This is a genomic window from Massilia scottii (assembly GCF_030846495.1).
GTDB classification, from domain to species: domain Bacteria; phylum Pseudomonadota; class Gammaproteobacteria; order Burkholderiales; family Burkholderiaceae_D; genus Telluria_A; species Telluria_A violaceinigra.
Genome location: NZ_JAVCWM010000011.1, coordinates 1 through 57,671 on the forward strand (window position 1 = coordinate 1; position 57,671 = coordinate 57,671).

A 57,671-nucleotide genomic window follows, 5' to 3' on the forward strand; every position below is an offset into this window, starting at 1 on the left:
GTTAGCGGCTTGTTTTGCGCCGGGCACCAAACAACCCAACGCTGTAGCCAGCATCTTTCAAGAATTTTGTCGCTTTTCCATTCAAAATGAAAAGAGCGATAACGCCCACATAGGGAATCCATATCACCGCCAGCCACTTGCCGCCGCCGCCTAGCGCAAAGCCGTCTTCTTGCGTTTGCAGCGCGTCGCCCAAGTTATACACTGCCCAAAAAGACAGGATAACGCCACATACATAGATGTACCATCCATAGTCTGGCACCATGCCGCCAATCTGCAGCATGACGGCGACGAGCAAGGCCTTCTGGGCGCGGGCAACAGTCCAGCCGTAGTTGGGATCAATATGGGCATCGAGCCCGCCATCGGACGGCGCTTGTGGAGGAAGATAGGGATTGTGTTCGGTCATGGGAAGTTGTAGAGGACGAGAGGGGCTGCGTGGGATTCGACGTACGACACGCGATGCGCTTCAATTAAGAAGCTTTGGCTAAGTGAATCTTGAATAATGCCCGAATATGCTGCCTTTTGGCACAATTTCTTGCATTTTGCCAAAACACAGATTCGCATGCGGGCGCGCCAAGAGTGCGCGCGGCCGTTCCCGCTACCATCGTCGTTCCGCGCAAGCGGGAACGGCGGTGGGCTGTGGTCTTAAACCAGGCTTAGGTGAGAATGCCGCGCACGAAATCGCCGTACGCCTCGCCCACCGGCAAATAGAGATCCGTTTTGATCACGCGCTTGCTCGATACCACCTCAAGCTGTTCCTTCGGGTTGTATCCGCGCTTCTCCTCGTCCACCCAGTAAAACCCGGTCCCGCGCAACTGCCACGATGGCAGCGTGTGGAAATCGATGCCACGGCTGGCCAGCAGCGCCACCTTGTCCTCGATGGTGCGGCCCTCGATCTGCGCCGCCGCCGCGCCCTTCGCCACGCCCTCTTTCCTCAGCATCCAGTAGCAGTGCGCGTTCAAGCCGTTCCTGTGCGCGTCTTCATTGCGCCAACGGAAATAATCGACGACGACTTTGCGGTCGGGCAGCTCGCAAATGCGGCAATCGAAGGCCGCCAGCTCGCCCAGCATCAGGCTGAACTTGGCCGACGCCTCGCCCGCCAGGATCGAGTTGTACTTGCGCAGCTTGCGCCCGTAGGCATCGATATCCAGGTCGAACAACAGCGAGATTTCATCGCTTTCGGTGTAGCCGTACACGACCTTGAAGCCGCAGTTCATCAAGTGCCGCGTGGTCTCGGCCATCAGTTCGCGGAAACGCACGTCGAACGGCGCCTCGAAGCTGATCTTCTCCTTGGTCAGCTTGGTGAAACTGCGGCCGTCGATCCGCGCCACCATATAAATCCCCCGCTCCACATGCCGGTCGTTCGCGGTTTCATAGCGGCGCATCTGCGTGTCGAGTTCGTCAAATTTCATGCTGCCATGCCTTTACGATAAATTGATTGTCGATGATATCGACGTAACGCATCTCGTCAAAGCCTTCCGCCATGGTGGGAAGCTCGATCTTCTTGTGGGTATCGAAAATGCCGACGTCCGGAATCAGGGCGGCGCCGCTGCGGCCACGGTTCCAGGCCAGCGAGCGCTCCAGGTCGATCCGGAAGTAGACGCAGACGACCCTGAACTTGCCGCCCTTGAGAACATCGATGTACTTCGCACGCACTTCCCGCGTGGGATTGGTGTTGTCGACCACGAAGGGCATGCCGGTTTCGAGGCAAATCTCCAGCAGCTTTTTCTCGCGGTATTTGGTTTTCAGCAGGTCGTTGCTGATCCGCAGGTGCATGTTGAAATAGTTGGTTTTGTAGAAAGTCGACTTGCCGCTTGCTTGCAGGCCGACGAAGATGATGGCTTCCAATTGTTTTCTTTCGTAGTTCAGCGCGTCGGGAGCGAATCGAGAAAGGCGGGACCGCAGCCTTTCAGATGGATTTCGTGTTCCGTAATGCCCACCGGCTGCAGCAGGCGGGTGCTGCGAACAGCAAGTACGGCGCCAATGACCAGCAACACAGCGGCGAAAAATGCCAGCCAGGGGCTGCGTAATCCAAGCGAGCCGAGCAGGCCGATGATGCCGAGCACGCCAAGGATGGGCGCGGCAATGGCCATATTGCGGCGGCGACGGCGATGCTCATCGCACAGGCCCAGCACGACCACCGCCCTTTTTCTGACGAAAAGGCACACCACCATGTACACAAGTATCGGGATCAGGACATACCAGCCAGGATGGTGCCACAAATAGGCGCGCGGACTGTCCATCCTGGCGGGCTTGTTGCACTTGACACAGCGCGGCGGCAGATGGGCGTCGGAAGAAGCGATCAGGATGTCCCCCTCACGCCAGCATTGATCATGCTCATGCACGCTTGGTGCGCCGGCCTCGAAAGATGCCTTTGGCGCTGCGTAGGGATTGGAGGACATCGGCGTCATTTGCGCGTTCCGGGATTAGTTAAGGAAGCAATCTTCGTCAGTGCGCGTGATTATGGGACATTTCATACATGCTTGTTATTTTCAAGTGGCCAGGTAATGGCATGAAACAGGCGCTGCAAGCGCGCACCTCGCTGGGGGTTGACCATGGTCACGTAGGCGACCTTGCCCGCAAGGTAAGCGCGGAAGTCCGGCCGATGGTCGCGGTTCTGCGCCTGCGGCCCGTGGCGGGCGCAGTTGGTCAAGGTGGCTTTGAGCAGGTCGAACTCGTCGCGCGCAATGTTGGGATGGCGGTTGACGACGATGCCGGTGACCTGTTGACGGGTCCCGGCGCGCATCAGGCGCGTCTTGCGCGTGTTGACGGCAAAGCCTTCCTCGATGGCGATGGCGCCCACCTGTGCGTGAAAGCGGTCCATGGCGCGTTCCAGTTCGCGTCCACCGGAGAACACCAGGTCGTCCGCATAGCGGCTGTAGCGCGCGCCGAGCGACTGCGCCAGCGCGTCCAGTCGCACGTCGAGCCGCCAGGCGCAGGCGTTGGCCAGTGCCGGCGAACAGGGCGAGCCTTGCGGCAGGTGCGGCGCGCGCAGTGCCTGGCGCTGGGTCCAGGTGAGCGCGTCGTCGCCGGCGGGAGCGCGCAGCACGCCGGCCGGCACGCGGTTGACGCACAGGCACGCCAGCATACGCGCCACGGTCTGCGAATAACCGAGCTTCGCAAACAGCGCATGAATGCGCGAGGCCGGAATGCTGGGGAAGAAATCCTTGAGGTCCATGCGGATCACCACGCGCTGGCCGGTGTGCAGGGCCGCATGGGTGACGCAGGAATGCCCACGCCGGAAGCCATGCGCGGCGGGATGCGCGGGCACGCGGTCGAGCAGTTCGCGCAAAATGGTCGCCTGCATGGCGCGCAGGCGCTGCTTGGGGATTTCGATCAGACGCACGCCGCCGCTGCGCTTGGGCACCCAGCGATAGTGGTAATGCTCCAGTTGCGCGGGCGGCATCGGCTCGCGGCGCCACTGGTCGGCGAACCACCCAAGTTCGTCGGTGCGCAGCCGCAGCCACTGCGCCAGGTCGCCCACGGCAGGCAGCGGCGGCAGCGCGAGCGCGGCCAGCCAGTCCGGCGGTGGAGGGACCAGCGGCAGGTCGAGGCAGTAGCGTTTGAGCTGCGGCGCCGGTCCGTCGCCCTCCCACGCTTCGTGAAACACGTCCAGGTCAAAAATGATCTGCGCCAGCTCGTCGCGGCTGAAATGATAAAAGTGTTCGGCGGTGCGCGCGTGGATTTCTTCGCACAGCGCCGGTATCCACGGCCAGGGATGGTCGAACGCCCACGTCACGCTGGCGATCAGGCCGGCGAGGGTTGCTTCGCGCGCCAGCATGGTGTCGGCGAGCGCCAGGGCGACGGCGTCTTTGGGAATCATGGTTGGGTCAGGTTGTCGGCTTCAAGGGGGCGGAGAGCCTTCAACCAGTCTGGTGATGCTTGAGTAGTCGTGCGCGTCAGCGCACCGGCACTCATGCGGTGAATTGCACAGCAATAAATATCCCACGGGGTAGCCCCGTAGAGGCTTGTCCCTGCACAAGGCAAGAACACGCCGGCTTGAAGGATCCGCCCGTGTAGAGAGTAAGGCAATTTTGCATGAACGTCAATGCGGTTGCTGCGCCGCAATTCAAGCGATGCAGCGCCCGACGGTGGCACCGGGCAACAGCACCGGTTGCCACAAGACCTGCAACTGCGCCGGCGGCGTGCCCGCTACCAGTGCCGAGAGCATTTCGGTCATCTTGGCGCCGGCTTCGTTGGGGCCCGGCTGGTCGATGGTGGTGACGTTCGATCCGACCAGGCTGTCCTCGATGCTGCCCCAGACGATGACGGACATGTCCTTGCCGATCTCGATGCCGGCATCTAACAACGCGCGCACGGCACCCACGCCGGAGAGGTGGTTGTCGACGATGACGGCGGTCGGCCGCGGCGAGCAGGCCAGCAGCTCCTGCATGGCCTGGTAGCCGGTACGGCGGTCCAGCGTATTGTCGACCAGATGACGCGGATCGACGGCGAGGCCGGCCGCCTGCATGCAGGCGATGAAGCTGTTCTTGCGCTGGCACGCAAAATTGAGTTCGAGCGGCGCGCTCACCAGCGCGATGCGGCTGTGGCCATGTTCGATCAGGTGCGCGCATGCCAGTCCGATACCGGCCTCGTTGTCGTAGTCGAACCATGCGTAGGGCTGCTTGAGTTCCGTGCGGCCGTGCGCCACGAACGGAAAACCCTTCTTTACCAGGTAGGCAATGCGCTCGTCGTGCACCAGCGTGCGGCTGACCACCAGGCCATCGACGCGGCGCCCGCGCACCATCTGCTCGTACGACGGCAGCTCGTTTTGCGGCGATACCGGCGCGATGATCAGGTTCATCTTGCTCTTTTCAAGCGCGGCCGACATGCCGCCCACCACGCCCAGAAACATCGGGTCGCCCAGGTCGCTCGGCAGCAGCGGATAGATGATGCCGAAGACATTGGTGCGCCCTACCGCCAGGCTGCGCGCCATCGGATTGGCTTCGTAGCCGGCTTCCTTGGCCGCGGCCAGCACGCGTTCGCGGGTGTGGACATTGACTTCGGGGTAGCCGTTCAGGGCACGGCTGACGGTGGTCTTCGAAATCCCGAGCGTACGGGCCAAGCTCTTGAGATTCATGGTCGGACTTCGTTGGGCGATGTTGTAAAGACTGTAATTATAGCAATCGCATCAGGCCACATGATCGACCTGCCGTTTAAAGAAGTACAAGGTGATAAGCACCAGCGTGATCGGCACCAGCGTCAGGTAGAACGCAAAGTGGCCGCTGAAATTGCCGAACACGTAGCCGGTGATGAAGGAGCCGGTGGTGCCGCCCAGCGCCGAAAAAATCACCAGCAGCCCGGTCATCGACGAGTGCTGGTGCGGCGGCAGGGAGCTAAGCATGACCGAATTGATACCCGGGTAAATCGGCGCCATGAACAGGCCAATCAGCGGGAACAGGAAGGTCGCCAGCGGCGCGCTGGACCAGGTGATGTTGGGGTCGGCCACCACGTCGTGCGTGAGCGGGAGCGCCAGCAGCACCATGGCGGCCATGCCGATCACGCAGATATTCATCACCGGGTACCAGTTCATCCTGCGCATGACAAAACCGGCGGACAGGCGCCCGATGGCCAGGCACGCGGCGAAGATGCTGGTCACTTCCACGCTCATCGCTGCCGGCAGCTTGAGGATTTCATTGTTGAAGGTCGGCAGCCAGGTGCCCACGCTTTGCTCGATCAGCACGTACAGGAAGGCGGTCATGACGAACACGCACACCAGCGGCTTGAAGAACAGCTTGAGCATGGCGGTAAAGTCATCCCAGCGGCTGCGCCCCGCGGGCAGCTGCGCCGTGCCTTCGTCGAAAGAGGTGGACAGCACCAGCACGAAGGTGACGGCGCACAGCGCGGCCAGCACCCAGTACACCTGCAGCCAGCTGCGCGAGGCGGGATCGGACGAATCGATGAAGTAGCCGAAGATCCAGTAGGCGCTCAACACGCCGACCATGAACACGCCTTCGAGCGTATTCATGATGCCGGCGTGGTGGCGGCGGTCGCGCGCGATCAGGCCCAGGGTCGAATAGACCGACACCTTGACCAGCGCGAACGCCACGCCCACGCACAGGAACAGCAGCTTGGCGGTCCAGAAGGCGGGCAGCAGCGGCATGGCGATGCATGCCGCGGTGACCAGCGCCAGCGCCGCGAGCATGGCGTTCTTGTAGCCGATGCGGGGCAGGAAGGACGCCACCAAAAACGACACGACCGCGATCGGCAAGTCCTTGAACGCTTCCAGGATGCTGGCGCTCGATTTGCTCACGCCGTAGTTGCCGATGACCTGGAGGATGACCGTGCCGACGCTATTGAGCAGGATCGCAAAGACGAAGTAAATCAGAAAAAGGGCTAACATGATGCGTTGGTTTTTCACACTGTCTCCATTATTTTTTATTCTGGCGTGTTACTTCCTGCTGCTGGCGCTTACTGGTAATCCTCCAGCTTGAAGCGGTCCAGCGCGGGGATGACGCGGTCGGCCTGCGTCAGCACCGCCGGGTTGCCAATCCCCAGTGCCCACATGCCGGCGCTCTTGATCGAGGCCACGCCGGCTACCGCATCTTCCACGCCAAGGCAGTGCGCCGGGTCGACGCCCAGTTCGCGCGCCGCCGTCAAAAAGATCTCCGGATGCGGCTTGCTGTTGGCGATCAGCGCCGCATCGACCACGTAGTCGAAGCGCTCGCGGATGCCCAGGCGTTCGAGCACCGTGAACGCGTTCTTGCTCACCGAGGCGAGGCCGATGCGCAGGCCGGCCGCGCGCACCGCCGCCAGCGCATCGACCGCGCCGGGCAGCAGGTCGGCCGCCGACATGGTGGCGATCAGTTCCTGGTAGTTGCGGTTCTTGGCGTCGGCCAGCGCCAGCTTTTGTTCATCGCTGTAGCTGCGCGAGGAACCAGCCAGAATCAGGTTCAGGGACCCCATGCGGTCGATGCCCTTTAACTGTTCGTTGAACGCTTCGTCGAAATGCACGCCTTCCGATTCGGCCAGCCGTTTCCACGCCAGGTAATGATAATGCGCGGTGTCGGTGATGACGCCATCGAGATCGAAAATTACTGCCTTGAACCTGCTCATGCTTTTTCTTCCTGAAGTGGGCGCGCAATCGACAGCGATGGCGCGGCGCGGGTCAGCGCTACGCGCTCGCCGCAGTGGGTCAGTCCGAGCGTTTCGCCCTGCAGCAGCGTGTAGCGCGCGTGGGTGGCGTCGATGCGCACCTGCAGCAGCGCGCCGTGGATGTGGATCTGGAACTGGTAATGCTGCCAGCGCGCCGGCAGGGTGGGCGCAAAGCGCAGCGCGCCGTCGGCCACGCGCATGCCGGCAAAGCCGTAGGCCACGCCCATCCAGGTGCCCGCCATGGCGGCCGTGTGCACGCCGTAGTGGGTGTTGCCGTGGGTGTCGTCCAGGTCCAGGCGCGCGGTCTCGAGAAAATAGTCGTAGGCCTTGTCGTGGTAGCCCACTTCCGACGCGATGATGCTGAAGATGCAGGACGACAGCGAGGAGTCGTGCGTGGTCACCGCTTCGTAGTAGTCGAAGTCGCGCTTTTTATCGTCCTGCGTGAACTGGTCGGACAGCAGCAGCAGCGCCAGCACCACGTCGGCCTGCTTGCAGACCTGGTGGCGGTAGATCACCAGCGGGTGATAGTTGAGCAGCAGCGGATAGTTTTCTTTCGGCGTGGCGGCGAAGTCCCACGGCTTTTTGCCGAGGAAGCTGTCGTCCTGCTCGTGGATGCCGAGGGCGGCATCGTAGGGCAGCGCCATGCGGCCGGCGGCGCGGCGCCAGGCGGCCGGTTCGGCGTCGTCAAGGCCGATGGCTTGCACGATGCGTTCGAAGTCGTGCGGGCGCGCGCCGCGCAGGGTGTCGACAATCTCCGCCGCGAAGCGCAAGTGCATCTGCGCCATGGCGTTGGTGTAGTAGTTGTTGTTGACCAGCGCCGTGTATTCGTCGGGACCGGTGACTTCGTTGATGCAAAAGCGCCCGGCGCGGTCGTAGTTGCCGATGCCGATCCAGATGCGCGCGGTTTCGAGCACGATTTCGGCGCCGGCCGACGCCATGTAATCGAGGTCGCCGGTGGCGTCCAGATACAGCTTGATCGAGTAGGCGATATCGGCGTTGATGTGGTACTGCGCCGTCCCGGCCGGGAAGTAGGCGGAGCACTCTTCGCCGGCGATGGTGCGCCACGGGTACAGCGCGCCTTTGGCGTGCGACATCTGGCGTGCGCGCGCGCGGGCCTGCTCCAGACCGGCGTAGCGGTAGGCCAGCAGCTGCCTGGCGATTTCCGGTTTGCTATACAAGAAAAACGGGAAGATGTAGATCTCCGTATCCCAGAAGTAGTGGCCTTCGTAGCCTTCGCCGGTCACGCCCTTGGCGGCGATGTTGGTCTTGCCGTCGCGGCCGACCGATTGCAGCAGGTGGAACTGGTTGAAGCGGATGCCCTGCTGGAGCGCGTCGTCGCCGGCGATCTCCACGTCGGCACGGTCCCAGAAGTCGGCCAGGTACGCCCCCTGGCGCGCGCACAGGGCATCGAAGCCGTCGGCTTTGGCCTTGCTCAGTGCGGCGCTGGCGAGGCCCGCCAGTTCAGCCTCGGGATAGTCGCGCGAAGAAAAATAGACGCCGTACTTGGTCAGGCTTTGCGGCAGCATGACATCGAGGTCGAACGCAAAACTGTGGCTGGCCGACTGCTCGTGCCGGCTCGCGCTGCCCGCCACCGCGGCCACGGTGTCGATCGCGCTTACCAGCGTAAAGCCGCTGTTGTGGGTGCGCTGGGTGAGGCTGGACGCCGTGGCGCCCTGCTCCACCGCCAGCAGATGCAGCGCCGGGCCGGAGACTGCGGAGCCGATGCGCGGATCGTCCCCGGCTTCCTGGTTGCGCACAGCCCCGTCGATGCCGGACACCACGCGCACCTGGCCCGAGAAATTAAGGGCGGTCAGTTCGACATCGAGCGCGAACAGGTGCTTGTCGGCCAGCGAGACCACGCGCCGCGTGACGAGCGAGATCCGCTTGCCGCCCGGGGAGGTCCATTCCAGGCTGCGCCGCAGCACGCCCGTGCGAAAGTCGAGCACGCGCTCGTAGCGGTCGAGCGTTCCTTGCAGCGGGTCGAAGCGTTCCTCGCCGAGCCAGACTTCGATGCCTTTCGCGTTCGGCACGTTGAGCATGAACTGGTTGGTCTTGGCCAGCGCGAAGGCGGCTTCCGGATAGACGATCGGTTCGGACTCGTAGAAGCCATTGAGATAAGTACCGTCGAGCGAGGTGCCGGCCGGGCCGCTGTAGCCCTCTTCCGGCGTGCCGCGCAGGCCGATGTAGCCGTTACCGAGTGCGAACAGGGTCTCGTTCAAGAAATGCGTGGCGGGGTCGAAGGCGGTCTCGCGAAGGCACCATGGATCGGTCGGGAGAGCGTGGGGGATACTTGCGTGCGGCACGGGTTTGTCCTTTGTCTGTCTTTTGAAATTTTCGTTTCAAACCGGTTTGGATTTGAGCCGAGTCTATTTCAAATCGGTTTGGAAAGTCAATTTATTTAGATTCGGGTGGAAAAATCAGGTCTGGCGGGCGATCAGGGTGGTCGGCAGCATTTCGGATTCGACCTGCTCGCCGTTCATCAGCGCCAGCATTTTTTTGGCGAGCAGCACGCCGCCGTCGCGCAGGTACTGGTGCACGCTGGTCAGCGGCGGCACGAAGCTGGCCGCGCCGGGCGTGTCGTCGTAGCCGATGACCGATACGTCGTCGGGCACGCGCAGCTGGTGTTCGGTGAGCGCGCGGATGGCGCCCATGGCCAGCAAATCGCTGGCGGCAAACACGCCGTCGAACGCATGGCCCTTTTTCTTGAGCAGCGCGGTCATGCTGTCGAAGCCCGACTCGAACGTGAAGGCCTTGGGGCGGATGATGTGCACCGTGCCCTGCCCGCCCAGCGCGTCGATGAAGCCGGCGCAGCGTTCCTGCACTTCGGCGTGGTCGACATCGCCCAGGAACACCAGCTTGCGCCGGCCCTGCGCGAGGAAGCGTTCGGCCACGCTGGCGCCGCCGCGCCGGTTGTCGCTGCCGACCACGATGGTGGTGGCGCCGCTTTCCGGCGCGCCCCACACCACCAGCGGCAGGTTGGCTTTTTGCAGGAAGCGCACCGCTTCGCCGTGCGAGCCCTGGCCCAGCAAAATCAGGCCATCGGCGCCCTGCACCGGGGCGGTGTCCATCAACTGCTTGGAGGTGAGCACCACGCTGTAGCCGGCGGTGGTCAGTTCCTGGGTGATGCCGCCCAACAGTTCGAGCGGATACGGGTCGGACATGGGACGGCCCTTCACGGGCGTCATTTCGACCACCACGGCGACCGAGTAGCTGCGCCGCATGCGCAGGTTGCGCGCGCTGATGTTCAGGCGGTAGCCCTGCTCGTCGGCGATGCGGCGGATTTTTTCGCGCGTCTTTTCCGTCACCAGCGGGCTGTCGCGCAAGGCGCGCGAGACCGTGATCGTGGAAACGCCCGCCAGGCTGGCGAGGTCTTCCATCGTCAGGGAGGCGTCGCTCTTGCGCGCTGCGATCGCGCTTGCTGCGGTGGGTGCAGTCTTGCTTGCTGCCTTGCTTGCGGCCATGGGAACGCTCAATTTTGGTAAGAAAACAACGACACCGCCGCATTATGACAGGTTTACGTCTCGCCACAGGCCAAATGACATCGATAACATTTTGATTGACATCGATATCATTTCTTGTTTCAATGATTCGTCTTTCCTTGCCATCCTAATAAATTGCAGACGAGCCCGATGTGCGGCAAGGTGGGGGAAGAAAGTGGACACGCATGCGGCGGGCACTCGGAATGCGAAGGCGCAGCCAGTCCAGGAGACGGATTTCAACAAGAACACACGATAAAAAAGCGAGCATAACGATGAACAGTCACAAGCACTTCCTGCTTTCCTCAGTCACGCTGGCCGTGCTGACCCTGATGAACCAGGCCCAGGCAGCGGGCCAGGCCGCGCCCCCTGCCGCGCCGGCACCAGATGCGGTGGCGACCGAAATCCAGCAGGTGGTGGTGACCGGGACCGCCTCGGCGCGCGGCACGCGCAAGATCGACACCAGTTTTTCCATCACCACCGCGACCGAGGAACAGCTCAAATCGGCCTCGCCGAGCAGCACCGCCGACGTGCTCAAACTGGTGCCGGGCGTGTATGCGGAGTCGACCGGCGGCCAGTCGGGCGCGAACATCGAAGTGCGCGGCTTCCCGTCGGGTAGCGATTCGCCGTTCGTGTCGGTGCAGATGAACGGCAATCCGCTCTATCCGGTGCCAGTACTGTCATTCTTCGAGGGATCGTCCGCGTTTCGCCTGGACGACACGGTGGAGCGGGTCGAAGTGCTGCGCGGCGGGCCGAGCACGATTTACTCGGTCGGCCAGCCGGGCGCGACCATGAACTTCATCCTGAAAAAAGGCGAAGACACGCTTGACGCGACCCTGCGCTTTACCACCGGCACCGGCAAGCTGCGCCGGCTCGACGGTTTTGTAGGCGGCAAGATTGCCGATGGCTGGTACGGCACCATCGGCGGCTTCGCGCGCCAGACCCAGGGCGTGCGCGATCCCCAGTTCAAGGCCGACGATGGCAAGCAGCTGACCGCCTCGCTCACGCGCAAGCTCGACGAAGGCGAAGTGACCGCCTACGTGCGCACCACCAAGGAAAAGAATGCGTTTTACACGGGCGTGCCGCTCATTTCAAGCGACAACGGGCGCACCATCACCGAGTTTCCGGGCTTCGATCCGCGCACCGGCACCCTGATGAGCAATGAAATGCGTCACTTCACCATCGACGCGGCGCCCGGCAAGACGCTCACGCGCGACCTGGCGGACGGGCGCGGCATGGACGCGACCGTGTTCGGTGCCGAGTACGAGCAAAAACTGGGCGGCTGGGATGTGTCGAACAAGGCGAATTACTTCAGCGGCGACCTGAACACGATTTCGATGTTCACCGGGAACAACCCGCTGACGGCCGCGGCCTACCTGGCCAATGCCAACGCGACCCACAATCCGGGCGCAGCGGCCGGTTCGGGCAGCATCAGCTATGTGAAAGGCGGCGCGGTCGATCCCAACCAGCAAGTGGTGCAGGCCGGATTGTGGTCGGTCGAGAAGAAGCTGAGCTCGTTCACCAACGAATTCCGTATCAGCAAAGAGCTACTCAAGAACAATACGACGACGGTGGGCACGTATGTGGCGCGCTACAAGTCGAATGACGAATGGTACTTGGGCAACAGCCACCTGATGACGGCCACGCCCAACGCCAGCCTGATCAATGTGCAACTGAGCAACGGCACCATCGTCTCGCGCAACGGGGTGGACGGCAATGTGTTTTATGCGCCGGTGGCCGCCTACAAGGGCAACAATACCGCCCTGTTCGTCGCCAATGAATGGAAAGTGAACGAGCAGATCAAGCTGGACGTGGGTGCGCGCCGCGAAAAGCAGAGCCTGAAAGCGACGATCTCGAACCTGACCTCGATGGACACAGACGCCAATCCGCTGACGGTCTACAACAACGGCACCTCGGTTCCGACCGGCACCAACACCCAGCTCAGCCGCGACGACAGCGTCAATTCCTTCACGGTGGGCGGCATCTACAAGTTGTCCAAGGATATGAGCGTGTTTGCGCGCGCCAATACCGGCCACACCTTCATCTATTTCGACGACATGCGCAACGCCGGCACCCAGGCGGCCTTGAACGACCGCAAGGGCGTGCCGACCCCGAAAGTCACGCAGTACGAAGTCGGTTTCAAGACCGTGGGCGCGATGTACAGCGCGTATATCAATGGGTTCTACACGGACTTCACCGGCATTTCGTTCCAGCAGATCACGACCGACGCGGTGCTCAACTCGGTGAGCGGTTCGCGCGGGCATGGCGTGGAGTTCGAGCTGGCCGTGCGGCCGGTGAAAAACCTGCAGGTGAGCTTGATGGGCAACTATCAGGAATCGACATACCGCGACAATCCGGCGATTGCGGGCAAGCTGGTGCAGCGCCAGCCGAAGATGCAGTTCCGCCTGTCGCCAAGCTACCGGATTCCGATGGGCGACAATTCACTCAAGCTGTACGGGACCTACGCGCATGTGGGCAGCCGCTGGGCCGACCAGGCCAACCTGTCGTACCTGCCATCATATAAAACGGTAGACGCAGGCATCCTGGCATCGATGGGAACGCATTGGGAATTCCGGCTCGCGGGCACGAACCTGGGCAATGAGTTGGGGCTGACAGAGGGCAATTCTCGCCTGACCGGGGCGCAGAGCAGCGGTCCGATCAATGCACGGCCGATTTTCGGGCGCGCGGTGGAGGCGTCGATCCTGTACCGGTTCTAAGACTCGGCATTCCAGCAATGGCAGGCGTGGACAGATTGCTTGTCCACGCCGGGGCCACGGCCCATTTACTCGACGACCCAGGCATACTTGACCTTGGCCCAAGCCAAGGCAGCCTGGCCGTCTTTTGCACCCGGTTCAAACTTGCAACGGGCGCCAGCGCGGACCGATGCACGATCGACGCGCACCGCGCCGCTCGACTCAAGCACTTTCGACTGCACCACTTTGCCATCGGTATCGACCAGATAAGCGACGGTCACGGTGCCGCTTTCGCCATCATCCTGCCAGCGGGTCGGAAATTCAGGTTTTTCGCAGCTGGCTACCTCGAGGCGGGCCGGGCGGTCTTCAGCCATGGCCTGGGTCGCGCTCAGGCACAGTAAGGTCGCGGACAGTACGGTGGCAAAACGGGTAGTGGCAAACATAAAACCTCCAGAGGGGATGATGGATAAATCCGGCGCTTCTGGCGCTCGAATCGTCTGCTGCGTAGCCAGCGGACAGTTCAAAATATACGGCGCTGCAGCATATTTTCTAAATTTATTCTCCCAATGGCGGATATGCCGGATTCGCATAACTTGTTGCTACGCACCAACATATTGCATTCACAAACTGCATACCAGTTATGAAAGACCTATGTTGGTGTATATGAGCGAAGAAACCCGTTTCAAATGACCGGATTTATAGCAAAACCCTTTGTTGGTGCGCAGCATTAGCTTGTGACAATAACGCGACGCCCGGGGCAAATACTTCTCAGCCGGGTGTGGGATCGACCCGTTTCCACCACGCCTTGCCCGGTGCCGGGGTCTTGAGGTCGAGTGCCTGCCCCATTTCCGGGGTAGTCAGGGGCACCCCGCGCGCGGTGGCGAGCGCGGCGATGCGATCGAACGGCTCGTGCCAGGGGTGCAGGCCGAGGTCGAAGGTGCCGTTATGCACCGGCATCAGCCATTTTCCCTTGAGGTCGAGGAAAGCTTGCAGGGTTTCTTCCGGCTGCATGTGGACGTCGGGCCACTGCTTGTCGTAGGCGCCGGTCTCCAGCATGGCCACGTCGAAGGGGCCGAATTTCTCGCCGATGGCCTTGAATCCGTCGAAATAGCCGGTATCGCCACTGAAGAAGACGCGCAAGTCCTTGTGCTCGAACACCCAGGATGCCCACAGGGTGGAGTTGCCATCGCTAACGCCGCGCCCGGAAAAGTGCTGGGCCGGGGTGGCGATCAGGCGCACATTGCCCACTTTGCGTTCCTGCCACCAGTCGAGCTGGCTCACCTTGGCGGCATCGACGCCCCAGTCCACCAGACGGTCGCCCACGCCGAGCGGGGTGATGAACTGCTCGGTCTTGGCGGCCAGCGCCAGGATCGAGCCATGGTCGAGGTGGTCGTAATGGTCGTGCGAGAGAATCACGGCCTTGAGCGGCGGCAACTCGTCGATGCTGATCGGCGGCTGGTGAAAGCGCGCGGGACCGGCCCACTGCACCGGCGAGGCGCGCTTGGAAAACACCGGATCGGTCAGGTAAAAGGCATTGTCGAGCTTGAGCAGCAGGGTCGAATGGCCGAGGCGGAACAGGGTGTTGTCGGGCGCCGCCAGCAATTGCGCGCGGGTGAGCGCCTGCACGGGGATCACGCCGCTCGGCACGGTATTCTTGTTCTTGCCGGTCAAAAAGGTCCACAAGATGCCGGCCATGTCGACGGCGCTTTGCTTGAACATGGGAACCGGGTTACGGAATTTGCCCTCGCTGAACTGGGGCGACTGGTGAAGCGGCGCGGCGCTGCTGGCGAGGGTGCAAGAAGCCATGGTAAGGAGTGTCCCTGTGAAGATGAGGCTGAAGAAAAGTCGGTGCACGGCGAGTCCGATTAAAAATGTACACTACACAGTGTAGTTTCATTTTTTGAAAAAGTAAACTGGTGGGTGTAAAATATTGAAATGAACGCACCTCAACGACTGACCGACCGTAAACGCCTGGCGATCCTGGCCGCGGCCGCCGAACAATTCCGTACTTGCGGCTTCGAAGCGAGCAGCATGGACAAGATCGCCGCCGACGCCGGCGTGTCGAAACGCACGGTCTACAACCACTTCCCCAGCAAGGATGATTTATTCGCCGAGACGCTGGTGCAATTGTTCGAGCGCAGCGCCGCCGAGCTGGACCTGGCTTATCGCAGCGACGCCAGCCTGCGCGCGCAATTGACCGAACTGATGACCATCAAAGTGCGGGCGATGGCCGACCGCGACTTTCTCGACCTGGCGCGGGTGGCCATTGCCGAGGGCATGCACGCACCGGAGCGGGCGCGCGCCATCGTGGCGCGCCTGGGCGAGCGCGAGGAAGGGGTGACGCGCTGGATCCGCGCGGCCCTGGCCGACGGCAAGCTCAAGGAGTGCGACCCGGTGTTTGCCGCCACCCTGCTGCAGGGTCAGGTCAAGGCGATGGCATTCTGGCCCCAGGTGACCATGGGCGCGCCGCCGCTGGCGCCGGAACTGCACGCCGCCGTGGTCGACGCCGCCGTCAGCATGTTCCTGAGCTACTTCGCTCAGGCAAAACACGCCGCATAAACGGGCGGCATGGTGGTCGACAGCGTGTGCCAGCTATCGCCGGCATTGTCGGACATCCACACGCCGCCACTGGTGGATGCCATCAGCAAGGTGGCGCCATCGTCCGCCACCGCCAGGCCGTGGCGGTAGACCAGGTCGTAGCAATGCTGCTGCGGCAAGCCCGCGTTCGTTACCTTGAAACTGTTGCCGCCGTCGTGGGTGCGGGTGACCGCCAGCGCGGCGCCGACCGGAATGCGGCGCTGGTCGGCCTCGGCCGGGGCAAACCAGGCGGTGCCGCCATCGCGCGGATGGGCGGCCACGGCAAAGCCGAAGTGCGACAGCGGCGCCCGGGTAATTTCCGTCCAGTGGTGGCCGTTGTCGCCGGAGCGCCAGATGCCGTTATGGTGCTGGCACCACAGCACATCCGGTTCGCCGTTGGAGCGCACGATGCGGTGCGGATCTTGCACGGCTTCATTTTCGTTGAGCTCGGGCGGCATGTAGTCGGCACGCATGCCGGTGGCGCTGATGGTCCAGCTGGCGCCGCCATCTTCCGTGCGCCAGACGCCGCCGCAAGAGACGCCGACCAGCACGTGGTCGCTGTTGCGCGGATCGACGCAAATGCTATGAATGCCGGGCACGTCATAGCCGCCGCCGAACCATTCGGCGCGCTGGGGCACGTCCCACAGGGAACGCACCAGTTCCCACGAGGCGCCGCGGTCGTTTGAGCGGAACAGGCCGCCCGGCAGGGTGCCGGCCCACAGCACGCCGGGCTGGTCGGCCCCGCCCGCCTCCAGCGACCAGATCAGCCTGTTTTTCCACTCGATTTTATCGGTACTGTCTTCCGGCTTGGGTGGATAGGCGGGCGCGGCAATCTCGGTCCAGACCTCGCTGCCGGCATCCTTGCGGTGCAGCTTGACGCCGAAGTGGCCGAGGTTGAGTGCCGCGTACAGGGCGCCATCGCGCGCATCGGCCAGCGCGATCGAGACCGGCTCGCCCAGGAAGTGGCTGGGACCGATTTCCCATCCCGCGCTGGCGCGCTGTAATTCAAACAGGCCCTTGCGGGTGGAAAGATAGGCACGCGCATGCATGGTCAGCCTCCGGAAAGTGCTTGCAGGATGTAAACGGTACTGTCGGGTGTGAGAGGGTCGTCGAGCCGGATGCGTTCTTCGCTGCGGCGTCCATCGATGAACACGACGACGTTTTCGCGCAGATGGCCTTGATCGTCGAGAACATAGCCACGCAGCAAAGGATTGGCCGCGAAGGCTGTGTCGAGCCCGCCGCGCAAGGTGGCCGCCGTGATGTCGACCTGCGGCACGGCGGTGAACCGGGCAAGCTGCTGGGTGAAAACGAGACGCGCCATGGCATCCAATCACAGGTGTGACAACGATGGGGAATCAAAGCCGTTTAATTTTATCGCGGATCGGCGCGCCTGTCGCGTGTCGGCCTAGAATGAAGCAAGTCAACTCTCTGGAGCCGGGCATGCCGATCAAACCTCAAGAACTTGCCGCGCTGATGCTGGAAGTCGAGCACGAAGACCCCATCGATTTCGCCGACCTGCCCTTCGGCGAGGCCGAGCTGCGCGAGCTGGTGGCGGCGCACCTGTGCGAGATGGCAGCCGCGATGGAAAATTTCAGCACCGAAGACCGGCTGATGACCCTGCTGGCGGTGTCGGCCAAGCTGGTGCTGGAAAACCTGGTGCTGCATCTGCAGTTGCTGCGCCAGCATGGCTTGCCGGTGAGCGACAGTGTCGAGGAGTTGCTGAGCCGGCTGCGCAAGCCGGACGGGTCTTGAACCGACGGCGACGGATGGTAATTCGGCCCATGCGGCCGATGTTAAAATCGACGGGTTCCTCTTAGAAAGTTCGTATGCCGTCGATCAAAGCCTTTCTGTTTGTCTCCGCCGCGCTGTTCGCCGCCAGTGCACTGGCGGCCGACAAAGCGAAACCCGACTTCGTGCCTGACGCGGCGGTCCAGCGCGCCGCCACCGCCTACGCCGCGCAAGCGGTGGCGACGGCACGCGACCAGTTCGGCATCAAGCTCGACGGCACCGATGCCAGCATGGTGCAGCTCGAAGCCGTGCTGGCGCGCGCCCACGCGTCATACGTGGCCAAATCGCCCCGGCCGTCGGACGAACAGGTCATGGCGGTGGCGCGGATGTACGGCAGTTACCTGGGCGAAGTGGTTCGCCTCAAACACGGCGGCGCATGGGGCATGGCTCCGCTGGGCGGGCAGACGCTACCGGGGATGCGGACCACGTCCGGAACCAACTTCTGGCCATGGACACAAGCATCGCAGCGCATCAGCAAGGGTGCAGGCAATAACGTTGCAGACTATTACAAGGTACTGCTGAGCAAATGAGCGGCGTCCGCCCTGCCCTATCGATGCAACTGTTGTTCCCCTGCGATCCCTTGGACAAGCGCGTTGCCGACGAGGCGTGTGCGCCGGCAGCACCATAGCGTCAGGGAAAACCAGGCAAACCAGCCGGGGCCAAGTCTGGCTACGACACGAAACGTGACAGCAAGCGGATATACGCGCTCTGGTAGCCGTTCGAGTTTTCCGTCACCGACCACGAGTTCAACGGCCACGAATCGTTAAAGTCGAGATAGGACTTCTGCGGCGGCTGCCCGAACGGCGGCGCGGGAACCGCCGTGCCGCAGCCCGGATGCAGGCCGGGACAGCCGTTTTCCCAGTTGTAGCTCGGATTCGGGCCGCCCACCAGAAACCCCGGCGGCGGGCCGAAGGTCGAGTCCTTGACGCTATCCCACTTGGCGGAACCATGCGCGAACCAGGTGTGATAGAACTGGTCGACCGAATTCCCGGCGCCGAGCGTGCCCATGTTCGACAGATAGACCTTGCCGAGCGGATTGACCCCGTGCAGGTAGTGTATATAGTGCGACGCGGCGTTCATATTGGCCGCGGCCGGGCGCGTGCCCAGGCCGTACTGGGCCAGCGCGGCAAACATCGTGCCCTCGTGCGACTTGATGGCGTTGCTGCCCCAGGTGTACACCTGCAGATGGGCCAGGTAGGGGTCGGTCTTGCCGCTCATCGCGGTCCAGTGGTCGGTGCCGTTCATGCCGGTGGCGTAGGCCGTGCGGATGGCGGAGGCAGTGGCCGGCGTTGCCGTGGACAGGCTGGCGTAATGCAGCAGCGCTTGCTGGAGTGCACCTTCAAACGGCGAGGCATAGTTGTACCACACGAACAAATGCGTGTTCAGGTACTGTGCGTTGACAAAGTTGTTGTAGACGGCTTTACCGGTCAGTTGATACAGATAGACGGCGGCGGCCAGCTTGTGGCCAAGGCGCCCGTAATCGTCGGTTTCTTGCTGGCCAGCACCCAGACCTTGGGAGTTATATTCGGCGTCATTATTCTTGAACAACACGTTGGGATTGGCGACAGCCCAGTTCCACGCGCGCTCGGCGCGCGTCTTCAGCCCCGCACCGTAACTGGACAGGCCGGCACGCGCGCCGAACACTTTGGCGCCCAGCGCAAAGGCGCCGGCCGCGGCCAGCGTGGCGGAGGTATTGGGCGGCCCGTAGAGCGTTCGGCCGGTGGCCGCCGACGGCGGGCTGGCGTGGGCCAGGCCGGCGATCGATAGCATCGCCCCGCTCGCTTCCTGCATCTTGATCAGCCAATCCATGCCCCATTTGATTTCGTCGAGCAGATCCGGGTGCTGGTTCCCCGATTCGGGGATGTTGTAATCCTTGCCCCAGATGCCGGGGTTGTCGGCAAATGCGTGCAACAGGTCGATCAGGTAGCTGGCGTGCCAGCGCGTGTACTTGTTGTAGTCGCCGGCGTCGTACCAGCCACCCGAGACGTCGCGCTCGGTCGACGAATCGCCGGGAGCGCTGAACAGGCGCGCCTGCTTGTCCTGCAAGGGCCCCAGGTGCGAGGCGGCGTCGGCCCAGCCCGCGCCGGCCAGGGCCGCGGTCTTGGCGATGCCGGCGCGCTGGTAATAGAAGTAGCGCACCGCGGCGCGCAGCACCGGTTTGTAGACGTCGGCCGCGATCCTGAAGGCTGGCGATGTCACGTTGCCCTGGGTATCGCGGATGAAATACTGGCCGGGAGCGGTCACCGTGCTGAAATCGACGTGCCAGGCCTGGTCGCCCGACGTGGCATCGGTCGCGCCGCCGTTCCAGGCGACCGGCGCGCCACTGAACACCACCACGTTGGTCACGGCGTTGACCACCTCGTACACGGCGCCGGGCGCAAAGCTGTCGGCCGCGTCGAACCCGGTCTGCGGATTGCGCACCACCGCGATCTTGTCGTGTGCCGGCAGGTAGCCGAACTGGTCCACGACGATGGCCGGTCCCAGCGTCATGGTCGATGCCGGCGAGGACTTCGACAGGGCTCTTGACCCGGCCTGCGAACCGGAGGCTGGCGCTGGCGCTGGCGGCGCCGCGGCGGACGCTGGCGAGGAAGCCGGCGAGGAACCGCCGCACCCGATCAGGCCCATGGGGATCAGGGCGCCCGTCGCCAGCAGGAATTTGCGTCGTTTGTTTGTCGTATTACCGGTGTTCATCGTGTCTCCTTAATGGTTTTCCTGGGACCGCGACAGCGCGCGATCCTCGCATTCAGATGAAGAAGCTCGGCAGACGGACAGGCAAACGCGCGCGGCATTCGCCACACTGTCTCCTGTGGGGATTCGTTGTTCTCGGCCCTGTCCCGGACGCGCGACTTTTGTATTTATGGAAATATTTTGGCTGGCGTTTTTGGCGCCGTCAATGCGGATAGGGATTGTTGCCGAAGTTTAGCGGGGAGCACTAAACAGCCTGCTGGCGCGCGCGGGACTGGTGGGAGCAATGCGTTGCCACCACGTCGGCCGTCGTACGGCGACGCCGGCGGTGTCCGATCCGGACGCTAGCGACGCGACAGCTGGGCGCGATCGTCGCGCCATGCGGCGGCCCGGCTACGCCGGATGCCGAAAACCATTGAGGGCACGATGCGATCCCGTTCACCGCCACCAGCATCAGGGGCTGCGTCGCGACAATCGTATTGCGCGAAGATCGCATTCCACGCAGCCCAATGCTGGTGAACGATGTGGCCGACATGCAGCAATGGACGAACCTACTGGAATAGCACCAAGCGCTTCACCGGTTTGCTGAGTGCTGCGGTAACCGCTGTGCTGATTGCTACTGCAACTGCCGTACTGATTGGCGCTGCAACTGCTGTGCTGATTGGTGCTGCAACCGCCGTGCCGCTCGCTGCGGTTGCCGCCCCGCTGCTGTGCTTACTGCGTGATGTGCATGTCGAAACGGGCGCCATTGGAAAACACGCAGGTGCCGGAACCCATTTCAGCGCGGGTCATGACGTAATCGCAGCGCGTGTAGCCGCCGCGGTTGCCGGAGGCGTTGGCCACGCCTTTGGTCGCGCCCGGATCGCGCGTCGCTTCGCCGGAAAATGCCTCGCCACCGACAGCGAACGAGAATTCGCCATGGCCGCGTTCAGGATTGCTGATCGTGCCGGAAATGCGGCCAAGGCGCGATGCCTCGTCGTTGGCGGGATACAGGCGCGCCGTATAGACCGGGCGCACGGCCGGCACCGGCACGATGGCCACGCCGCCGCCGTTGTTGTTATGGTAGTTGCCGTTGCCGCGCGGCGGATATTGATCGATCGGAACGACGTAGCATGCCGACAGCAGGCTCGATACCGCTACCAATGCCAGAATATGTTTTGCCTTGACCATGTTACCAATCTCCTGAGTAAGAACGCACTGCAACCCGTCCCTGCAGCGTCATCCAGTCTGGCTGACGCACTGCAAATTCGGTTGGGTCGCAGTATAGGTACCCAGGTTTCAAAAAAGTAAACGCCTCCTCGGGTAGCGATATTCGATACCGGCCGTGTACAAACATGACACCGCCACCCGCTCGGGCGTGCCCGTCAGTGACCCGGATGCATGACGACCTTGATGCAGCGGTCCTGCTTGTGCTTGAACATGTCGTAAGCCTGCGGCGCTTCGTCCAGATCGAGGTGATGCGTGATGATGCAGGCCGGATCAAGCTCGCCGTTGACCACGCGCTCGAGCAAGGGTTGCATGTAGCGCTGCACATGGCACTGCCCGGTGCGGATGGTCAGGGCGCGGTTCATCACCGCCCCGAACGGGATCTTGTCGCTGAAGCCCCCGTACACGCCCGGCACCGACACCACCCCGGCATTGCGGCAACTGAGCAGCGCCTCGCGCAAGGCCGTGGGCCGGTCCGATTCGAGCCGCATCGCCTGCTTGACCCGGTCGTACACATAGCCGACGCCGGTGCCATGCGCTTCCATGCCCACGGCATCGATGCAGGCATCCGGGCCACGCCCGCCGGTCATGCCGCGCAGGGCGTCGACGATATCGACCTCGTCGAAATTGAGCGTTTCGGCATGCGAGACCGTACGCGCCATGTCGAGCCGGTCCGGATAATGGTCGATCGCGATGACGCGCTCGGCCCCCAGCAGGTAAGCGCTCTGGATCGCAAATTGCCCGACCGGCCCGCAGCCCCACACGGCCACCACCGCGCCGGGGACGATGTCGCAGGCTTCGGCCGCCATGTAACCGGTGGGCAGGACGTCGGACAGGAACAGCACCTTGTCGTCAGGCAGTTCCTTGGGCACGACCAGCGGACCCACGTCGGCAAAGGGCACGCGCGCGTACTCGGCCTGCCCGCCGGCGTAACCGCCCGTCAGGTGCGAGTAGCCGAAGATGCCGGCCGTCGTGTGGCCCCACATTTTTTCGGCCAGCCAGGCGTTCGGATTGGAGTTCTCGCACACCGAGAACAGTTTCTGTTCGCAGAAAAAGCACTGGCCGCAGGCGATCGGAAACGGCACCACCACGCGGTCGCCCACCTTGAGGCGCTTGACACTGGAGCCGATCTCGACAATCTCGCCCATGAATTCGTGACCGAGGATGTCGCCCTGCATCATGCCCGGCACCACGCCGTTGTACAGGTGCAGGTCGGAGCCGCAGATGGCGGTGGACGTGATCCGGACGATCGCGTCGCCCGGATTGAGGATGCCCGGGTCGGGCACCTGTTCGACGCGCACATCGCGCACGCCGTGCCAGCAGGTCGCTTTCATTGGTCGGCTCCTTTGCGAAACAGGGTGGAGACGAGGCTGCGCGCGCCGGCCGGCTGGCCGCGCGTGGTAGGGATTTCGCCAGTCTCGATCAGTTGCTTGAAGCGGCGCAGGTCGTCGCGCACCTGGATCATGGGTTCCTCGCCGAACAGCCTGGCCACCGCGGCACCGGCGCGCCCGGCCGGCGGGTGGTAGCTCATCTGCACCTGCAGCACCGTGGCGCGGCCCCCGTTGGCGGGGATGAAACGCACGCTGCCGGCGTTGTCGACATCGGCCCCGGGCACCGAACGCCAGCGCAGCAACTGGTCCGGCTGGTCGTCGGTGATGTCGGCGTCCCACGCGATCTTGCGCCCGGCCGGCCCCCTGGCGCACCAGTGCGAACGCCGCTCGTCGATGACGGTGACCGATTCGAGGTGCCGCATGAACTCCGGCAGGCGCGCGAGGTCGCGCCAGAAGCGGTAGCACTGCGCAGGGGGACGGTTGATGCTGACCGCGTGCTGCACCCGCTGCCCGCCCTGCGGCCCTTTCAGCGTCCCATGGGACGGCGTGATGCGCGGCGGATTGCCGGCGCGCAGGTCCAGCGCGCCGACCGAGGCCAGCGCCAGCGCCGTCGACGCCAGCCGGCGCCGGTTGGCATAAGGGTGGATCGCGGCGAGGCCGACAATGCCCAGGTCCATGGCGTCGCCCACCACGCGCGACCAGCGCCATAGCTGGTCGTGGGGCCGGTTCAGCAGGCCCACGCCGCTGACCAGTTCGCGCATGCCCACCACGCGCATCACACGCGGCCAGTCGGGCATGCCGGCCGCGCGCGCCATGAAGCGCGGCGCCAGCAGGCCGGCCAGCCCGAGGCCGATGCTGAGCCACCCCAGTGCGATGCCGAGCCGCGCTTCGCGCGCGGCGCGCGGCGGGCCGGTCAGGCGCGCCAGCTCCCCGCCAGCGGCGGCGGCCTGGTCGTCGTCCACGCCGGGCGCGGCGCCCGGATATTGCCAAGAGCCGGGACGCGCCTGGCGCCGGCTGGTGTCGCTGCTCGTTTCCATGACGTCTCCTGTGCGGGATGGCCGGCGCCGCTGGTGGCGACGCTCGATGGGCATGAAAATTAGGCCGCGGCGGGCGCCAGATGTTCCCGAATGGGAGTCACGTTCAAGTTCTCGGCAACGCACTTTGCGAACGCGCAAACTAACGCTGAATAGGCAGCCGTACATGCGAAGAAAATCGTCAGGGCAAAAACGCAACAGTTACTAATAATACTTTTTTAGGCCGATGGCACCTCATTACAATAGGGATTCAGGCCCGTCTTATGCGGCCTTTTCCGGAACGCGCTGCGGCCTCGGTCGCAGCCTCCGGACGCGTCCGGGCGCGCCGCTTCCGCGAATGACCAGCCCTGTCATGGACAGATAAAAATAACAACACAAATTTCTTATATAGTTAGTTAAGTTGTAACGAACTTTGCTATTTCGCAAGGAAAGAGTGTATATTCCTAAACATATGGTTCCGATCATTATTTTTGGTCGGCGACTTGTGCCGCGTGCAATTTTGGCCAGCCCCGCAGTCGCTCCATATGGCATCAGACGGCGCCCGGGATCGGCCGCCGCGGCAGGCAGGCGAGGCAAACCGGCTGACCGATGTTTTCAAGGAAATTTTGCCCGCGTAATTCAGTTGCTATAATAACAAAATACGTTTTAAACAGGGAATCCGAGATGGAAGCAGCAGCAAAAGTAGTGGCCGTCGTTGGCCTGGGTTATGTCGGCCTGCCATTGGCTGTCGAATTCGGCAAGAAGCGCACGACGATCGGTTTCGATCTGTCGACCAGCAAGATCGACAGCTATCGGCGCTTCATCGACCCTACGGGCGAGCTGAACAGTGAACAGTTGCGCGCCGCGCAGCACCTGACCGTCAGCGCCGACCCTGCCGCCATCGCCGGCGCCGATTACATCGTGGTGGCGGTGCCGACCCCGGTCGATATTGCCCACAATCCCGACTTCACGCCGCTCGCCGGCGCCACCAAGACGGTCGGCCTGCACATGAAGAAGGGCGCGATCGTCATTTTCGAGTCCACCGTGTACCCGGGCGCGACCGAGGAAGTGTGCATTCCCATTCTCGAACAGCATTCGGGCCTGAAGTGGAAGCAAGACTTCCACGTCGGCTTTTCCCCTGAGCGCATCAATCCGGGCGACAAGGAACATACCCTGACCACCATCCTCAAGGTGGTCTCGGGCGACGACGACGCCACCCTCGATGAAGTGGCCAGGCTGTACGAATCGATCATCACGGCCGGCGTGTACCGGGCGTCGTCGGTCAAGGTGGCGGAAGCGGCGAAGGTTATCGAGAACACCCAGCGCGACTTGAATATCGCGCTGATGAACGAACTTGCCATCATTTTCGATAAAATCGGCATCGATACGCTCGACGTACTGAAGGCGGCCGGCACCAAATGGAACTTCCTGCCGTTCCGCCCGGGCCTGGTCGGCGGGCATTGCATCGGGGTCGATCCGTATTACCTGACGCACAAGGCCGAAATGATCGGCTACCACCCGCAGGTGATCCTGGCGGGGCGCCGCATCAACGATGGCATGGCCAAGTTCGTCGCTGAAAAGACGGTCAAGTCGATGATCGCGGCCGGCTTCAACGTCAAGGGCGCCAAGGTCAACGTGATCGGCCTGACGTTCAAGGAAAACTGCCCGGACCTGCGCAATTCCAAGGTGGCCGATATCATCGCCGAACTGCAAACCTACGGCGTGCAGGTGCACGTGCACGATCCGGTGGCCGATGCCGCCGAAGCCATGCACGAGTACGGCGTGGAACTGGAAAGCTGGGAACGCCTGCCGCAGGCCGACGCCATCATCGCGGCGGTCTCGCACCAGGCGTTGCTGGCGCGTCCGCTGTCCGACCTCCAGGCCAAACTGAACAAGGGTGGCTGCTTCATGGATGTCAAATCGCTGTTCGACCAGGACGCCTTGCGCGCCGCCGGTTTTTCCGTCTGGCGCCTGTAGGGGCGCCTGGGGAGCGCCCGGTGGCGCTTCCTTGTATGCAGCATGAATAAGAAACTGGAGTCTGCCGTGGGTAAATTTATCGAGGTTCAACAGCACTTGCGCGCGCACCGCAGCCACTGGCTGGTTACGGGCGCGGCCGGTTTCATCGGGTCGAACCTGGTCGAAGCGCTGCTGCGGCTGGGCCAGAAGGTTACCGGCCTCGACAACTTCGCCACGGGCCACCAGCACAACCTGGACCAGGTGCGCGAACTGGTCGGCAGCGCGGCCTGGAGCAACTTCACCTTCATCCGCGGCGACATCCGCGTGCCCGCCGATTGCGCCAGGGCCGTGGCCGGCGCCGACTATGTGCTGCACGAAGCGGCGCTCGGCTCGGTGTCGCGCTCGATGGAAGACCCGATCACCACCAACGATACCAACGTCACCGGTTTCCTGAACATGCTGGTGGCCGCGCGCGACGCCAGGGTCAAGCGCTTCGTGTACGCCGCTTCCAGCTCGACCTACGGCGACCATCCGGCCCTGCCCAAGGTCGAGGACGAGATCGGCAGCCCGCTGTCGCCCTACGCCATCACCAAGTATGTCAACGAACTGTACGCCGAAGTGTTCGGGCGCTGCTACGGCACCCAGACCATCGGCCTGCGCTACTTCAATGTGTTCGGCCCGCGCCAGGACCCGGATGGCGCCTACGCCGCCGTGATCCCGCAATGGATTGCCGCGCTGATCAAGAACAAGCCGCTGTTCATCAATGGCGACGGCGAAACCAGCCGCGACTTCTGCTACATCGACAATGTGGTGCAGGCCAATCTGCTGGCCGCCCTGGCCGACGACCTTGACGCGAGCAACCAGGTCTACAACGTCGCGCTCAACGAGCGCACCAGCCTGAACCAGCTGCACGCGATGATGTGCGAATTGCTGGCAGAACAGTTTCCGCACGTGCGCGACCATCAGCCGCAGTACGCGCCTTTCCGCGCCGGCGATGTGCGCCACTCGCAGGCCGATATTTCCAAAGCGATCAAGCTGCTCGGTTTTGCCCCCACCCACCGGATCGGCGAGGGCATGCGGCAAGCCATGGCATGGTACATCCGGAATTTAACTTATAACAACTAAAAGCGCTGCGGCAGGGCGCCATCCGCGCCCGCCATGCATCGCCACTTTTCCTGTCCAGGGGTGGAAAAATGCTTCGGATTTCTAATCACTATGTATCGCGCGTCGTCTTCGTGCTGCTGTTTGTCGAGGTGCTGATCCTGATCGGTTCGGCGTACGCGGGCGCGGCGCTGCGCGTCTACGAAGACGGCAAGACCACGCTGCCGCCGGGCCTGGACAATTTCCTGGTGTCGGCGATCGCCTACGCCATCGCCATCGTGTTCAGCATGAGTGCGCTCGGCATGTACCAGCTCAACCTGACCGAAGGCTTGCGCAATCCCTTCTTCCAGAAGCTGCTGCCCTCGTTCGCGATGGGCTTTTGCATCCTGACACTGCTGTTCTACGTGGCGCCGAACCTGTATTTCGGGCGCGGCATCATGCTGCTGGTATTCATGATCGGGGCCGGCGGCATCTTTGTGGCGCGCACGATTTTCCTCAAGACATCCGAAGCGCGCAAGTTCGAGTCGCGCATCCTGTTCGTCGGCGGCGGCGCCCTGGCCAACGAATGCCGCGAACTGGCCAACCGCGACCAGGTCTACCACCGCTACGAAATCGCCGGCTTCATCGCCATGCCGTCCGAAGAATCGCGCGTGCCGGCCTCGGCCCTGCTGGAAGTGCGCGGCGGCGAATCGCTGCTGACCCTGGCGCGGCGCCATGATGTCGAGGAAATCGTGGTGTCGGTGGAAAACCGCCGCGGCGGCGCCTTTCCGATCAAGGAATTGCTTGAGTGCAAGCTGTACGGCGTGAAAGTGATCGACGCCGCCACCTTTTTCGAGCGCGAAACGAGCCAGATCCGGGTCGATTCGCTGCAGCCGAGCTGGCTGGTCTTCGGCGGCGGTTTCGACCAGAGCTTCATCCGCATTTTCGTCAAGCGCACGTTCGACCTGGTGGTCAGCGGCACCTTGCTGGTGGTCTCCCTGCCGGTGATGTTCCTGACCGCGCTGGCGATTTTCATCGAAGACCGCGCCCCGATTTTTTACCAGCAGGAACGGGTCGGCACGAATGGCGAAACCTTCAAGGTGCTCAAGTTCCGCAGCATGTACAACGATGCCGAAAAGGGCGGCAAGCCGCAGTGGGCGGCCCAGAACGATCCGCGCGTCACCCGCGTGGGCAACTTCATCCGCAAATGCCGTATCGACGAGTTGCCGCAGATCCTCAACGTGTTCAAGGGCGAGATGAGCTTCGTCGGTCCGCGCCCCGAGCGGCCGTACTTCGTCGAGCAGCTGACCGAGCAGGTTCCTTACTACAACGTACGCCACAGCATCAAGCCCGGCATCACCGGCTGGGCCCAGGTGCGCTACGGTTATGGCGCATCTGTCGATGACGCGGTGCAAAAGCTCCAGTATGATCTGTATTATGTGAAAAACAACAGCCTGTTCCTCGACCTGCTGATCCTGATCGATACCCTCAAGGTCGTCATGGGCAGTCACGGGCGTTGACCGCGGCCTGCACCTTGCGGCGGGCGGCTGCGCCGGCCTCGTCCGGCAATTCGATCCACACCGGAAAGACGACGGGACCGGAATGCTGAGCAACATCGCTACCTTTAGCTATTCCATTGCCGCGCTCGCGTTTACGCTGCTCGGCGCCGTGCTGGTCACGCGCTGGCGCAGCCGCCAGCATGCGTCGGTGCTGGCCTGCGCCTGCGCCCTGACGGTGCTGTGGGGCGCTGCGCTGGCGGCCCAGGCCTGGGGCGCCCTGCCCCAGAACTGGGCCGGCGAACTGCTGGAAGTGGCGCGCAACGGCGCCTGGACCGTGGTGCTGCTGTCGCTGCTGGGCCACTTCGAGGGCACCAGCTGGCGCCAGCTGCGCCGTACCCCGGCCCTGCCGGCGGTCGCGGCACTGTACGTGCTGGTGCTGGGCGACAAGGTCTTGTCCGAGTTCTTTCCCGCCGTGCTGGGCCAGCAGAGCGGCATCCTGGGCGTGATGGCGCGCATTGGCATGGCCGTGCTCGGCATGCTGCTCGTCGAACAGTTGTACCGCAACAAGCCGGTGCAGGAACGCTGGGCCATCAAGTTCGCCTGCCTCGGCATCGGCGGCATCTTCGTCTACGATTTTTATCTTTACAGTAACGCTCTACTGATGCGCCAGGTCAATCCCGAGATCTGGTCCGCGCGCGGCGTGGTCAATGCCCTGACCGCGCCCCTGATCGCGGTGTCGGTGGCGCGCAGCGCCTCGTGGTCGACCCATATCGCCGTCTCGCGCCGCCTGCTGTTCCATTCGGCCGCCCTGTTCGGCTCGGCCGCCTACCTGCTGGCCATGGGCGCGGCCGGTTATTACTTGCGCTACTTCGGCGGCCAGTGGGGCTCGCTGATGCAGATGGCCTTCCTGTTCGGGGCGCTGGTGCTGCTGGCCGGCATTTTGTTCTCGGGCACCTTCCGCTCCTGGCTGAAAGTGTTCATCAGCAAGCATTTCTACAGCTACAACTACGACTACCGCGAAGAATGGCTGCGCTTTACCCGCACCCTGTCCGAAGCCGGTCCCAACCTGGGCGAGCGCACCCTGCAAGCGGTGGGCGAGCTGGTGGAAAGTTCCGGCGGCATGCTGTGGATCCGGCGCGAAGCGGGCCAGTGCGAACCGGTGGCCAGCTGGCATTTGCCCGACAGCGCGCCGTCCGAGCCGGACGACTCGGCCTTTTGCCGCTTTCTGGAATCGCGCCAGTGGGTGGTCGACCTGCAGGAATTTACCAAGGATCCCGACAAGTACGAGGGCCTGGTGCTGCCCGAGTGGCTGGGTAAATTTCCGCGCGGCTGGCTGGTGGTGCCGCTGATGCTGCAGGGCCGCCTGTTCGGCTTCATGCTGCTGTTGCAGCCGCGCAGCGCCATCACCCTGAACTGGGAAGTAATCGACCTGCTCAAGATTGCCGGCAGCCAGGCCGCCAGCTACCTGGCCCAGCACGAAGCGGCCAGCGCCCTGATGCTGGCGCGCCAGTTCGAGTCCTTCAACCGCATGTCGACCTTTGTCGTGCACGACCTGAAGAACCTGGTGTCGCAGCTGGGCTTGCTCATACCCAATGCCGAAAAGCACAAGGACAACCCGGAGTTCCAGCGCGACATGCTCGAAACGGTCACCTTGTCGGTGCAAAAGATGCGCCTGATGCTGCAAAAGCTCAGCCGCAGCGCTTCGCAGGAGCGCCCTGCTCCGCTGTCCATCGAAAAACTGCTGGTCCAGGCGGTGGCCAGCAAGGCCGCCTTCGAGCCGCGGCCGCTGCTCACGATCGCCGAGCCGCGCCTGCGCGTGGTGGCCGACTGGGAGCGGCTGGAGCGGGTAGTCGGTCACCTGATCCAGAACGCGATCGAAGCCACGCCCAAGGAAGGCCAGGTGGCAATCACGCTCAGCCGCGCGAACGATTCGGTTATCATCGAGATCCGCGACACCGGCGAAGGCATGAGCGAAGAATTCATCCGCGAGCGCCTGTACAAGCCGTTTGAATCGACCAAATCGGCGGGCATGGGCATCGGCGCCTTCGAGAGCCGCGAATACATCCATGAGCTCGGCGGCAGCCTGACAGTCAGCAGCACGCCGCCTGAAGGCACCACATTCAGAATCACCCTGCCGCTATGCCAGCAGGACACTCAAACTGTCGACAAAGCCGCATGACGGCCAGAGGATCGCTGTGACCCAAAACAAAATGAAGATGCTCATCATCGAAGACGACCCCGGCCTGCAAAAGCAGTTGCGCTGGTGCTTCGATGCCTACGAGGTGGTGGTGGCGGGCGACCGCGACGCCGCGCTGGCGCAGGTGCGGCGCCACGAGCCGGCGGTGGTGACGATGGACCTGGGCTTGCCGCCCGATCCGGACGGCGCCACCGAAGGCCTGGCCACCCTGCGCCAGATCCTGGCGCTGGCGCCGGATACCAAGGTCATCGTCCTGACCGGGAACCAGAACCATGCGCACGCGGTCGAAGCGATTGGCCTGGGCGCGTACGACTTCCACCAGAAGCCGTTCGACCCCGAAATGCTGGGGCTGGTGGTGCAGCGCGCCTTCTATCTGCACGCGCTGCAGCAGGAAAACCGCCGCATGCGCCAGTCGCAGGCCGATTCGCCGCTGAGCGGCGTGATCAGCCGCGACGCCGGCATGCAGCGCGTGTGCCGCAATATCGAAAAAGTGGCGCCCACGTCGGCGTCGGTGATGGTGCTGGGCGAAAGCGGTACCGGCAAGGAAGTGCTGGCGCGCGCACTGCACCAGTTGAGTCCGCGCGCCAACCAGCGCTTCATGGCGATCAATTGCGCGGCGATTCCCGAGAATCTGCTCGAGAGCGAGCTGTTCGGCTACGAAAAAGGCGCGTTTACGGGCGCGGTCAAGCAGACCAAGGGCAAGGTCGAACTGGCGCACGGCGGCACCTTCTTCCTCGACGAGGTGGGCGATCTGCCGATGTCGCTGCAAGCGAAATTGCTGCGCTTTTTGCAGGAGCGCGTGATCGAGCGCGTCGGCGGGCATGAAGAAATCGCCGTCGATGTGCGCATCGTGTGCGCGACGCACCAGAATCTCAAGGCACTGTCGGCCAGCGGGCGTTTTCGCGAGGATTTGTACTACCGCCTGTCGGAAATCGTGGTCACCATTCCGCCGCTGCGCGACCGGGTCGGCGACGCGGCGCTGCTGGCGCACCACTTCAAGAACAAGTTCTGCGCGCAGGAATCGCGGCCGACCTTGCATTTCAGCCAGGAAGCCATCGGCGTGATCGAAAGCTACCCGTGGCCGGGCAATGTGCGCGAGATGGAAAACTGCATCAAGCGCGCCATCATCATGGCCGACGGGCCGCAGATTACGGCGGACGATCTGGGATTGTCGGCCTCGGCCGAACCGGAGCAGCCGATCAACCTGCGCCAGGTGCGCGACGAAGCCGAGTATGCGGCCATCGTCAAGGCGCTGGCGCGGGTCGATGGCAACATCGTGCGCGCCGCGGAGTTGCTGGGGATCAGCCGGCCGACCTTGTACGATTTGATGAGCCGGCACGCGATCAAATCGGCGGCGGCGGGCGCGTAAGGGGGCTCACCCAGGCAGTTCTTTTCCAAACGGCTAGCATGCGGCACCCGATCGTTACGGCCGCGGTGAGCTTGCCGATCTGGCCGCACGTCGCTTTCATGGCGTGATGATGAGTTATTCGAACGTACCCGGTTTGCTGGTCATGCCGAACGCCGGCGCAATCGTTGCTTAACGCACGTCGGCGGACCTGGCATTGTGGCGCTTGCGCCTCGCCAATGCCATGGCACCACTGACCAGAAAGTACACCGCCACTACCACGGCAATGTAGCCGACCGGGTCGCGCGCATCCTCCACGAGCAAGATGGCGGCGCCAAGCGCACAGAGGGTTCCCGAGACGATATCGAAAATGGGATGCTCACTAAACAAGCTCAGCATGTCAGAGACCAGCCTTGCCGCGAGCAAGCAGAGAAATACCGTTGAAAATGTCATGTATGCGGATACCCGTGTGTTGAAGAACGGCAGATCCGATCTTGGCGCGTTCCCGTTGACGACCACTGAAGGCCAGCGGTATGGCCGTAGGAATTGTCTCAGAAAACCTGGTCGCCGATAACTTTTCTCCAGCCCGGACAGCATGGCTTGCGCAACGTCCGAGCCCAAGTCCAAGTTCCATGAACAGGTTGTGGGCGCGATTGCGCCTCCAGGCGATGAATAAGGACGTCGAACAAGCATCCGCAACACCACAAATATTGCATTATCAAAACAACCAACATAGTATAATATTAATAATTGAGCTGACTTTGCGGGAACGTTTATTGGCCTGTCTTCGGCTGGCCGGGCTCCGCGCCGAACTTAATTCATCAGCAAGCAAAAGAATAAATCAACCCAGCGGGGACCGCATGTTCGAGCGCATCGATCACGCGCATCAGCGATATCCTGAACCATACCCGTGCCGGCTCTGCCGCCGAACTTGAATCGACGCTCAACAATTACCCGAAAATCGACCACCACAACCTCCGACAGCGCGGGCTAAAGCATGTGATTCCAATTGAAACTCTCAGGCATGACAGAAAAAACAGTCCGCCATGCTGGTTAACGGTATACATAAGCGGATGGATCGTGACAGACTCGGTTTAGCCAGCACGATGAGCGCGCATTAACCGGTTGAAAAAACCAAGCAACAAGGTAAATTGCAAAAACCACAACCAGGAGCACTTGACGCATGAAAAAATATTTGGCATCGGCGCTATTCAAATCGACGTGGGCGGCAATAACGCTATTGTCGGCTCTCGCATTACCTCCAGCAACGGCAGCCACGCCAGAAGAGCCCCAGGTTGCGAATGACATCGCAGCTGTGCGCGGACAGCTGGCAAAAGCCATTATTTATATAGGCCCGGAAAACTGGGCGTTCAGCACCGCGAAAAATGAAAGTCAGCTACCTTCGATTTCCTGTGAATATATTTTAACGGATGCTGACTCTCTGTCCACCTTAATGGATATCCTTGAGCGCGGGAAATTTGCGAACCACCCGCCCCCTTATCGGATGAATGTACGGATGGGCATTTATCTCCACCGAACCGATGGGGCAGTTAAGAAAATACTTCTGAACAATCCAGGACTCAATGCCGGCATGCGGGGCCGGTACGACGAGCACACGGGGGTAATGTCGAGTCCCGCCTTTGCCGACGAATTGCGCGCTTTTGCTGCAACTCGTCAGCAAACAAAACCCAACTATTATTGCGACAGCGACAAACTGGATCCAGAAAAAGCTGCGTCCATGATCATCCCTCAACCGAAATAAAAGCTGGAGCAAGATAACATGGCAGTCACCGCGTCCAGTTTTAATATAGTCAATCCTACGCCTGAAAAGGTGGCAAAACTAGAGAGCGCCCTTACTTACCTTCAGTCAAATGGAAGTCAGATGGCAATTGGCCTTTTGGAAACATCCGCTGCAAGCGGGGTCAAAGTGATATTTTCAGACCCCCGCGTTAACCAGCACTCCGGGTACGGCAGCGCGGCTCATGCCATCGTGTGGAACCCGGAGGAAGGCGTCATGATCAGTGATGATGCCGGCAATATCAAAGGCGTGCAATCGTCAGCAAACGTATTCGTACATGAGGCGGCGCACTCAATTGACGCGGGAGGAATAGCCCGGACGAGAATTCTGCACGATACCTATTTCAATTTATATGAGATGTCGGCCACCATCATGAGCGATACGGTCGCCAAAGACTTGGGGGAAGTGGTGCGGAACAACTATTCCGGCGTTGATATAAAAGTGAAAAACGTCACGTCCCATACGACTGACGACAAGCTCTGGGTTCAGATTGGCGCTAACGGACAACCGGAAACTGGACCACGATTCACGCCCACGGATGTTGCGCCGCGTTTCGGATCGGAGCATGCCTACAAGGACGTACAGCCAGGCAGGTTACCTGCCGAGGTACCAGTGGCGCCCAGTCCGCCTCCCGTCGTTCAGCCGAACCAGCCCCAACCCAGTACCGGGGCACTCGAGAGCGACTGGTGTCCGATGCCTGCGGACACTTCCGGCGGCGGTACGGCTGTGCCGCCCCCGGCACCAAGTGGACCAGCCGCGTTTGGCAGGCAAATTCAGGCAGCCGGTCTGGAGCTGACCGAGCCGCCCGTCATGGATGGCACCCTGCAGCGCGTGGCGGTCGCCAGTGGCATGCCGGGCAACCGCGATGGCGCGTATACCGGGCATCTGGATGGCCATGCTCACGGACAAATCACCAATTTCGCCAGCGGCGTCAAACTGGACTGGAGCATGGACGGGATAGCGCTGTCGGACAAGCAGCAAGGCCAGCTGGCGGTGGATACACAAAATGCACGGCAGCAGCGTGGCGCCGAGCTTTCCGAGCAATACAATAACGTTGCCGCAAGGACGACGGAGAAACTCGATCGGCTGCCCGATGCCCCGCCGGCGCAAGGCAATGCGTATCTGGCGGGCAAGCAGATCGATGCCCACGGCGTCAAATTCGATGGCGACAAGCTAATCATTCCGCTGCGCGACATCGATGGCAAGGTCTGGTCGGCGCAGACGATCGGCCCCGGGGACGATGGCGGCGCGACGTTTGAAAAAGGCGGCCGCAGGGTTGGCAACATGCACATCATCGGCGACATCAAGCCGGGTAACGATGTGCTCGTGGCCGAAGGATACGCAAGCGGCGCCTCGCTGCACCAAGCCACCGGAAAACCGGTCGTGGTGGCCTTCGATGCGCGCAACATGGATGCCGTGGTCGACTCGGTAAAGTCACGCCATCCGACCGTTCCTTTGCACATCATGGCGGACAATATCGGTGTCGAAAAGGCCACTGCGGCGGCAGAGAAGCACCAGGTCGGCATTGCATTCCCGGAGTTCAAGACGGCGGGCACGATGGCCGACTTCAACGAACTGCATATACGCGAAGGCTTGCCGGCGGTAAAGGAGCAAGTCGACAAGGCGGTGGCCCGGTCGGTCGATCACAGCCTGGAACAGGCAACTACGGCAGCCCGTGCGCAACGCGGCGACAGCGCCGAAGTGAGGGCTGCCGCGGCCGACAGCAAGCACACGGGACCGGTGACGGCCATGACCAGTTATCACGCGGTCCAGGCGGTGGGCGAGAAAGCCTTCATCGCGCACGAGTTGCGCGATTTGCCGAGCATCCCGGTCCAGGACAAACCGATCCTGATTGCGTATCACGACGGCCGCGCACAGATGAGCGACATGGCGCCCGAGAGAGCAGCCGGCCAACAGCGTTAAAGAGGGTCTAAACCGCCAGGCGCGTACTGCCACCACGCGCCTGGCGTTGCAGAGCTTGCGAACGGGACGGTTCGACCCCGCCAATGCGGGTCAAATGTCACTCAAAGCCAGGCCGGATACTACTCATAGATGTAAGGATCGAAGTCGAAAGACGATTCCGCTTCGGCGAGGGCCAGGATGGCTTCAGTGCTGAAATTGAGTACTGGACGCAAACGCTCCCCATCCGCGTAGAGTAAAAGACAGACTTGCGGCGAAAATGCTTTCAGTAGCGAAAGCGAAGCAAGACCCAGTGCCGCCCTTGCGCCATGCAACGCATCCACGATCAATGCAGAAAAATCCACATCATCATAGGTATCGAGCACGCGTTTGAAAAAGACCTTCTCTTCAATGCCATCGTCGCCGACCACCTGAATCGTCAATCTGATCATGTCGCCTCGCTCACGGACGCGCTAAGTGAAAGGAAACCGACATCCGGGAAATCCGCAGACCGATATGTTGCCGTGATTTTTCCATTGGAGCGAAAGAAAACTGCCGCACGCCACACCCCGCCAGCCTCGCTGACGGAAAACTCGGAAATATATTGATCGCGTGCGCCGCTCTCCACATCGAAGGCGAGCTCGCCAATCTCGCGCAGGATGATCGATGCTGGCGTCAGACCAGGATAATCCGGCAAGCCGCGCAAATTTGCATGGATATCGGCGATCCTGAACTCAAGCGTACCGGCCGCGATATCCCAGACGATCGCCTGTAGGCATGCGTCGTGCAGGTCGCCCAGACGGGCCAGTGTGGTCTTTAATGTGTCCATGGCGCCGACGAAAAGTAGGGAACGGCGGAATTGACGTGCAACATGGCATGGATGGGGCGCGGTCGCTTGATAAAGTGGAGACCGGCCCGTGGACACAGGCGCAAATCAGGCAGGCGTGGAACTGCGCTCTTCGAATTTGTGAATGTACTGCTGTCCGATGTACGAACCCATTTGCACGGCATCGCGCATGATTTCCATGCCTTTGACCGGGTCTTTTTCCACGCCCAAACCGTCGTAGAAAGCCGCGCCGATATAGAAGACCGCATCAGGATGGTTTTGCTCGCCAGCCTTCATGAACCACGCCAGCGATTCGCCAAGATTCTGCGCCAGCCCTTCGCCATTCAGATACAGCACACCCATTTCGTACTGGGCCTGCGCCAGACCGGTCTCGGCCGCTTTGGAAATCCATTCCACCGCCTTCGCCATGTCGGCCTGGCAACCGTAGCCCTTCATATAGTACAAGCCCAGGTCGAATTGGGCCCATGCATTGCCAGCCTCTGCGGCGGTTTGCATGATGGTAAAGGACAGTTCCGGGTTGGCGACGCAGCCCCAGCCTTTGTTGTAATACAGGGCCAATCCGTACAAACCATCCGGATTTTGCTGCTCGGCGGCGCGCTCCATCCATGGAAAGGCTGCATCAGGATCATCGAAAGACTGATGCAAGGTTCTCGCATATTCCACCTGAGCCTCTGCGTCACCGCTCTCGGCCGCCAGCCTTAACGGTTCGAGGGCCGCGTCGCGCCCGGCGAGCTGGAGATCATCGCTAACATACTGCTGTTCTGTTTCTTCATTATTCGGCATGCAGTTACTCCTTGAAAACCATGAGCGAAATATACTCGGACAGCTATGTTGCTGACCGTCGCTATATTATAGGAAGATTAATAGCTTGTTTGTCATTATTTTCCCGTGCGCGACTGGCGGCCACATATCGCAGCCAATCGCAGCCGGAACTTTGTGAAACCGATTAATATGCTCCGCGTGCAGCCGTCTTTTTTCCAGCCACTTCCACCAAAAAATCCGGCCCCGCGAACGTCCACGGGATCACCCATCCGGCACAGGCCAGCAGCACCTGCGTGATATCGCCGAAGCGCCCCGGCAATTCTTGCTGCGACCACTCCAGCCAGAATACCACCGCGGCAATGAGCACCGCGCCGATCACCACCACCGGCTGGCGGTGGCCGATCGGCGTCGCCAGGCGCGCCAGATACGCCATCGCAAAAAACGGCCAGAAGATGTCGAGGATATTCTGCAGCCCCGACAGCGATTGCATCTGCCCCACCAGCGGAATCCAGTTAAAACCATACACCATCCCGTCCGGCCCCGGTGCCAGTTCGCTGATGACGAAACCGGTGCCGATCAGCACGATGCCCATCCACGCGGCACGCCGCATCCGGCTGGCCAGCAGCAAAAACATCCACGCGGCAAATGCGCCGGCGACCGCTTCGAGCGACAGCTGGCGCCCTTCGATGATGATCTTGAGCAGGAGCACGCACGCAACCAGAGAACCGAACAGCAGCAAGGCCGGCTTGTCTTCGCGCGTGAGCGTGCGCGCCACCATGCCCAGGCCAGCAAGGTAACAGGCGTAGGTGAGCATCTGCGCCATCTGCATCGCCTGCGGCTGCTGCAGCGAGCGGTACAGCAGCGCCAGCCCGTGGCGCAGCTGCCCCATGTCGAGGGTCGGCACCAGCGGACTGGTTTGCGACAAGGCCCACAGCGCCAGCGCCGCCAGCCCCAGGTTGGGCAAGGTGCCGCGCCGCAGCCAGTGCGCGCGCAATGCCACCAGGCGCGGCCCGGCCAGGGTTTCGCCGTGCAGCAGGGAAGCGAGCACGCCGCCGGCCATGCTGCCGGCAATATTCAATACCAGGTCGATGCGCGAGGCGTCCCGGCTCGGCAGGAACTGCTGGATCGCTTCCATCGCCAGGCTCAGCACGCCACCGGCCACGGCCGCCGTCACCAGCGCCACGCCAAAGCGCGTGCTGCGCATCAGCCAGGCCACCATGAACAGGCCGAACGGCATGTAGGCGAGCACGTTCTGGACCAGGTCGGCCTTTTCCACGCGCACGTGGCCGGCAAACAGGAAGCTGAACAGGGGCGCGCCCGGCTCGCGCCAGCCGGCGAACGGATACAGGCTGCCGTAGACGATCAGGACGACAAAGAGCAGGACCAGGCGGCGCATCGGGTGCGCCTCAGCCCTGGCTGCGACGGGAGCGGCGCTGCGGCGGCAGGCCCGTCATCGCACCGGCTCGTCCCACTTGCCCGCTGCGACCAGCTTGTTCTTGAGCCCCGGCAAAGGAAAGCCCAGTTCATAGGCCTTCTTGGCGTGCAGCCTGGCCTTGTCGTAATCTTTTTTCCTGAGGTAAGCCAGCCCGGCGTTGTAATTGATGGTCGGGTTTTCCGGCTGCAGTTCCACCGCGGTGGTAAACATATTCACCGCTTCGTTGGTTTTGCCGAGCGAGAGCAGATAACTGCCGTAGGTGGCGCGCACGGCGGCGTCATCCGGCGCGAAGCGGATCGCGCGGTTGAAATAGCATTCCACCGGCCACTTGGTCGCGGGCACTTTCACCTGCTTGTCGCGCAAGCTGACCATGGCCAGGGTGGCCAGGGCGCGCGCATGATTGGGAATCGCGCGCAGGGTGTAGTCGAGGTCGCCGCCGAGATAGCTGGTGTTGCCCTTGATGCCGGCTTCGACTTCGGGCGTGAAGTGGGCGCCCTCGACGATTTCGAGGTTGACCTGGCCGCGCTTGCGGTAGTCGAGCGGGCCGTAGTGATTTTTCAGCTCGCCGCAATAGTTCAGCGCCTGGGCGCCGGTCGAGGTCAGCAGCACGGTGCCGGCTAACAGGTAAGGCAATAGTTTCATCGATATCCTTTTCTCTGCCATGAAGACGGCCGGGCGCGCGCTTACCACGAGCGCAGCCAGTCGCCGGTCCAGTTCACCACCTGGTCTTTCCACACGCGCCGCGAAAACGTGTGGTCCGCTTCAGGCAAGGTCCGGCGCGACACCTGCGGCGCAGCCAGCAAGCCTTGCCACTGCTCGGATGCGGCGGCGGTGTCGAGAAACTCCTGCGCGGTCAGGTCGGCGCCGCTGATGATCAACAGGACCTTGCCGCGAAAGCGCGCCAGCCCGGCCTGCATGCGCTCGGGCAGCGATGCCGGCCCGCCAGCGGAAGCGCCGGAAGCGCCGCCCCTGCCCTTGCCGAACGCGGCACCGGCGATGCGCACGAACGAGCCGGCCGCGGCAGCCACATTGAATTGGCCGCGCAGGATCTTTTTCCACAGTTCCGGGTCAAACAATCGGGCGCGGTAATAATGCTTGATGGTGGCCTTGGCATGGCCGCCGCTGGTGCGCACCCATGGGTTGAGCAGCACCAGCCCGGTCACGCGGGCATCGTCGGCGGCGTAGAAAATCGCGGCCGAGGCGCCGTCGCACAAGCCCCAGATGACCACTTCCTCAACGCCGGGCAAGGCCTTGAACAGGTTGTCGACGGCGGCGCGCAGGTCCTCGCCGACCGCCTCGAAGTCGCGCATGGCGCCGTGGCTGTCGCCCATGCCGCGGTAGTCGAAGCGCAGCGAGGCGATGCCCTGCGCCGCCAGAGCGCGCGCGAGCGTGGTGAACTGGCGGTGGCTGCCGACCCGGTATTGCGGGCCGCCGACCACGATCAGCACCGCGCGCCTGGCTATCTGCGCGGGCACGCTGACGATGCCGAACAGCGCATCGCCGCCGCAGTTAAAACTGAGCACCTCTTCACGATAGTCCATGCGGCGCTCCCTGAAACAGGGCCGACGTGGCCGCCAGCAGTGCGGGCGACTCGGCGATTTCCTGGGTCGACCAGAATGGCGGGCAGGTAACTTGCTGCAAGTGCAGGTCGACGCCGGCCTCGCGCCAGGCGTCGGCCAGGCGCACCACGGCCGGCGTGAGCGGCCGCTCGGGCGCGGCCGAGGTCTCGATCCAGTGCACCGGGCAACCCAGGGGCGCGAGCTTGGCCGCGTCCCGGCTGTCGATGGCGGCAGCCAGCGCCGGGGCGATGTCGTAGCCTGCCACTTCGAGCATCTCGCCGCCGAGCAGCGCGGCGCGCAGGGCGGCCGTGCCGGTGCTTTTATCGGGCTTTTTGGCATCGGCGCCATCGGCCAGCATGGCGTTGGCGGTGAGCAGGCGCAAAAACTGGGTCAGGAAGGTGGCGCCGTTTTGCACCGGTTGCCACAGCACCAGTTGCGCGAGCGGGTGGCGCGTGTTCTCGTGCGCATAGTCCAGCGCCAGCAAGGCGCCCAGGCGCAGTCCCCACAGGGTCAGCGGGGCGGACAGGCGGGCCGCGAGCCAGTCGCAGCCGGCGGCCAGGTCGTCTTTCCAGATCTCCCAGCGGGCCTCGGCAAATTCGCCGCTGCTGTCGCCGCAGCCGTACAGGTCGAGCTGCAGCACGCCGTAGCCTTGCGCCGCCAGCGCGCGCGCCTGCAGGGCGGCCATGCGGCGCGCCTTGTTCATTTCGTCGCCGAAAGGATGCACGTACAGGACCGCGCCGTGGCAGCGCGGCCCGGCGGGCGGATGGAACAGGCAGAAACGTTGTCCCAAGTCCGTCTGGAGAAAGAAGGGCTCGGCGCCGGGCGGCTTGGGATGGACAGTCATCAGGCCAGTTTTTGCTTCACGAACGCATTCAGGCTGCCCAGCGTTTCAAAGGTACTGGCGCTGATTTCATCGTCGTCGATGGTGATGCCGAAATGCTCTTCCAGCGCGGCCATGAGGTTCACCACCGCCATCGAGTCGAGCTCGGGGATGCTGCCCAGCAGGGCGGATTGCTCGTTCAGTTCCTTGCCGGCATCGCCCAGGCTGAGCACGTCGGTGAGGATGGTTTTGATGTCTTCGAGATACATGGAAATCCTAGATAAATGAATGCTGATCGCGTCGCTTGCGCCAATGGCGGGAAAGGTCGCGACATGTTACACGGCGGCCGGACAAACAGTCCAGAGCGCCATCGGCGTGCGCGCGCCCCTTACACCGTGTCGCCATTGCGCCGCAAATTTTGCATCATGCGCAGCATGAAACGGAACTGGCCGCGGTCCCACGGCGTGAATCTGGGCAACTGGAACAGGTCGCCGCCCGGCCGCGCCGCGCCCCACGAGGTCGACACCGCCGCGTCGAAGCCCAACTCCTTCACGATGGCCACATGCTCGGCCAGGTAATCCTGTCCCGGCTTGCCGTTCGGGTAAGCGAACAGCCGCACCGGCGCGCCGATGATCGCTTCCAGCGCGGCCTTGCCGTCGGCAATCTCCTTGCGCGCGCCGGCCGCCTCCATGCGCGCGACAATCGGATGGTTGACCGTATGCGCGCCGATCTCCATGCCGGCCCGGTGCAGCACGCGCACCTGTTCGGACGTCATCATCAGGTCGTCCGGCAGCGCCACCGGCACCAGCGCGCACAGCGCCGCCACCTGGCGCAGGCGCTCGTCGAGCGGCAGGTACTTGAGCGCGTTGAGCAGGGTCGAAATCGCCGCCTGCCGGCTGGCCACCGACTCGAGCACGAACTCGCCCTGCCCGGCCGGTCGCAGATCGATGCGCTCCGGCGCGCGGCGGATCAGCTCGATCACCGTGTCGTTCCACATGCGCCCGCCGTTCAGGAAGCCGCTGGCGATGAAAAACGTCGCGTGCACGCCATGCCGCTGCAGGATCGGCAAGGCGATCCCGGCATTGTCGGCGTAGCCATCGTCGAAGGTGATGCAGGCCGCGCGCGGCGGCAGCTTGCCGGCCTTCAAGCCGCGCACGCCATCGGCCAGCGAGATGATATTGAAGCACTGTTTCAGCTGGGTCAGCTGCGCATCGAAGCGGCGCGCGTCGACCTCGTCCGGAAAAATCGCATCCTGCTGCGGCAGCACGCGGTGAAAGATCAGGATCGACAGGCGCTGGCGCGCGCTGCCCAGGAACCCCAGGTGGCGCATGGCGTGGCTGGCCATGCCGGCCCAGGCCGGTCCGGCAGGCGCGGGGTCGACGCGATCGGTGCGCTGGTGCGGCATGGAATGCTCTTTCGTGGTGAACAGGGTCATGGCGCGGCCGCACTGTGCGCCTGGGCGTGGGCCTCGGTCTGCGCGGCCCGGGCGGCGTCGCGCGCGGCCACCCTGGCGGCAGCCGCCTCGGCCGCCAGCGTTTTCTCGATAATGTAGCCGGTACTCACCACCGCCGCCATCAGATAGTAGGGCACGTCGTAATACAGCAGGCTGAGGAAGGCGCCGCCCACCCCGAAGCCGAGCAGGCTGACCTGGATCATGCGGGCAAGGTCGCCGGCCCATTTGAAGTCCTCCCTTTTCGCCGATATGCGCACGATCCAGGACGCCTTGCGCCAGGTCAGGAAAGCCAGCAACAGATAGATGCCGAGCCCGATAAAGCCATGCTCGCCCAGCGCCTGGAAATAAATACTGTGGGCGGCGTGCACATCTTCCGGCACCGGCGCGTACAGCTCGAAAGCGGTGCGGTTATAAATCTCGAAGCCGCCGCCGAGCGGACGGTCCTTGGCCATGTTGTATGCCATATACCAGGCATTGATGCGTCCCATGGCCGAACTGTCTTCCTTGTAGGTATTAATGGTCTCCATGCGCGTGGACCATTTTTCGGGCATGAAGGCGATGGCGAACGGCACCATCAGCACCATCAAGCCGCCCAGCAACACTTTCTTGGGGCTTTTCAGCCACAGGAAAAACAGCATCGCGGCAATACCCACCAGCGCCCCGCGCGAGTAGGAACCGAGCGCGGCAAACGAACACAGCATGATCGAGGCCGCCATGCCCCAGCGGATCCACTTCTTTTCCGCCGACATATACAGGTAGAACATGATCGGAATGATGGTGATGAAGGCCAGCGCGACTTCGTTATTGCCCTCGATGTAGCTGCCCTGCGGCCCCCACACGATGCTGCCGCCGCCCGTCATCACGGTAAAGATGCCGCCCTTCACCCCGTAATAGCCGAGCGAACCGACCAAAACCCAGATCAGCAGCTGTACCTGTTTCTGGGTCTTGATGAGCATGATGGTGGCAAAGGTCATCAGCATGATCTTCGAGACGCGGTTGAGCATCACCACCGATTCGGCCGGCCACATCGAGAAAATCGTCGTGATGCCCATCCAGGCACTGAACGCCATCAGGGTGCACACGATCGGCGTCATGGGCAGCTTCTTGGGATCGCGCGTGACCAGCAAGCCGATCAGGGTCACGCCGGCGATGATCGCGGCGAACGGAAAGGAATAGGCAAAGCCCCAGCTGAGCCGGTGCGGGTTCATCACGCTGATCCATACCCACATCAGCACGCCGATATACGGGCGCTTCAGGATAAACGGTAGCGAGCCGAAAACAACCAGCGTAATGACTAGGTCTCTCATGGACGATCTGGTTAAGTTAGGCTAATCGGCCGTGGCGGATTCGCTTAAGTAATATGTAATTGATATTGTTAGTGTTCAAGTGGTAAGATTGTACTTGAACTTCCTCCAAATATCGCTTGCAGAGAAAAATTGTTCTCCGCACAATTTGGCTAGCGTCAGTACTTGGCGCAAGTCGCCCCCTTTTCGTCCCGAACAGCAACGTTTTGGCTTTCAGCCGTACGCAAGGTTTCAATGAGTGACTTGATCCACGACTTCATCTTCCGCTCTGCCGGCCGCACCCCACAAGCGGAGGCGCTCGTTTATGGCAGCCGCCGTCTGGATTACGCAACACTTGCGGATTCCGTACGGCAAGTCTCGACAAGCGTGCTCGGTCTCGGCCTGGGCCGTGGCCAGCGGCTCGCGGTGTATCTTGAAAAAAACATCGAGAACGTGGCCGCCATGTTCGGCGCCGCGGCCGCCGGTGGCGTGTTCGTGCCCGTCAATCCGCTGCTCAAGCCGGAACAGGTCGCCTACATCCTGGCCGACTGCAATGTGCGCATCCTGGTCACCTCGGCCGACCGCCTGAAGTTGCTCGCCGCCGCCCTGGGCGCCTGCCCGGACCTGCACACCGTCATCGTCACCGGCAATGTCGACAACGCGCCCGCGCTCGAACGCATCAAGGTAGTGGCCTGGGACGCCGCCCTGGCCGCCGCCGTGCCCGCCACCCCCGCGCGCAATATCGATACCGACATGGCGGCGATTTTGTACACCTCGGGCAGCACCGGCAAGCCGAAAGGCGTAGTGCTCTCGCACCGCAACATGGTGGCCGGCGCCAACAGCGTGGCCAGCTACCTGGAAAACACGCCCGCCGACCGCATCCTGGCCGTGCTGCCGCTCAGTTTCGACTATGGCCTGAGCCAGCTGACCACGGCGTTTTCTGTCGGCGCCACCGCGGTGCTGATCAACCACCTGCTGGCGCGCGATATTCTCAAAGCCGTGGAAGCGGAACGCATCACCGGGCTGGCCGCGGTGCCGCCGCTGTGGATCCAGATCGCGCCCCTGCCGTGGCCGGCCGACTGCACCCTGCGCTACCTCACCAATTCCGGCGGCGCCATGCAGCGCCCCACCTTGGATGCGCTGCGCCGCGCACTGCCGAACGCCCAACCGTTCCTGATGTACGGCCTGACCGAAGCCTTCCGCTCGACCTACCTGCCGCCGTCCGAGCTGGATCGCCGCCCCGATTCGATGGGCAAGGCGATCCCGAACGCCGAAGTGATGGTGTTGCGGGCCGACGGTACCGAATGCGATCCCGGCGAAGCCGGTGAACTGGTGCACCGCGGCGCGCTCGTCTCGCTGGGCTACTGGAACGACCGCGCCAAGACCGCCGAGCGCTTCAAGCCGCTGGTCAGCGTGCACCACGGCCTGACCCTGACCGAAATGGCGGTGTGGTCGGGCGACACCGTGCGCAAGGATGAAGAAGGCTTCTTGTACTTCATCAGCCGCAACGATGAAATGATCAAGACCTCGGGCTACCGGGTCAGCCCCTCCGAAGTGGAGGAAGTCGTCTACGCGCGCGACGGCGTGGCCGAAGCGGCCGCCATCGGCCTGGCCCACCCCACCTTGGGCCAGGCCATCGTCGTCGTCGCGCATCCGAAGGAAGGCAGCGCCTTGAGCCCCGAATCCCTGCTGGCGGCCTGCAAGCCGCACCTGCCGGCCTACATGCTGCCGGCGCGCGTGATCATCTCGCCCGATAGCCTGCCGCGCAACCCGAACGGCAAAATCGACCGCAAGCTCTTGAGCGTGCAAATGGAACAGTTGTTTATGGAAGCAAGCCAATGAGCGTCCCACGTCCCCAACACGCGCCGCTGGCGCAATTCGAGGTCGAGGGCGATTGCCTGCAGATCGGCGGCATGCCGCTCACGCGCCTGGCCGAACGGGTCGGACGCACGCCCTTCTACGCCTACGACCGCGCCAAGCTGACCGAGAGGGTCGAACTGCTGCGCCGCCACCTGCCGCCGGAAATCCATCTGCACTACGCCATGAAGGCCAATCCGATGCCGGCCGTGGTCCAGCACATGGCCACCCTGGTCGACGGCATCGACATCGCCTCCGGCGGCGAACAGCGCGTGGCGCTCGACACGCCCATGGCGCCGCACCTGGTCAGCTTCGCCGGTCCCGGCAAAAGCGACACGGACCTGAGCTGCGCGATTGCCGCCGGCGTGGTGCTGAACATGGAGTCGGAAGCGGAAATGGAGCGCATCGCCGTCATCGGCCGGCGCCTGTCCGTCAAGCCGCGCGTGGCGGTGCGCGTCAATCCCGACTTCGAGCTCAAATCGTCGGGCATGAAGATGGGCGGCGGACCGAAGCAGTTCGGCGTCGACGCCGAACGCGTCCCGGCCATGCTGGAGCGCATCGGCGAACTGGAACTCGACTTCCAGGGCTTCCACATCTACAGCGGCTCGCAAAACCTGAAGGCGGCATCGATCCAGGACGCGCACGAAAAAACCTTCGCGCTGGCGATCCGCCTGGCCGCGCACTGGCCCGGTCCCCTGCGCACGCTCAACATCGGCGGCGGCTTCGGCATTCCCTACTTCCCCGGCGAAGAACGGCTCGACCTGGCCGCCGTGGGCGAAAACCTCAAGCGCATCCTGCCCGAGGTGCGGCGCGACCTGCCCGACACCGAGATCGTGATCGAACTGGGACGCTACCTGGTGGCCGAAGCGGGTATTTACGTCAGCCGCGTGATCGAGCGCAAGGAGTCGCGCGGGCAGGTCTACCTGGTCACCGACGGCGGCCTGCACCACCATCTGGCGGCATCGGGCAACTTCGGCCAGGTGATCCGCAAGAACTACCCGGTCGCCATCGGCAACCGCATGGCGGCCCAGGAGCGTGAAACCGTGTCCGTGGTCGGCCCGCTGTGCACCCCGCTCGACCTGCTGGCCGACCAGATGTCGCTGGCCAAGGCGGACGTCGGCGACCTGGTGGTCGTGTTCCAGTCCGGCGCTTACGGCCTGTCCGCCAGCCCGGTCGCCTTCCTGAGCCATCCCGTGGCGCTGGAAGTGCTGGTCTGATGCCATAATCCGCTCTCGATCCATCATCAACAAACAAAACCAACGCAAGCGCGAGGAGTGCAATGACTGAATTTTCCGGGATGCCGCAGTGAGCGGGCTGTGTGGATGGATCGGCCACGGCGCCAGTGCAGCTGAAAACCAGGTCCTGATCGAGGCCATGGCGGTCCCGCTGGCGGCCTTCGACAAGACCGGTATCAGCACCCTGCAAGCCTCGCGCAGCGCGGTGGCGGTAGCCGCACGTGCCGCCAGCAGCCATGCCTGGCAAGGCGATGGCCTGATGGTGGCCGTGTGGGGCGAACCGGAACTCGACGACGGCGCCGACGCGCAGGGCCAGCAAGATGGCCTGGCCGAGCGCGTGGCCCGCCTGTGGCGGCGCGACCCGGATGCCGTCTGCGTCAAACTGCGCGGCGCATTTGCGCTGGCCATTCTCGACGACGCCAAGGGCGAGGCCCTGCTGGCGATCGACCGCATGGGCACCCACCAGCTGAGCTACCAGACGGTGGCCGAGGCGCTGGTGTTCGCCACCTCGTCGGATGCGCTGATCCGCCATCCGAAGACGCCCGGAGCGATCGATCCGCAAGGCTTGTACAACTACGTCTACTTCCACATGGTCCCGGCGCCGGGCACCGTGTACCGCGGCCAGCAACGCCTGCTGCCGGGCGAATGCCTGCGCTTCAGGCAGGGCCGCGTCGACAAGCGCGCTTACTGGCGCATGGTGTTCGACGAACAGCCGCAGCACTCGTTCGAGGACCTCAAGCAGCAGTTCCGCGAGATCCTGCGCAGCAGCGTGCGCGACGCCGCCGGCAAGCAGCCGTATGGCGCCTTCCTCAGCGGCGGTACCGACAGCTCCACCATTGCCGGCATCATGCGCGAGCTTGACGACAAGCCGGTCAACACCTATTCGATCGGCTTCGAGGCCGAAGGCTACGACGAAATGTCGTACGCGCGCCTGGCGTCAAAACACTTCGGCACCAGCCACCACGAATACTACGTCACGCCCGATGACGTGGTGGCCGCCATTCCGCGCATCGGCGCGGTGTTCGACCAGCCCTTCGGCAACGCCTCGGCGGTGCCGGCCTTTTACTGCGCGCGCCTGGCCCGCGCCGACGGCGTCACCCGCATGCTCGGCGGCGACGGCGGCGACGAACTTTTCGGCGGCAACGAGCGCTACTCCAAGCAGCACGTGTTCGCCCTGTATGACAAGGTGCCCGGCCTGCTGCGCAAGGCGCTGCTGGAACCGGCCGTATTCAACTTCCCGGCCGGCGAACATCTGAAGCTGATTCGCAAGGCGCGCAGCTACATCGAGCAAGCCTCGCTGCCGATGCCGGCGCGCCTGGAAACCTACAACCTGCTGGGCCGCTTCGGCCCGTCGCAAGTATTCACCGGCGAATTCCTGGCCAGTGCGGACGTCGGCGCGCCGCTGGCCAGCCTGTCGCATACCTACGCCCAGAACGATGCATCGAGCCTGATCAACCGCATGCTGGCGCTCGACCTCAAAGTGACGCTTGCCGACAACGACCTGCCGAAAGTGATCAAGGCCTGCGAGCTGGCGGCGATGGAAGCGGCCTTCCCCTTCCTGTCCGACCAGATGGTCGCGTTCTCGGCGCGCCTGACGGCCAAACAGAAATTGAATGGCACCCAGCTGCGCTACTTCTTCAAGGAAGCGCTGCGCGGCTTCCTGCCCGACGACATCATCACCAAGCAAAAGCACGGCTTCGGCCTGCCGTTCGGCGTGTGGCTGCAAAAGCACAAGCCGCTGCAGCAGCTCGCGCTCGACAGCCTGTCCGACCTGAAGGCGCGCCAGATCGTGCGTCCGGAATTCATCGATGCGCTGGTCGGCCAGCACTTGAACGAGCACGCCGGCTACCACGGCACCATGGTGTGGGTCCTGATGATGATGGAGCAGTGGTTCAAGCAGCGCTCCGCACCGCAAAGCTGATACCGATGCCCGAATACCAGCGTTTCGACGCCGTTGCATGTGAATTCCCCCGTCCGCGCGCTCCCCTGTTCCCCAGCCTGCGCTGGGCCGACCTGAGTTTCGGCGGGAGCGGCACGGTCGCTCCCGCCCTGATCGACGGCACCGCCGTGCGCCACTTCGCGCGCGGCCGTTACGCCATGCACGCGGCCTACCTGGCGGCCGGCATCGGCCCGGGTACCGCGCTCCTGGCCCCGTCCTACCACTGCCGCACCATGATCGACCCGGCGCTGGCGCTGGGCGGCACGGTGCTGTTCTATGAAGTCGACAGCGACCTGACGCCGCGCGTGGACAGCATTCGCGCCCTGCTGGCGCCGCGCGACCACGGCATCAAGGCGCTGGTGCTGCCGCACTACTTCGGCTTCGAGCAGCCGCCCGCGCTGCTGGCGGCCGTGATGGCCGTGTGCCGCCACCACGGCCTGATGTTCATCGAAGACTGCTCGCACGCCTGGCAGGTGGCGGCCAAGCGCGCCCAGGGCGCGCAAGCGAATGCCGACCACGTGCTGATGGCCAGCCCGTACAAATTTTTCGGCTGCGAGGATGGCGGCGTGTTGTGGGCCAACCCGGCGCTGTTTCCGATCACGCCACCGGCCCGTCCCGGCCTGCTGCGCGAAGCGAAGGCTTTCAAGTCGGCGTGGTCGCGCAACCGCGCCGCGCGCGTCGACGCCACCGAGGCGGTGCCGCGCGAGCCCGCGCTGCGCGGCCAGGACATCACCGAGCGCCACGACCAGCCATCGCCCCTGTACGAGCGCGCCATGGAAAACAAGAACAGCCTGGCCCTGTCGCGCTGGGTCATGCGGCGCACGCTGCTCGCGCCCCTGGTCGAACAGCGCCGCCAGCATTACCGCCAGTGGCTCGAAGCGGTGGCCGGCGCGCGCGGCGGCCAGGCCCTCATGCACGACCTGCCGGACGACTGCGCGCCGTACATGTTCCCGATCACGATCGCCGAACCGGACCCGGTGTTCTATCAGTTGAAGCAGGCCGGCATGCCGATCTTCCGCTGGGACGACATGGCGGTATCGAGCTGCACGGTGGCGCGCAACTACCGCCTGCACCTGCTGCACCTGCCCTGCCACCAGGGCTTGACCTCGCAGCAGATGGCCTGGATGACGGCGCTGGTGGCGAAAGCGCTGGCATGAGCGGCTGGACCAGCGTGCCGCTGCAGCGCTCCCTCGGCGCGCACGGCGCGGCCTGGGACCAGTTGAACCGGCGCCTGTTCGGCGACCATCCTCTCCTCACCACCCTGTTCATCGACGGCCTGCTGCAGCACTTCGGCGACGGCGGCGAGCACCTGTGCGTGTACCGGCGCGACGGCGTGACCGAGGCGATGTGCGTGCTCAAACGCCGCAATCCGCTGGTGTGGGCCAGCTTCCTGCCGCCGCAGGCGCAGATCGCCGCCACCCTGGTGGCCGATGGCGCGCTGCTGTCCTCATTATTGAGCAGCCTGCCCGGCATGGCGATCCAGCTCGACCTGCTGTGCAACGACCCGGCCGTGGGCGCCGTGCTGTCGGGCGCCGCGCCGCGCCGCCATTTGCTCAATCATGCGCTGACGATGAAGATCGATCTGGCGGGCAGCTTCGCCGGCTACTGGTCGTCGCGCTCCAAGCAACTGCAAAGCAATATCAAAAAGCGCGACAAGCGCCTGTTTGAGAACGGCATCGAACAGCGCCGCGTGCACATCGGCGAGGCTGGCGAGATCGTCGCGGCGGTCGACCGCTACGCCGCGCTGGAGGGCGCCGGCTGGAAGGGCCGCAACGGCACGGCGGTCGGCTCCACCCCGGCCCAGCACCAGTTCTACCGCGACCTGATGCAGCGCGCCGCGCTTGATGGCCACGCCTTCGTCTCCGAACTGTGGTTCGGCGACACGCTGGCGGCCTCGCGCCTGATCCTGCGCCGGAACGGCGTGTACGTGATCCTCAAGACCAGCTACGACGAAAGCTTCGCCGACTATTCGCCGGGGCGCCTGCTGCTGCGCGACGTGATCGAACAAGCCTTCGCGGCCGATCCGGGCGGCGCCATCGAGTTCTATACCGACGCCGACCAGAACCAGCTCGAATGGGCCACCGCCCAGCGCTGGATCCAGCACCGCACGCTGTACCGCTGGAACGTGGCCGAAGCGCTGACGGTATCGCTGCGCGCCTGGCGCAGCAATCCGCAGAGCCCCGACGGTTTGCTGGTGGAGGCGTTCGACCATCCCGACGCCCTTCCCGCCGACGTGCAGACCTTCATGACCAAGGCCGAAAAGCACAACGTGGCCTGCGGCCTGGCGTGGTACCGCAACCTGGTCGAAACGGTGTATCCGAAAAATCCCGGCCTGCGCTTCTACGTGCTGCGCCACGGCCAGCAACTGATGGCGGTGCTGCCGCTGCGCGCCGAAAAAGCCGGCGGCAGCTGGCAACTCAATTCGCTGTCGAATTTCTATACCAGCCTGTACGAGCCGGTGCTCGAACCGGGCCTCAAATCGCGCGAGATGGTGGCCGTGCTGTCGGCCATTCAAACCGAGTTTCCCGGCCTGGCGTCGCTGACCCTGGCGCCGATGGACACGGCCTCGCATTCGTACCAGACCTTGCTGGGCGCGATGCGGATCAAGGGCTGGATCGCGTTCGAGTATTTCACCTTCGGGAACTGGTACCAGCCGGTGAGCTTCGACTGGCCGACCTATCTGGCGGCGCGCAGCGGTCCGCTGCAAAACACCATCCGCCGGATGCGCAAGAAGTTCGCCGGCGATGGCGGCACCCTGGAGATCGTCACCAATCCCAAGGAGCTGCCGGTGGCGATTGCCGCGTACGAGAAGGTGTATGCGGCCAGCTGGAAAAAGCCCGAACCCTTCCCGGCGTTCACGCCAGGCCTGATGCAGGCCTACGCGGCCAAGGGCTTCCTGCGCCTTGGCCTGGCGTGGCTGGGTGGCGAGCCGGTGGCCGCGCAGCTGTGGATCGTCTCGCACGGACGGGCCGAAATCTACAAGCTGGCCTACGACGAGCGCTTCAAGGGCTATTCGCCGGGGACCCTGATCACGGCCATGCTGATGGAGCACACGATCGACAAGGACAAGGTGAACGAAGTCGATTACCTGAGCGGCGACGACGCTTACAAGAAGACGTGGATGAGCCACCGGCGCGAGCGCTGGGGCCTGGTGGCGTACAACCCCACATCGCTGCGCGGACTCACCGGACTGGCGCGCGAAGCGGCCGGCCGCGCCGCGCGGGGCGTGGCCGGCCGGCTGATCTGACAGGCTTTATGCCGAGGTGCGGATGAAGAAGATGTTGTGCGTCTTCCCGTTCGGCATCAGCATGAAACCGCGCAGCGCCGGCACGTAGCGGAAGCGGTTATGCACCCCGGCCCCCGTGGTCGCGGGCGGCATGGTGGGACTGGCCAGCTCGAACATGCTCATATCCCAGGTGTTGCCCCCATTCGGCTTGATCACGTAGATGCGTCCCGCACCCGCGCCCTGGCCGCAGTAGAACAGGAAGCGGTCGTTGGCCGGGTCGTAGTCCATGCCGGCGTAGGTCGGCTTGTCGGCCTTGAAGCTCTCCAGCGCCGCACTCGGATTGAAGCTCACCGAGATCTGCACCGAGCCATCGACCGGCACGCGCGACGCGAACACGCCGAGCGTCCCGTAACCCATGCCGTCGGCCCAGTTCAGCGAAAACAGCTGGTTGCGCAGCGAATCGTGCGCGATCGGCCAGCGGATGGTGTCGTTGCTGCGCTGCGTGATCGGCTGGCTCCAGGTACGGGTGGCGGCCGAAAAGCGCGCCAGGCCCGTGCTCCAGGTGTCGCCCGTGGCGCGGATCGATACCGCGCCAAGGTGGCCGGCCGGCGCGTCGGCCCAGGTGCCGGCGGGATCCCAGCTGTTGGTCCCCAGGTCGAAACCGTCGACCTTGTTGAAGAAGTGCGCATTGCCGTAAGCGCCGCGCACCCCGAACATCATCAGGCGGTTCAGCTGCGGCACGAAATGCACGGTGCTGTACAGGTGGCGCGAGGTCGGTTTGCCGTCGGCGTAGTAAGCCACGTCGATCGCGGTGACCGAGGACTGGCCGTGGCGCAGCTGCCACACCGGCGCATTGTCGGTCAGGCGCAGCGACACCACCCGGTTGTCGGCCGAGTCGAGGTGGCCGCCGGCGCCGGCGATCAGAATCTCGTTGGTGCGTTCATTGAAGGCGATGCCGCTGTAGGCATGCGCCGCCGCCCCGCCCGCGCCCGCGGTGCCGGCGATTTCGATCCACTCGCCCAGCCCCTTGCCGGAGAACCAGATCGGATCGCCCGCCTGCGGCGTGCTTGGCACCGGCAGCGGCTGGACCGGCGTGTAGTACGCCGGTTTCACGCCCCATACCGGCTTGGTGTCGAACGCGGCGCGCAAGGTGCCCCAGTTGGTGGCGCGCGTCATGCGCTCGTAGGCTTCGCGCGCGCCCGGCACGCCGTGGCGCACCGCGTAGGCAATCGCCGGCACCAGGTTGCCCCACAAGGCGCGCTCGCCCGGCATGTATTCGCCGGCCAGGGTGCCTTCGACCTTGCCCAGCCAGACTGGCGGCTTGGCATAGGTTGCGCTGTACACCTCGGCCTCGGAGCTGTACCAGGGACCGGCGCCGGTATCGTAATCGGGCTTGGCGACCGGCGAAATGACCATGGTGTACGGTACCGCATTGACGTACCAGAAGCCGTCCTTGGTGCCGAGCCGGCCGACCGCGCTGCGCGCCTTCCAGGCAAAGAAGGCGCCCAGCTTGGTGCTGGCGGCGGCCGAAATCGGCAAACCCAGCGAAACCGAATAGCCGAAGGCCGCGGTGACGAAATCCTGCTGCCATGGCGAGGCCACGCGGATGGTGCCGTCGTAGCCTTCGCCCGGCTTGATCCAGCCGAACGGGTTGTTCGGCTGGGCCACGTAGCGCCCGTGGAAGTGCTCGATATTGGCTTCGACCGAGGCGATGAATTCGGCGCGCAGGGCGCTGTCGTCATCGGGCGTGACGCACAGGGCCTGCACGCGCGCGCGCCAGTCCCACGCGCAGCTGCGGGTCTGCCAGGCGGCGACGGCGGTCTGCACCAGGCCCTTGCTGCCTGTGCGCAGCGCGGCGTTGTCGCCATTGCCAAGGTAGTTGGCGGTGGCGGCGAACTGCACCTGTTCCATGAAGTAGAAACGGCCCGTGACCAGGTAGGCGGCAAAACCGACCGAGGGGCTGTGCGCCACATCCCAGGTCGGCGGATTGCCGCCGGTGGCCACCGGGGTGTACTGGGCGTTGGTGGAGCCGCCGGTATCCTTGAAGCCATGGCCGCTGCGGATGTTGAGGGTCGGGTAGCTGGAAAAGCGCAGCGGACGGTTGGTGCTCTCGTCGCGGTAGTGCAGGCCATAGCGCCCGGCCGAAAAACCATTGCGCACCACCGCCGCGTAGGTGGCCGGCACGTCGGCCACCAGGAACAGCACATCGTGCTGCGGCAAGAGGCCGATCGGGTCCTGATAGCCGGACGACGCCATGCTGTCGCCGTCGTAGATGAAATTGCCCGCCTGGAGCGGCGTGTAGCTCGATACCAGCGCCTTGACGGCGGTCGATTCGGCGGTGAGGCGCGCCTGGTACGAGGGCACCAGTTCGCTCGCCTGCAGATAGGCCGCGTCCTGGCGCGGTACCACGCCAGGATCGGCGCCGCCCCAGTACGACAGGGCGCTGCCGCTGATCAGCGGGGTGCGCTGGTGGTGTTTGAGGTCGATGGCGGCCGACATGCGCGCACTGCCATTGAGGGAGAAGGTGTAAGTGGCGGCCTTGTTCGATGGCGCGGCCACGCGCAGGTAGCCGTTCTCGATCCACGGCAGCACTTCGAGCGCGCCGCTGGCCCACATGCGCACTTCCAGCCAGGCCACCAGGTGCGGGTCGCTGCCGACCGGCTTGCGGTAGATCCAGGACGACATCAGCGGACCGCTGACCCAGACCTTGAACGGGCTGTCCCAGTCGGCGCCCTGCCAGCTGGCGGTGCCGAACGCGCCGCAGCCCACTTCGGCGACCGCGCCGCTGTTGCGCAGGCGCGCCGTGTCGATCGCGGCGTCGCCCGCGCTGGAAGTGACTACGCCAAGGTTGATGGTGGTGCCGGCCGCCGTGGGCAGGCTGGCCTGGCCCGACAGCAGCGCGAACTTGACCGAACCGTCCGGCCACAGGTTCTTGACGTTGATCTGCAAGGCGCCCTTGTCCGAGCCGATCGAGCGGCTAGCCGGCAGGTCGCCGCGGCGGAACGCAAAGCCCAGGCAGAACGGCACGGACGTCTGGCCGGTGGTGCTGATGACGCTAAAGCGCGCATTCGGAATCGGCGCGCCCGGTTCCGGCACGGCCGGGGTACCGGGGTCGAACGGGCCGGACGACGGCGTCTGCACGCCGCTGGCGGCGGTCGAGGTAGGCGCGGCTGCGGCGCCATTGCCGCCGCCACCGCCGCCACCGCAAGCGGTAAGCGCGCCGGAAGCGACCAGCATTGTTGAGCGTCGGAGAAAAATACGGCGTTGCAGATCGGTCATAATGGTTTCTTCGTAATAACAATGAATAAATAGCTATTAACGCGGCGTCGCTCGTTTTTTAAACAACCCCAATAGCGCGGCGATGATATCGTTTGTTGCGGCATGGAAACGACATTCTACCTGCATATTTGTTGAACACGAAATGACCGTTCACAAACAAAACGCCAATTATCAATATATATTTTCGTGGGATGATTAAATGGCAATGAGTATTTCATTACCTAGAAGGAATAACTATGAAACTCTGCTCAATATTACCTGCGGGTTAACTTGATAAGCGGTCCGGCATTATCAGGCGGACCGGCGGCATATTAACAGGCGCTGTCGGTATTTATAAAATATTAATATCACGCGGCCCGGGCGGGCGACCAGCGCGCGTTCAGGTAGCGGCGCGCGGGGCCCTCGATCAGGTAATAGGAGGCGATCCCGAGCGCCGCCGCGCCCGCCAGCGCGAGCGGCAGCGGCAGTGCTTTTTTCAGGCAGGCCGCATAGAACGGCTGCTGCCACAGGTACAGCGAAAACGACCACAAACCCAGCTGGCGCAGGGGACGCAGCGAAAACAGCGCCTGCAGCGGCGCGGCCGCGCGCGGCAGCAGGTTGACCGCCAGCGCGAACGCGGCCACCCCGGCGACCTGGGCAATCGCGGGCGGCACCGACCACCAGTGCAGCACCACGCCGCCGCCGAGCAGCAGGGGAACCATCACGCTATTCGTGCGCGGCACGCCGCGCCGGTGAAACAGTACGCAAAAGAATGCCGACAGCACAATGCCATAGGCCGCCGTTTCGGTATGCAGCATGTGCGCATACAGTTCCGGCCCGGGCGGATAAGCGCGCTGATACCAGATAATCATCGCCGCGCATGCCGCCGCCAGCACCAGGAGAATCGCCGATGGCGTGCGGCGCCAGGCGCGCACCGCAATCGCCACCAGCGACAGGGCGATATAACTGTGTTCTTCCACCGACAAGGACCAGATATGGCCGAATTGGAGCGCGCTGCTTAATACGTAATTATTAAAGAAAAACAACGGTGGTAATATCTCTGACAACGTGATCGGCAAGCCGAGCGCCACCCAGGCGAGCGAGGTGAGGATAATAAACACCAGGTGGGCAGGAATAATGCGCGAGATACGGCGCCGGTAAAAATGGCCGATTGCCACCTTGTCGATAAACAACAGGCGTGCCATCAGCATCCCGGACAGCACGAAAAACAGGCTCACGCCGACCCGCCCCAGGTTAATCCCCGGCAGCGGCATGAAGTGCCCGACCAGCAGCAGGCCGATGGCCATGCCGCGCCAGCCGTCCAGCGCGGGCACGTAGGCCGGGTGGGCAGCTTGCGCGCTCATGCGCCGGCCGGCGCGCGGCGCGCCTGGACGATGGCCAGGAACTCGCGGTACAGCGGATGGCGAAAGGCCCACAGCAGCAGCGGCCAGGCCAAGCAGGTGGCGCCGGCGCAGGCAAAGAAGGCCGCGTGTCCGAGCGCCTGGCCGGCGGGACGCAGCCAGACGGTCAGCGCCAGCGCCGGTGCGAGACTGAGGACGGCGAGCATCAGGTTCATGCCCACGTTGCGCAGCAGCGCGCCAAAGTCGGTCGGCAGGCGGCGCTGCTTGAGCGCATACCAGTACGGCACGCTGACCACGGCCATGACCATGAAGCCGATCGCGAAATACTGCAGGTTGCGGTAATAGAAGACCACGAGGCACAGGGCGATGGCCTTGACCGGCTGGATCACCAGTTCGGCCGTGGCCACCAGTTTCGAGTGGCCGGCCGCCAGCAGCACCGTCGGCGTCAGGTTGATCATGGCGCTGGCGGCGCCGGCCAGGCAGAAAAACGGCACCAGCGGTGCCGACTGGTCCCACTGCGGTCCGAACATCAGGCGCAGCACTTCGAGCGGGAACAGCGCCGCAAAGCCGTAAAAGGTCCACGCGATGGCGGTCACGTTGGTGACGCTGGCGACGTATTTTTCTTCGAGCGCATCGCCGTTGCGCACCGCTTTCGAGAACGCCGGATAGGCCACATTGCGCACCGCGCCCATGAAGTCGCGGTGGAACAGGTTCATCAAGCCCTGCGCGCGGCTGGCAATGGCTACTGCCGAAAAGCCCATGATCTTGCCGACCGCCAGATCGTTGATATCCATCGTGATCGAGGTGATCACGTTGGCGACCGTGAGCGGCCCGCCGAACTTCATGATCTCGCGCCACTTGGTCAGCGCGGGACGCAGCAGGCGCGCGGCCGCGCCAACATGCCAGATGCCGGCCGCGATGATCGCGTTGTTCAATACGGCGCCGAAGGCGAGCGCATACGCGCCGGCACCCTGCCACGCCATCAGCAAGGTGGCAATGGT

At 63.5% G+C, this 57,671-nt stretch carries 48 protein-coding genes (1 of these 48 running past the window's edge); 16 read left to right on the top strand and 32 right to left on the bottom strand.

The genetic code is table 11. The features are described 5' to 3' along the window. Position 1 precedes the first annotated feature (1 nt). From RBA41_RS16655 to RBA41_RS16700, 10 genes are all read right to left on the bottom strand, one after another. Positions 2 to 403, bottom strand: coding sequence for a hypothetical protein (locus RBA41_RS16655; RefSeq protein ID WP_306625223.1), 402 nt, complete (start codon positions 401 to 403; stop codon positions 2 to 4). 250 nt (positions 404 to 653) lie between these two features. Further along, positions 654 to 1,409, bottom strand: coding sequence for a tRNA(His) guanylyltransferase Thg1 family protein (locus RBA41_RS16660; RefSeq protein WP_306625224.1), 756 nt, complete (start codon positions 1,407 to 1,409; stop codon positions 654 to 656). Then, entirely contained in the window at positions 1,399 to 1,845 is a 447-nt protein-coding gene (locus RBA41_RS16665) for an ATP-binding protein (RefSeq protein WP_306625225.1), read from the bottom strand. Before RBA41_RS16665 ends, RBA41_RS16660 begins: the two co-directional genes overlap by 11 nt. A 17-nt stretch (positions 1,846 to 1,862) precedes the next feature. Beyond that, positions 1,863 to 2,408 (bottom strand): hypothetical protein, encoded by a 546-nt coding sequence (locus tag RBA41_RS16670; protein WP_306625227.1) that lies wholly within the window; start codon positions 2,406 to 2,408, stop codon positions 1,863 to 1,865. Between the two features lie 62 nt (positions 2,409 to 2,470). Further along, positions 2,471 to 3,820, bottom strand: a complete 1,350-nt coding sequence (locus RBA41_RS16675; RefSeq protein ID WP_306625228.1) for a reverse transcriptase family protein — start codon at positions 3,818 to 3,820, stop codon at positions 2,471 to 2,473. 246 nt (positions 3,821 to 4,066) lie between these two features. Then, entirely contained in the window at positions 4,067 to 5,077 is a 1,011-nt protein-coding gene (locus RBA41_RS16680; protein WP_306625230.1) for a substrate-binding domain-containing protein, read from the bottom strand. 51 nt (positions 5,078 to 5,128) lie between these two features. Then, positions 5,129 to 6,340, bottom strand: a complete 1,212-nt coding sequence (locus tag RBA41_RS16685; protein ID WP_306625232.1) for an MFS transporter — start codon at positions 6,338 to 6,340, stop codon at positions 5,129 to 5,131. A 68-nt stretch (positions 6,341 to 6,408) separates the two neighbouring features. Then, entirely contained in the window at positions 6,409 to 7,053 is a 645-nt protein-coding gene (pgmB, locus tag RBA41_RS16690; protein ID WP_306625234.1) for a beta-phosphoglucomutase, read from the bottom strand. Beyond that, positions 7,050 to 9,395 (bottom strand): glycoside hydrolase family 65 protein, encoded by a 2,346-nt coding sequence (locus tag RBA41_RS16695; RefSeq protein ID WP_306625235.1) that lies wholly within the window; start codon positions 9,393 to 9,395, stop codon positions 7,050 to 7,052. Before RBA41_RS16695 ends, pgmB begins: the two co-directional genes overlap by 4 nt. A gap of 114 nt (positions 9,396 to 9,509) precedes the next feature. Further along, the gene (locus tag RBA41_RS16700) at positions 9,510 to 10,553 is read right to left on the bottom strand and encodes a LacI family DNA-binding transcriptional regulator (protein ID WP_306625236.1); all 1,044 of its coding nucleotides are present in this window, start codon (positions 10,551 to 10,553) and stop codon (positions 9,510 to 9,512) included. 290 nt (positions 10,554 to 10,843) lie between these two features. On the opposite strand from RBA41_RS16700, the gene RBA41_RS16705 reads away from it, so the two are divergent. Further along, entirely contained in the window at positions 10,844 to 13,285 is a 2,442-nt protein-coding gene (locus RBA41_RS16705; RefSeq protein WP_306625237.1) for a TonB-dependent receptor domain-containing protein, read from the top strand. A gap of 65 nt (positions 13,286 to 13,350) precedes the next feature. On the opposite strand, the gene RBA41_RS16710 is transcribed toward RBA41_RS16705, so the two are convergent. Both RBA41_RS16710 and RBA41_RS16715 read right to left on the bottom strand, forming a co-directional pair. Further along, positions 13,351 to 13,851, bottom strand: coding sequence for an energy transducer TonB (locus tag RBA41_RS16710; protein ID WP_306625238.1), 501 nt, complete (start codon positions 13,849 to 13,851; stop codon positions 13,351 to 13,353). A gap of 178 nt (positions 13,852 to 14,029) precedes the next feature. Continuing rightward, a complete protein-coding gene (locus tag RBA41_RS16715) occupies positions 14,030 to 15,067 on the bottom strand; it encodes an MBL fold metallo-hydrolase (protein WP_306625239.1) in 1,038 nt (345 codons plus the stop codon). A 129-nt stretch (positions 15,068 to 15,196) separates the two neighbouring features. On the opposite strand from RBA41_RS16715, the gene RBA41_RS16720 reads away from it, so the two are divergent. Next, positions 15,197 to 15,820: a TetR/AcrR family transcriptional regulator gene (locus RBA41_RS16720; protein WP_099873618.1), complete on the top strand. Its 624-nt coding sequence runs from the start codon at positions 15,197 to 15,199 to the stop codon at positions 15,818 to 15,820. Here RBA41_RS16720 and RBA41_RS16725 read toward each other — a convergent pair. Together RBA41_RS16725 and RBA41_RS16730 are read right to left on the bottom strand one after the other, a co-directional pair. Further along, a complete protein-coding gene (locus RBA41_RS16725; RefSeq protein WP_306625240.1) occupies positions 15,799 to 16,887 on the bottom strand; it encodes a WD40/YVTN/BNR-like repeat-containing protein in 1,089 nt (362 codons plus the stop codon). The two genes, RBA41_RS16720 and RBA41_RS16725, sit on opposite strands and share 22 nt — an antisense overlap. A 2-nt stretch (positions 16,888 to 16,889) precedes the next feature. Continuing rightward, positions 16,890 to 17,159, bottom strand: coding sequence for a MoaD/ThiS family protein (locus RBA41_RS16730; protein WP_306625241.1), 270 nt, complete (start codon positions 17,157 to 17,159; stop codon positions 16,890 to 16,892). 119 nt (positions 17,160 to 17,278) lie between these two features. Here RBA41_RS16730 and RBA41_RS16735 point away from each other — a divergent pair, with 119 nt between their 5' ends. Both RBA41_RS16735 and RBA41_RS16740 read left to right on the top strand, forming a co-directional pair. Continuing rightward, positions 17,279 to 17,590 (top strand): hypothetical protein, encoded by a 312-nt coding sequence (locus RBA41_RS16735; RefSeq protein ID WP_306625242.1) that lies wholly within the window; start codon positions 17,279 to 17,281, stop codon positions 17,588 to 17,590. Positions 17,591 to 17,664: 74 nt separating this feature from the next. Next, positions 17,665 to 18,156 (top strand): hypothetical protein, encoded by a 492-nt coding sequence (locus RBA41_RS16740; RefSeq protein ID WP_306625243.1) that lies wholly within the window; start codon positions 17,665 to 17,667, stop codon positions 18,154 to 18,156. Between the two features lie 139 nt (positions 18,157 to 18,295). On the opposite strand, the gene RBA41_RS16745 is transcribed toward RBA41_RS16740, so the two are convergent. The 4 genes from RBA41_RS16745 to RBA41_RS16760 form a co-directional block, all read right to left on the bottom strand. Then, on the bottom strand, positions 18,296 to 20,317 hold the full coding sequence (locus tag RBA41_RS16745) for a glycoside hydrolase family 9 protein (protein ID WP_306625244.1): 2,022 nt from the start codon (positions 20,315 to 20,317) through the stop codon (positions 18,296 to 18,298). A gap of 708 nt (positions 20,318 to 21,025) precedes the next feature. Beyond that, the gene (locus tag RBA41_RS16750; protein WP_099873613.1) at positions 21,026 to 21,481 is read right to left on the bottom strand and encodes a hypothetical protein; all 456 of its coding nucleotides are present in this window, start codon (positions 21,479 to 21,481) and stop codon (positions 21,026 to 21,028) included. A 194-nt stretch (positions 21,482 to 21,675) separates the two neighbouring features. Further along, positions 21,676 to 22,851: a zinc-dependent alcohol dehydrogenase gene (locus RBA41_RS16755; RefSeq protein ID WP_306625246.1), complete on the bottom strand. Its 1,176-nt coding sequence runs from the start codon at positions 22,849 to 22,851 to the stop codon at positions 21,676 to 21,678. Continuing rightward, the gene (locus tag RBA41_RS16760) at positions 22,848 to 23,885 is read right to left on the bottom strand and encodes an SRPBCC family protein (RefSeq protein WP_306625247.1); all 1,038 of its coding nucleotides are present in this window, start codon (positions 23,883 to 23,885) and stop codon (positions 22,848 to 22,850) included. Before RBA41_RS16760 ends, RBA41_RS16755 begins: the two co-directional genes overlap by 4 nt. A gap of 660 nt (positions 23,886 to 24,545) precedes the next feature. Here RBA41_RS16760 and RBA41_RS16765 point away from each other — a divergent pair. From RBA41_RS16765 to prsR, 5 genes are all read left to right on the top strand, one after another. Then, positions 24,546 to 25,838 carry a nucleotide sugar dehydrogenase gene (locus RBA41_RS16765; protein ID WP_306625249.1) on the top strand — a complete coding sequence of 431 codons (1,293 nt, stop codon included), beginning with the start codon at positions 24,546 to 24,548 and terminating at the stop codon, positions 25,836 to 25,838. 42 nt (positions 25,839 to 25,880) lie between these two features. Beyond that, on the top strand, positions 25,881 to 26,942 hold the full coding sequence (locus RBA41_RS16770) for an SDR family oxidoreductase (RefSeq protein ID WP_374709562.1): 1,062 nt from the start codon (positions 25,881 to 25,883) through the stop codon (positions 26,940 to 26,942). A gap of 68 nt (positions 26,943 to 27,010) precedes the next feature. Then, positions 27,011 to 28,417 carry a TIGR03013 family XrtA/PEP-CTERM system glycosyltransferase gene (locus RBA41_RS16775; protein ID WP_306625252.1) on the top strand — a complete coding sequence of 469 codons (1,407 nt, stop codon included), beginning with the start codon at positions 27,011 to 27,013 and terminating at the stop codon, positions 28,415 to 28,417. A gap of 82 nt (positions 28,418 to 28,499) precedes the next feature. Beyond that, positions 28,500 to 30,575 (top strand): XrtA/PEP-CTERM system histidine kinase PrsK, encoded by a 2,076-nt coding sequence (gene prsK / locus RBA41_RS16780; RefSeq protein WP_306625253.1) that lies wholly within the window; start codon positions 28,500 to 28,502, stop codon positions 30,573 to 30,575. A 31-nt stretch (positions 30,576 to 30,606) separates the two neighbouring features. Beyond that, on the top strand, positions 30,607 to 31,962 hold the full coding sequence (gene prsR / locus RBA41_RS16785) for a PEP-CTERM-box response regulator transcription factor (protein WP_306625254.1): 1,356 nt from the start codon (positions 30,607 to 30,609) through the stop codon (positions 31,960 to 31,962). Between the two features lie 168 nt (positions 31,963 to 32,130). On the opposite strand, the gene RBA41_RS16790 is transcribed toward prsR, so the two are convergent. Continuing rightward, a complete protein-coding gene (locus RBA41_RS16790) occupies positions 32,131 to 32,559 on the bottom strand; it encodes a hypothetical protein (RefSeq protein ID WP_306625255.1) in 429 nt (142 codons plus the stop codon). 562 nt (positions 32,560 to 33,121) lie between these two features. Here RBA41_RS16790 and RBA41_RS16795 point away from each other — a divergent pair. After that, the gene (locus tag RBA41_RS16795) at positions 33,122 to 33,700 is read left to right on the top strand and encodes a hypothetical protein (RefSeq protein WP_306625257.1); all 579 of its coding nucleotides are present in this window, start codon (positions 33,122 to 33,124) and stop codon (positions 33,698 to 33,700) included. Between the two features lie 18 nt (positions 33,701 to 33,718). After that, positions 33,719 to 35,659, top strand: coding sequence for a KfrB domain-containing protein (locus RBA41_RS16800; protein ID WP_306625258.1), 1,941 nt, complete (start codon positions 33,719 to 33,721; stop codon positions 35,657 to 35,659). A gap of 119 nt (positions 35,660 to 35,778) precedes the next feature. On the opposite strand, the gene RBA41_RS16805 is transcribed toward RBA41_RS16800, so the two are convergent. The 10 genes from RBA41_RS16805 to RBA41_RS16850 form a co-directional block, all read right to left on the bottom strand. Then, on the bottom strand, positions 35,779 to 36,087 hold the full coding sequence (locus tag RBA41_RS16805) for a hypothetical protein (protein ID WP_306625259.1): 309 nt from the start codon (positions 36,085 to 36,087) through the stop codon (positions 35,779 to 35,781). Beyond that, positions 36,084 to 36,464, bottom strand: a complete 381-nt coding sequence (locus tag RBA41_RS16810) for a hypothetical protein (protein ID WP_306625260.1) — start codon at positions 36,462 to 36,464, stop codon at positions 36,084 to 36,086. Before RBA41_RS16810 ends, RBA41_RS16805 begins: the two co-directional genes overlap by 4 nt. Positions 36,465 to 36,569: 105 nt before the next feature. Further along, a complete protein-coding gene (locus RBA41_RS16815; RefSeq protein WP_306625262.1) occupies positions 36,570 to 37,265 on the bottom strand; it encodes a tetratricopeptide repeat protein in 696 nt (231 codons plus the stop codon). A gap of 163 nt (positions 37,266 to 37,428) precedes the next feature. Then, positions 37,429 to 38,640, bottom strand: coding sequence for a VanZ family protein (locus RBA41_RS16820; RefSeq protein ID WP_306625263.1), 1,212 nt, complete (start codon positions 38,638 to 38,640; stop codon positions 37,429 to 37,431). 54 nt (positions 38,641 to 38,694) lie between these two features. Beyond that, the gene (locus tag RBA41_RS16825; protein ID WP_306625265.1) at positions 38,695 to 39,321 is read right to left on the bottom strand and encodes a tetratricopeptide repeat protein; all 627 of its coding nucleotides are present in this window, start codon (positions 39,319 to 39,321) and stop codon (positions 38,695 to 38,697) included. A gap of 41 nt (positions 39,322 to 39,362) precedes the next feature. Further along, positions 39,363 to 40,220 (bottom strand): hydrolase 1, exosortase A system-associated, encoded by an 858-nt coding sequence (locus RBA41_RS16830; protein WP_306625266.1) that lies wholly within the window; start codon positions 40,218 to 40,220, stop codon positions 39,363 to 39,365. Then, on the bottom strand, positions 40,207 to 41,082 hold the full coding sequence (locus tag RBA41_RS16835; RefSeq protein WP_306625268.1) for a hydrolase 2, exosortase A system-associated: 876 nt from the start codon (positions 41,080 to 41,082) through the stop codon (positions 40,207 to 40,209). The genes RBA41_RS16830 and RBA41_RS16835 overlap by 14 nt, the downstream gene beginning before the upstream one ends. Next, positions 41,082 to 41,327 (bottom strand): acyl carrier protein, encoded by a 246-nt coding sequence (locus RBA41_RS16840; protein ID WP_099873596.1) that lies wholly within the window; start codon positions 41,325 to 41,327, stop codon positions 41,082 to 41,084. Before RBA41_RS16840 ends, RBA41_RS16835 begins: the two co-directional genes overlap by 1 nt. 119 nt (positions 41,328 to 41,446) lie before the next feature. After that, positions 41,447 to 42,493 carry a polysaccharide deacetylase family protein gene (locus RBA41_RS16845; RefSeq protein WP_306625269.1) on the bottom strand — a complete coding sequence of 349 codons (1,047 nt, stop codon included), beginning with the start codon at positions 42,491 to 42,493 and terminating at the stop codon, positions 41,447 to 41,449. Then, entirely contained in the window at positions 42,490 to 43,818 is a 1,329-nt protein-coding gene (locus RBA41_RS16850; protein ID WP_306625270.1) for a putative O-glycosylation ligase, exosortase A system-associated, read from the bottom strand. Before RBA41_RS16850 ends, RBA41_RS16845 begins: the two co-directional genes overlap by 4 nt. Positions 43,819 to 44,049: 231 nt before the next feature. Here RBA41_RS16850 and RBA41_RS16855 point away from each other — a divergent pair, with 231 nt between their 5' ends. The 5 genes from RBA41_RS16855 to RBA41_RS16875 all read left to right on the top strand — a co-directional run bounded on the left by RBA41_RS16855 (position 44,050) and on the right by RBA41_RS16875 (position 52,072). Further along, complete coding sequence (locus RBA41_RS16855; RefSeq protein WP_306625272.1) at positions 44,050 to 45,636, top strand: acyl-CoA ligase (AMP-forming), exosortase A system-associated; 1,587 nt, start codon at positions 44,050 to 44,052, stop codon at positions 45,634 to 45,636. Further along, complete coding sequence (locus tag RBA41_RS16860; RefSeq protein ID WP_306625273.1) at positions 45,633 to 46,868, top strand: pyridoxal-dependent decarboxylase, exosortase A system-associated; 1,236 nt, start codon at positions 45,633 to 45,635, stop codon at positions 46,866 to 46,868. The genes RBA41_RS16855 and RBA41_RS16860 overlap by 4 nt, the downstream gene beginning before the upstream one ends. 88 nt (positions 46,869 to 46,956) lie before the next feature. Continuing rightward, on the top strand, positions 46,957 to 48,807 hold the full coding sequence (locus RBA41_RS16865) for an asparagine synthetase B family protein (protein ID WP_306625274.1): 1,851 nt from the start codon (positions 46,957 to 46,959) through the stop codon (positions 48,805 to 48,807). 5 nt (positions 48,808 to 48,812) lie between these two features. Next, positions 48,813 to 49,982 (top strand): DegT/DnrJ/EryC1/StrS family aminotransferase, encoded by a 1,170-nt coding sequence (locus RBA41_RS16870; RefSeq protein ID WP_306625276.1) that lies wholly within the window; start codon positions 48,813 to 48,815, stop codon positions 49,980 to 49,982. Further along, the gene (locus RBA41_RS16875) at positions 49,979 to 52,072 is read left to right on the top strand and encodes a GNAT family N-acetyltransferase (protein ID WP_306625277.1); all 2,094 of its coding nucleotides are present in this window, start codon (positions 49,979 to 49,981) and stop codon (positions 52,070 to 52,072) included. Before RBA41_RS16870 ends, RBA41_RS16875 begins: the two co-directional genes overlap by 4 nt. Before the next feature lie 6 nt (positions 52,073 to 52,078). Here RBA41_RS16875 and RBA41_RS16880 read toward each other — a convergent pair whose 3' ends face one another. From RBA41_RS16880 to RBA41_RS16890, 3 genes are all read right to left on the bottom strand, one after another. Continuing rightward, the gene (locus RBA41_RS16880) at positions 52,079 to 55,330 is read right to left on the bottom strand and encodes a hypothetical protein (RefSeq protein ID WP_306625279.1); all 3,252 of its coding nucleotides are present in this window, start codon (positions 55,328 to 55,330) and stop codon (positions 52,079 to 52,081) included. A 347-nt stretch (positions 55,331 to 55,677) separates the two neighbouring features. Continuing rightward, the gene (locus tag RBA41_RS16885; RefSeq protein ID WP_306625281.1) at positions 55,678 to 56,673 is read right to left on the bottom strand and encodes an acyltransferase family protein; all 996 of its coding nucleotides are present in this window, start codon (positions 56,671 to 56,673) and stop codon (positions 55,678 to 55,680) included. Continuing rightward, positions 56,670 to 57,671 carry the 3' portion of a lipopolysaccharide biosynthesis protein gene (locus RBA41_RS16890; protein ID WP_306625283.1) on the bottom strand. It continues 456 nt past the right edge of the window, so 1,002 of the gene's 1,458 nt are visible here — the last part of the coding sequence; its start codon lies off the right edge, out of view; the stop codon is at positions 56,670 to 56,672. Before RBA41_RS16890 ends, RBA41_RS16885 begins: the two co-directional genes overlap by 4 nt.

Excerpts from the sequence above, each read along its gene's own strand:
- RBA41_RS16655 (WP_306625223.1), bottom strand. The coding sequence starts at position 403 with ATGACCGAACACAATCCCTATCTTCCTCCACAAGCGCCGTCCGATGGC.
- RBA41_RS16660 (WP_306625224.1), bottom strand. The coding sequence starts at position 1,409 with ATGAAATTTGACGAACTCGACACGCAGATGCGCCGCTATGAAACCGCG.
- RBA41_RS16670 (WP_306625227.1), bottom strand. The coding sequence starts at position 2,408 with ATGACGCCGATGTCCTCCAATCCCTACGCAGCGCCAAAGGCATCTTTC.
- RBA41_RS16675 (WP_306625228.1), bottom strand. The coding sequence starts at position 3,820 with ATGATTCCCAAAGACGCCGTCGCCCTGGCGCTCGCCGACACCATGCTG.
- RBA41_RS16680 (WP_306625230.1), bottom strand. The coding sequence starts at position 5,077 with ATGAATCTCAAGAGCTTGGCCCGTACGCTCGGGATTTCGAAGACCACC.
- RBA41_RS16685 (WP_306625232.1), bottom strand. The coding sequence starts at position 6,340 with ATGTTAGCCCTTTTTCTGATTTACTTCGTCTTTGCGATCCTGCTCAAT.
- pgmB (WP_306625234.1), bottom strand. The coding sequence starts at position 7,053 with ATGAGCAGGTTCAAGGCAGTAATTTTCGATCTCGATGGCGTCATCACC.
- RBA41_RS16700 (WP_306625236.1), bottom strand. The coding sequence starts at position 10,553 with ATGGCCGCAAGCAAGGCAGCAAGCAAGACTGCACCCACCGCAGCAAGC.
- RBA41_RS16705 (WP_306625237.1), top strand. The coding sequence starts at position 10,844 with ATGAACAGTCACAAGCACTTCCTGCTTTCCTCAGTCACGCTGGCCGTG.
- RBA41_RS16710 (WP_306625238.1), bottom strand. The coding sequence starts at position 13,851 with ATGCGAATCCGGCATATCCGCCATTGGGAGAATAAATTTAGAAAATAT.
- RBA41_RS16715 (WP_306625239.1), bottom strand. The coding sequence starts at position 15,067 with ATGGCTTCTTGCACCCTCGCCAGCAGCGCCGCGCCGCTTCACCAGTCG.
- RBA41_RS16720 (WP_099873618.1), top strand. The coding sequence starts at position 15,197 with ATGAACGCACCTCAACGACTGACCGACCGTAAACGCCTGGCGATCCTG.
- RBA41_RS16725 (WP_306625240.1), bottom strand. The coding sequence starts at position 16,887 with ATGCATGCGCGTGCCTATCTTTCCACCCGCAAGGGCCTGTTTGAATTA.
- RBA41_RS16730 (WP_306625241.1), bottom strand. The coding sequence starts at position 17,159 with ATGGCGCGTCTCGTTTTCACCCAGCAGCTTGCCCGGTTCACCGCCGTG.
- RBA41_RS16735 (WP_306625242.1), top strand. The coding sequence starts at position 17,279 with ATGCCGATCAAACCTCAAGAACTTGCCGCGCTGATGCTGGAAGTCGAG.
- RBA41_RS16740 (WP_306625243.1), top strand. The coding sequence starts at position 17,665 with ATGCCGTCGATCAAAGCCTTTCTGTTTGTCTCCGCCGCGCTGTTCGCC.
- RBA41_RS16745 (WP_306625244.1), bottom strand. The coding sequence starts at position 20,317 with ATGAACACCGGTAATACGACAAACAAACGACGCAAATTCCTGCTGGCG.
- RBA41_RS16750 (WP_099873613.1), bottom strand. The coding sequence starts at position 21,481 with ATGGTCAAGGCAAAACATATTCTGGCATTGGTAGCGGTATCGAGCCTG.
- RBA41_RS16755 (WP_306625246.1), bottom strand. The coding sequence starts at position 22,851 with ATGAAAGCGACCTGCTGGCACGGCGTGCGCGATGTGCGCGTCGAACAG.
- RBA41_RS16760 (WP_306625247.1), bottom strand. The coding sequence starts at position 23,885 with ATGGAAACGAGCAGCGACACCAGCCGGCGCCAGGCGCGTCCCGGCTCT.
- RBA41_RS16765 (WP_306625249.1), top strand. The coding sequence starts at position 24,546 with ATGGAAGCAGCAGCAAAAGTAGTGGCCGTCGTTGGCCTGGGTTATGTC.
- RBA41_RS16770 (WP_374709562.1), top strand. The coding sequence starts at position 25,881 with ATGAATAAGAAACTGGAGTCTGCCGTGGGTAAATTTATCGAGGTTCAA.
- RBA41_RS16775 (WP_306625252.1), top strand. The coding sequence starts at position 27,011 with ATGCTTCGGATTTCTAATCACTATGTATCGCGCGTCGTCTTCGTGCTG.
- prsK (WP_306625253.1), top strand. The coding sequence starts at position 28,500 with ATGCTGAGCAACATCGCTACCTTTAGCTATTCCATTGCCGCGCTCGCG.
- prsR (WP_306625254.1), top strand. The coding sequence starts at position 30,607 with ATGAAGATGCTCATCATCGAAGACGACCCCGGCCTGCAAAAGCAGTTG.
- RBA41_RS16795 (WP_306625257.1), top strand. The coding sequence starts at position 33,122 with ATGAAAAAATATTTGGCATCGGCGCTATTCAAATCGACGTGGGCGGCA.
- RBA41_RS16800 (WP_306625258.1), top strand. The coding sequence starts at position 33,719 with ATGGCAGTCACCGCGTCCAGTTTTAATATAGTCAATCCTACGCCTGAA.
- RBA41_RS16805 (WP_306625259.1), bottom strand. The coding sequence starts at position 36,087 with ATGATCAGATTGACGATTCAGGTGGTCGGCGACGATGGCATTGAAGAG.
- RBA41_RS16810 (WP_306625260.1), bottom strand. The coding sequence starts at position 36,464 with ATGGACACATTAAAGACCACACTGGCCCGTCTGGGCGACCTGCACGAC.
- RBA41_RS16815 (WP_306625262.1), bottom strand. The coding sequence starts at position 37,265 with ATGCCGAATAATGAAGAAACAGAACAGCAGTATGTTAGCGATGATCTC.
- RBA41_RS16820 (WP_306625263.1), bottom strand. The coding sequence starts at position 38,640 with ATGCGCCGCCTGGTCCTGCTCTTTGTCGTCCTGATCGTCTACGGCAGC.
- RBA41_RS16825 (WP_306625265.1), bottom strand. The coding sequence starts at position 39,321 with ATGAAACTATTGCCTTACCTGTTAGCCGGCACCGTGCTGCTGACCTCG.
- RBA41_RS16830 (WP_306625266.1), bottom strand. The coding sequence starts at position 40,220 with ATGGACTATCGTGAAGAGGTGCTCAGTTTTAACTGCGGCGGCGATGCG.
- RBA41_RS16835 (WP_306625268.1), bottom strand. The coding sequence starts at position 41,082 with ATGACTGTCCATCCCAAGCCGCCCGGCGCCGAGCCCTTCTTTCTCCAG.
- RBA41_RS16840 (WP_099873596.1), bottom strand. The coding sequence starts at position 41,327 with ATGTATCTCGAAGACATCAAAACCATCCTCACCGACGTGCTCAGCCTG.
- RBA41_RS16845 (WP_306625269.1), bottom strand. The coding sequence starts at position 42,493 with ATGACCCTGTTCACCACGAAAGAGCATTCCATGCCGCACCAGCGCACC.
- RBA41_RS16850 (WP_306625270.1), bottom strand. The coding sequence starts at position 43,818 with ATGAGAGACCTAGTCATTACGCTGGTTGTTTTCGGCTCGCTACCGTTT.
- RBA41_RS16855 (WP_306625272.1), top strand. The coding sequence starts at position 44,050 with ATGAGTGACTTGATCCACGACTTCATCTTCCGCTCTGCCGGCCGCACC.
- RBA41_RS16860 (WP_306625273.1), top strand. The coding sequence starts at position 45,633 with ATGAGCGTCCCACGTCCCCAACACGCGCCGCTGGCGCAATTCGAGGTC.
- RBA41_RS16870 (WP_306625276.1), top strand. The coding sequence starts at position 48,813 with ATGCCCGAATACCAGCGTTTCGACGCCGTTGCATGTGAATTCCCCCGT.
- RBA41_RS16875 (WP_306625277.1), top strand. The coding sequence starts at position 49,979 with ATGAGCGGCTGGACCAGCGTGCCGCTGCAGCGCTCCCTCGGCGCGCAC.
- RBA41_RS16880 (WP_306625279.1), bottom strand. The coding sequence starts at position 55,330 with ATGACCGATCTGCAACGCCGTATTTTTCTCCGACGCTCAACAATGCTG.
- RBA41_RS16885 (WP_306625281.1), bottom strand. The coding sequence starts at position 56,673 with ATGAGCGCGCAAGCTGCCCACCCGGCCTACGTGCCCGCGCTGGACGGC.